55 protein-coding genes and 1 tRNA gene (1 of these 56 running past the window's edge) are annotated in these 56,015 nt (G+C 71.4%); 21 read left to right on the top strand and 35 right to left on the bottom strand.

What is annotated here, in order from left to right:
• A protein-coding gene (locus BM314_RS24615) for a B12-binding domain-containing radical SAM protein (protein ID WP_091980875.1) crosses the window boundary here: on the top strand, window positions 1-326 show its final stretch. Its footprint begins 1,360 nt before the window's first position; only the last 326 of its 1,686 coding nucleotides appear in the window; its start codon lies off the left edge, out of view; its stop codon occupies window positions 324-326.
• Between the two features lie 127 nt (window positions 327-453).
• The gene (locus BM314_RS24610) at window positions 454-774 is read left to right on the top strand and encodes a DMT family transporter (RefSeq protein ID WP_091980872.1); all 321 of its coding nucleotides are present in this window, start codon (window positions 454-456) and stop codon (window positions 772-774) included.
• A 15-nt stretch (window positions 775-789) separates the two neighbouring features.
• Here BM314_RS24610 and BM314_RS24605 read toward each other — a convergent pair whose 3' ends face one another.
• From BM314_RS24605 to BM314_RS24575, 7 genes are all read right to left on the bottom strand, one after another.
• Window positions 790-2,475: a methyl-accepting chemotaxis protein gene (locus BM314_RS24605; protein WP_091980870.1), complete on the bottom strand. Its 1,686-nt coding sequence runs from the start codon at window positions 2,473-2,475 to the stop codon at window positions 790-792.
• Between the two features lie 97 nt (window positions 2,476-2,572).
• The gene (locus BM314_RS24600) at window positions 2,573-3,577 is read right to left on the bottom strand and encodes a magnesium transporter CorA family protein (RefSeq protein ID WP_012320756.1); all 1,005 of its coding nucleotides are present in this window, start codon (window positions 3,575-3,577) and stop codon (window positions 2,573-2,575) included.
• A gap of 138 nt (window positions 3,578-3,715) precedes the next feature.
• Window positions 3,716-4,963 (bottom strand): methyl-accepting chemotaxis protein, encoded by a 1,248-nt coding sequence (locus BM314_RS24595; protein ID WP_107684795.1) that lies wholly within the window; start codon window positions 4,961-4,963, stop codon window positions 3,716-3,718.
• Between the two features lie 93 nt (window positions 4,964-5,056).
• Window positions 5,057-5,425, bottom strand: a complete 369-nt coding sequence (locus BM314_RS24590) for a response regulator (protein ID WP_091980867.1) — start codon at window positions 5,423-5,425, stop codon at window positions 5,057-5,059.
• Between the two features lie 51 nt (window positions 5,426-5,476).
• A complete protein-coding gene (locus BM314_RS24585) occupies window positions 5,477-6,274 on the bottom strand; it encodes a ParA family protein (RefSeq protein WP_091980865.1) in 798 nt (265 codons plus the stop codon).
• Entirely contained in the window at window positions 6,271-6,540 is a 270-nt protein-coding gene (locus BM314_RS24580; protein WP_042672513.1) for a hypothetical protein, read from the bottom strand. Before BM314_RS24580 ends, BM314_RS24585 begins: the two co-directional genes overlap by 4 nt.
• Window positions 6,540-7,703: a chemotaxis protein CheA gene (locus BM314_RS24575; RefSeq protein ID WP_210187355.1), complete on the bottom strand. Its 1,164-nt coding sequence runs from the start codon at window positions 7,701-7,703 to the stop codon at window positions 6,540-6,542. Before BM314_RS24575 ends, BM314_RS24580 begins: the two co-directional genes overlap by 1 nt.
• Here BM314_RS24575 and BM314_RS30020 point away from each other — a divergent pair.
• The gene (locus BM314_RS30020) at window positions 7,702-8,679 is read left to right on the top strand and encodes a hypothetical protein (protein ID WP_170868171.1); all 978 of its coding nucleotides are present in this window, start codon (window positions 7,702-7,704) and stop codon (window positions 8,677-8,679) included. The two genes, BM314_RS24575 and BM314_RS30020, sit on opposite strands and share 2 nt — an antisense overlap.
• Before the next feature lie 437 nt (window positions 8,680-9,116).
• Here BM314_RS30020 and BM314_RS24565 read toward each other — a convergent pair whose 3' ends face one another.
• The 10 genes from BM314_RS24565 to BM314_RS24525 all read right to left on the bottom strand — a co-directional run bounded on the left by BM314_RS24565 (window position 9,117) and on the right by BM314_RS24525 (window position 18,522).
• Window positions 9,117-9,488, bottom strand: a complete 372-nt coding sequence (locus tag BM314_RS24565; RefSeq protein WP_091980861.1) for a response regulator transcription factor — start codon at window positions 9,486-9,488, stop codon at window positions 9,117-9,119.
• A 1-nt stretch (window position 9,489) separates the two neighbouring features.
• The gene (locus tag BM314_RS24560) at window positions 9,490-10,353 is read right to left on the bottom strand and encodes a CheR family methyltransferase (RefSeq protein ID WP_091980859.1); all 864 of its coding nucleotides are present in this window, start codon (window positions 10,351-10,353) and stop codon (window positions 9,490-9,492) included.
• Window positions 10,354-10,365: 12 nt separating this feature from the next.
• Window positions 10,366-10,962 carry a HEAT repeat domain-containing protein gene (locus BM314_RS24555; RefSeq protein WP_091980857.1) on the bottom strand — a complete coding sequence of 199 codons (597 nt, stop codon included), beginning with the start codon at window positions 10,960-10,962 and terminating at the stop codon, window positions 10,366-10,368.
• Window positions 10,963-10,981: 19 nt separating this feature from the next.
• Complete coding sequence (cheB, locus tag BM314_RS24550; protein WP_091980855.1) at window positions 10,982-12,037, bottom strand: chemotaxis-specific protein-glutamate methyltransferase CheB; 1,056 nt, start codon at window positions 12,035-12,037, stop codon at window positions 10,982-10,984.
• A 50-nt stretch (window positions 12,038-12,087) separates the two neighbouring features.
• On the bottom strand, window positions 12,088-13,680 hold the full coding sequence (locus BM314_RS24545) for a chemotaxis protein CheW (protein WP_091980853.1): 1,593 nt from the start codon (window positions 13,678-13,680) through the stop codon (window positions 12,088-12,090).
• A gap of 54 nt (window positions 13,681-13,734) precedes the next feature.
• Entirely contained in the window at window positions 13,735-14,370 is a 636-nt protein-coding gene (locus BM314_RS31060; protein WP_244540026.1) for a methyl-accepting chemotaxis protein, read from the bottom strand.
• Between the two features lie 138 nt (window positions 14,371-14,508).
• Window positions 14,509-15,663 (bottom strand): methyl-accepting chemotaxis protein, encoded by a 1,155-nt coding sequence (locus BM314_RS31055; protein WP_244540025.1) that lies wholly within the window; start codon window positions 15,661-15,663, stop codon window positions 14,509-14,511.
• A gap of 491 nt (window positions 15,664-16,154) precedes the next feature.
• A complete protein-coding gene (locus tag BM314_RS24535; RefSeq protein WP_091683006.1) occupies window positions 16,155-16,427 on the bottom strand; it encodes a hypothetical protein in 273 nt (90 codons plus the stop codon).
• Between the two features lie 53 nt (window positions 16,428-16,480).
• Complete coding sequence (locus BM314_RS24530; RefSeq protein ID WP_091980851.1) at window positions 16,481-17,746, bottom strand: class I SAM-dependent RNA methyltransferase; 1,266 nt, start codon at window positions 17,744-17,746, stop codon at window positions 16,481-16,483.
• Window positions 17,743-18,522, bottom strand: coding sequence for a TlyA family RNA methyltransferase (locus tag BM314_RS24525; RefSeq protein ID WP_091980849.1), 780 nt, complete (start codon window positions 18,520-18,522; stop codon window positions 17,743-17,745). Before BM314_RS24525 ends, BM314_RS24530 begins: the two co-directional genes overlap by 4 nt.
• A 109-nt stretch (window positions 18,523-18,631) precedes the next feature.
• Here BM314_RS24525 and BM314_RS24520 point away from each other — a divergent pair, with 109 nt between their 5' ends.
• Entirely contained in the window at window positions 18,632-19,171 is a 540-nt protein-coding gene (locus tag BM314_RS24520; protein ID WP_020095625.1) for a superoxide dismutase family protein, read from the top strand.
• On the opposite strand, the gene BM314_RS24515 is transcribed toward BM314_RS24520, so the two are convergent.
• The 4 genes from BM314_RS24515 to BM314_RS24505 form a co-directional block, all read right to left on the bottom strand.
• Window positions 19,164-19,616: an acyl-CoA thioesterase gene (locus BM314_RS24515; protein ID WP_091980846.1), complete on the bottom strand. Its 453-nt coding sequence runs from the start codon at window positions 19,614-19,616 to the stop codon at window positions 19,164-19,166. The two genes, BM314_RS24520 and BM314_RS24515, sit on opposite strands and share 8 nt — an antisense overlap.
• A 26-nt stretch (window positions 19,617-19,642) precedes the next feature.
• Window positions 19,643-19,780, bottom strand: a complete 138-nt coding sequence (locus BM314_RS30750) for a hypothetical protein (RefSeq protein WP_165923092.1) — start codon at window positions 19,778-19,780, stop codon at window positions 19,643-19,645.
• A 149-nt stretch (window positions 19,781-19,929) separates the two neighbouring features.
• A complete protein-coding gene (locus BM314_RS24510; RefSeq protein ID WP_020095628.1) occupies window positions 19,930-20,199 on the bottom strand; it encodes a hypothetical protein in 270 nt (89 codons plus the stop codon).
• A 162-nt stretch (window positions 20,200-20,361) separates the two neighbouring features.
• Window positions 20,362-20,547, bottom strand: a complete 186-nt coding sequence (locus BM314_RS24505) for a YegP family protein (RefSeq protein WP_026605317.1) — start codon at window positions 20,545-20,547, stop codon at window positions 20,362-20,364.
• Between the two features lie 228 nt (window positions 20,548-20,775).
• Here BM314_RS24505 and BM314_RS24500 point away from each other — a divergent pair, with 228 nt between their 5' ends.
• Window positions 20,776-22,914 carry a molybdopterin-containing oxidoreductase family protein gene (locus BM314_RS24500; RefSeq protein ID WP_091980845.1) on the top strand — a complete coding sequence of 713 codons (2,139 nt, stop codon included), beginning with the start codon at window positions 20,776-20,778 and terminating at the stop codon, window positions 22,912-22,914.
• A 170-nt stretch (window positions 22,915-23,084) separates the two neighbouring features.
• Here BM314_RS24500 and BM314_RS24495 read toward each other — a convergent pair whose 3' ends face one another.
• Entirely contained in the window at window positions 23,085-24,635 is a 1,551-nt protein-coding gene (locus BM314_RS24495; RefSeq protein ID WP_020095631.1) for a DEAD/DEAH box helicase, read from the bottom strand.
• Between the two features lie 590 nt (window positions 24,636-25,225).
• On the opposite strand from BM314_RS24495, the gene BM314_RS24490 reads away from it, so the two are divergent.
• Complete coding sequence (locus BM314_RS24490; protein WP_020095632.1) at window positions 25,226-26,203, top strand: helix-turn-helix domain-containing protein; 978 nt, start codon at window positions 25,226-25,228, stop codon at window positions 26,201-26,203.
• A 230-nt stretch (window positions 26,204-26,433) separates the two neighbouring features.
• Here BM314_RS24490 and BM314_RS24485 read toward each other — a convergent pair.
• Both BM314_RS24485 and BM314_RS24480 read right to left on the bottom strand, forming a co-directional pair.
• Window positions 26,434-26,518, bottom strand: a tRNA-Leu gene (locus BM314_RS24485).
• Window positions 26,519-26,636: 118 nt separating this feature from the next.
• Complete coding sequence (locus tag BM314_RS24480) at window positions 26,637-26,942, bottom strand: FliM/FliN family flagellar motor switch protein (protein WP_091927727.1); 306 nt, start codon at window positions 26,940-26,942, stop codon at window positions 26,637-26,639.
• An 89-nt stretch (window positions 26,943-27,031) separates the two neighbouring features.
• Between BM314_RS24480 and lipB the strand changes: the two genes are divergently transcribed.
• Entirely contained in the window at window positions 27,032-27,763 is a 732-nt protein-coding gene (gene lipB, locus BM314_RS24475; protein WP_091980842.1) for a lipoyl(octanoyl) transferase LipB, read from the top strand.
• A 148-nt stretch (window positions 27,764-27,911) separates the two neighbouring features.
• Here the strand turns inward: lipB and BM314_RS24470 are convergent, their stop codons facing one another.
• Window positions 27,912-30,035: a carbohydrate porin gene (locus BM314_RS24470; protein ID WP_170868173.1), complete on the bottom strand. Its 2,124-nt coding sequence runs from the start codon at window positions 30,033-30,035 to the stop codon at window positions 27,912-27,914.
• A 353-nt stretch (window positions 30,036-30,388) separates the two neighbouring features.
• Between BM314_RS24470 and BM314_RS24465 the strand changes: the two genes are divergently transcribed.
• Genes BM314_RS24465 through BM314_RS24450 form a run of 4 tightly spaced genes read left to right on the top strand, consistent with a single transcriptional unit; the run spans window position 30,389 to window position 33,628 of the window.
• Complete coding sequence (locus BM314_RS24465; RefSeq protein WP_210187354.1) at window positions 30,389-30,952, top strand: iron transporter; 564 nt, start codon at window positions 30,389-30,391, stop codon at window positions 30,950-30,952.
• Between the two features lie 17 nt (window positions 30,953-30,969).
• A complete protein-coding gene (locus BM314_RS24460) occupies window positions 30,970-31,320 on the top strand; it encodes a cupredoxin domain-containing protein (protein WP_091980900.1) in 351 nt (116 codons plus the stop codon).
• Complete coding sequence (locus tag BM314_RS24455) at window positions 31,317-32,750, top strand: 4Fe-4S binding protein (RefSeq protein ID WP_091980836.1); 1,434 nt, start codon at window positions 31,317-31,319, stop codon at window positions 32,748-32,750. The genes BM314_RS24460 and BM314_RS24455 overlap by 4 nt, the downstream gene beginning before the upstream one ends.
• Window positions 32,751-32,803: 53 nt before the next feature.
• Complete coding sequence (locus tag BM314_RS24450) at window positions 32,804-33,628, top strand: FTR1 family iron permease (protein ID WP_042672594.1); 825 nt, start codon at window positions 32,804-32,806, stop codon at window positions 33,626-33,628.
• Window positions 33,629-33,694: 66 nt separating this feature from the next.
• Here the strand turns inward: BM314_RS24450 and sseA are convergent, their stop codons facing one another.
• Window positions 33,695-34,543, bottom strand: coding sequence for a 3-mercaptopyruvate sulfurtransferase (sseA, locus tag BM314_RS24445; protein ID WP_056526232.1), 849 nt, complete (start codon window positions 34,541-34,543; stop codon window positions 33,695-33,697).
• A gap of 378 nt (window positions 34,544-34,921) precedes the next feature.
• Here sseA and BM314_RS24440 point away from each other — a divergent pair, with 378 nt between their 5' ends.
• A complete protein-coding gene (locus tag BM314_RS24440) occupies window positions 34,922-35,179 on the top strand; it encodes a GcrA family cell cycle regulator (protein WP_012320730.1) in 258 nt (85 codons plus the stop codon).
• Window positions 35,180-35,204: 25 nt separating this feature from the next.
• On the opposite strand, the gene BM314_RS24435 is transcribed toward BM314_RS24440, so the two are convergent.
• The 7 genes from BM314_RS24435 to cpaB all read right to left on the bottom strand — a co-directional run bounded on the left by BM314_RS24435 (window position 35,205) and on the right by cpaB (window position 43,260).
• Window positions 35,205-36,182 carry a type II secretion system F family protein gene (locus tag BM314_RS24435; protein WP_091980834.1) on the bottom strand — a complete coding sequence of 326 codons (978 nt, stop codon included), beginning with the start codon at window positions 36,180-36,182 and terminating at the stop codon, window positions 35,205-35,207.
• A 31-nt stretch (window positions 36,183-36,213) separates the two neighbouring features.
• A complete protein-coding gene (locus BM314_RS24430) occupies window positions 36,214-37,191 on the bottom strand; it encodes a type II secretion system F family protein (RefSeq protein ID WP_020095644.1) in 978 nt (325 codons plus the stop codon).
• Window positions 37,192-37,195: 4 nt separating this feature from the next.
• On the bottom strand, window positions 37,196-38,587 hold the full coding sequence (locus BM314_RS24425; RefSeq protein ID WP_020095645.1) for a TadA family conjugal transfer-associated ATPase: 1,392 nt from the start codon (window positions 38,585-38,587) through the stop codon (window positions 37,196-37,198).
• A gap of 114 nt (window positions 38,588-38,701) precedes the next feature.
• Complete coding sequence (locus BM314_RS24420) at window positions 38,702-39,946, bottom strand: CpaE/TadZ family protein (RefSeq protein ID WP_056526226.1); 1,245 nt, start codon at window positions 39,944-39,946, stop codon at window positions 38,702-38,704.
• 78 nt (window positions 39,947-40,024) lie between these two features.
• Window positions 40,025-40,780, bottom strand: a complete 756-nt coding sequence (locus tag BM314_RS24415) for a CpaD family pilus assembly protein (protein ID WP_170868172.1) — start codon at window positions 40,778-40,780, stop codon at window positions 40,025-40,027.
• A 30-nt stretch (window positions 40,781-40,810) separates the two neighbouring features.
• Complete coding sequence (locus tag BM314_RS24410; protein ID WP_091980831.1) at window positions 40,811-42,439, bottom strand: type II and III secretion system protein family protein; 1,629 nt, start codon at window positions 42,437-42,439, stop codon at window positions 40,811-40,813.
• Between the two features lie 5 nt (window positions 42,440-42,444).
• Window positions 42,445-43,260 (bottom strand): Flp pilus assembly protein CpaB, encoded by an 816-nt coding sequence (cpaB, locus tag BM314_RS24405; protein ID WP_020095649.1) that lies wholly within the window; start codon window positions 43,258-43,260, stop codon window positions 42,445-42,447.
• 281 nt (window positions 43,261-43,541) lie between these two features.
• On the opposite strand from cpaB, the gene BM314_RS24400 reads away from it, so the two are divergent.
• Window positions 43,542-44,747, top strand: a complete 1,206-nt coding sequence (locus BM314_RS24400; protein ID WP_170855253.1) for an ABC transporter substrate-binding protein — start codon at window positions 43,542-43,544, stop codon at window positions 44,745-44,747.
• A 131-nt stretch (window positions 44,748-44,878) separates the two neighbouring features.
• Here BM314_RS24400 and BM314_RS24395 read toward each other — a convergent pair whose 3' ends face one another.
• A complete protein-coding gene (locus BM314_RS24395; RefSeq protein WP_091980830.1) occupies window positions 44,879-46,042 on the bottom strand; it encodes an iron-containing alcohol dehydrogenase in 1,164 nt (387 codons plus the stop codon).
• Window positions 46,043-46,129: 87 nt separating this feature from the next.
• Window positions 46,130-47,038, bottom strand: a complete 909-nt coding sequence (locus BM314_RS24390; RefSeq protein ID WP_244491912.1) for a LysR family transcriptional regulator — start codon at window positions 47,036-47,038, stop codon at window positions 46,130-46,132.
• A gap of 116 nt (window positions 47,039-47,154) precedes the next feature.
• On the opposite strand from BM314_RS24390, the gene BM314_RS24385 reads away from it, so the two are divergent.
• The 8 genes from BM314_RS24385 (at window position 47,155) to BM314_RS24350 (ending at window position 56,015) form a co-directional block, all read left to right on the top strand.
• Entirely contained in the window at window positions 47,155-48,651 is a 1,497-nt protein-coding gene (locus BM314_RS24385) for a CoA-acylating methylmalonate-semialdehyde dehydrogenase (RefSeq protein WP_091980827.1), read from the top strand.
• Window positions 48,652-48,772: 121 nt separating this feature from the next.
• Window positions 48,773-49,918 carry an isobutyryl-CoA dehydrogenase gene (locus BM314_RS24380; protein WP_091980826.1) on the top strand — a complete coding sequence of 382 codons (1,146 nt, stop codon included), beginning with the start codon at window positions 48,773-48,775 and terminating at the stop codon, window positions 49,916-49,918.
• Window positions 49,915-50,976: an enoyl-CoA hydratase/isomerase family protein gene (locus BM314_RS24375; protein WP_091980823.1), complete on the top strand. Its 1,062-nt coding sequence runs from the start codon at window positions 49,915-49,917 to the stop codon at window positions 50,974-50,976. The genes BM314_RS24380 and BM314_RS24375 overlap by 4 nt, the downstream gene beginning before the upstream one ends.
• Window positions 50,977-51,161: 185 nt before the next feature.
• Window positions 51,162-52,055, top strand: coding sequence for a 3-hydroxyisobutyrate dehydrogenase (gene mmsB, locus BM314_RS24370; protein ID WP_091980822.1), 894 nt, complete (start codon window positions 51,162-51,164; stop codon window positions 52,053-52,055).
• On the top strand, window positions 52,052-52,831 hold the full coding sequence (locus BM314_RS24365) for an enoyl-CoA hydratase (RefSeq protein ID WP_020095657.1): 780 nt from the start codon (window positions 52,052-52,054) through the stop codon (window positions 52,829-52,831). Before mmsB ends, BM314_RS24365 begins: the two co-directional genes overlap by 4 nt.
• Window positions 52,832-52,845: 14 nt before the next feature.
• Window positions 52,846-53,280: a hypothetical protein gene (locus BM314_RS24360; RefSeq protein ID WP_091980819.1), complete on the top strand. Its 435-nt coding sequence runs from the start codon at window positions 52,846-52,848 to the stop codon at window positions 53,278-53,280.
• 45 nt (window positions 53,281-53,325) lie between these two features.
• Window positions 53,326-55,059, top strand: coding sequence for an AMP-binding protein (locus BM314_RS24355; protein WP_020095659.1), 1,734 nt, complete (start codon window positions 53,326-53,328; stop codon window positions 55,057-55,059).
• A 356-nt stretch (window positions 55,060-55,415) separates the two neighbouring features.
• Window positions 55,416-56,015: a transglutaminase-like cysteine peptidase gene (locus BM314_RS24350; RefSeq protein WP_020095660.1), complete on the top strand. Its 600-nt coding sequence runs from the start codon at window positions 55,416-55,418 to the stop codon at window positions 56,013-56,015.

The following is a 56,015-nucleotide window of genomic DNA, read 5'->3' as shown; positions in this document are numbered from 1 at the left end:
ATCTCTACTCGCTGCTGCGGGTGTGCTGGCGGATGACCGTGCGGCGTCCGGAACTCGCCAAGCACTTCTGGAGCGTGTTCCTGGAGACTGCCCGCCGCAACCCAGCCGCCCTGGAGGCCGTGGTCACCAACATGGTGATCTACCTCCACGTCTACCCGTTCTCGCGCTACGTCATCCGCGAGATCAACGGCCGGATCGCCGACCTCGATGCCGGCCGCTGGGTGCAGCCGCCGATCCTGGCGCCCGAGGCGGAGACCTGCAAGGCGCCGCCGGTCGGCAAGGTGGTGGCCAAGGCCGAGGTCAAGCACCTCGCCGCGGTGGCCTGAGGGATCCGCGGCGAGGTGCTTGCGGGCTCGGCCGATCATCGCTAGCTGACCCGCCGCGAGGCCACGTCCTCCCCCCGCCACGCGGGGCACAAGTCCGGGACGGCCCGGCCCTTTCGGGAGGGCCGCCGTGGCCTGGATCTATCTCGTCACCGCGGGCGTGCTGGAGGTCGTCTGGGCCTTCGCGATGAAGCAGTCGGAGGGCTTCACGCGCCTCTGGCCGACCGCCATCATGGCCGTGTCGATGGCCGGCAGCGTCGGCTTCCTAGCGCTGGCCATGCGCACGCTGCCCCTGGGCACCGCCTACACGATCTGGACCGGAACCGGCGCGGTCGGCGCCTTCCTGGTCGGCATCGCCGTGCTGGGGGAGCAGGCGAGCGCCAGCCGGATCCTCGCGGCCGGCCTGATCGGCTCCGGGCTCGTCCTGATGAAGCTGTCGAGCCCCGGCTGAGCCTGAGGCCGAGCCTCAGGCCGCGCGCACGGTGTGCAGGAAGGCGTCGATCTCCCGGCGCAGCTCAGCGGCCTCCTCCGAGAGACTCGACGCCGAGGCCAGCATCCGCGTGGCGGCCGTGCCGGTGTCGTCGGCCGCCCGCGCCACCGCGTCGATCGTCCCGGTGACCGCGCCGGTCCCGGACGCCGCCTCGGCCACGTTCCGGGCGATCTCCCGGGTCGCCGCGCCCTGCTGCTCGACGGCGGCCGCGATCGAGGTCGCCACCCCGTCGATCTCGCGGATGCGCGCCGTGATCCCGTCGATCGCGTCCACGGTCTGCCCGGTCGCGCCCTGGATACGGCCGACCTGACCGGCGATCTCTTCGGTGGCCCGGGCGGTCTGGGCGGCGAGCTGCTTCACCTCGCTGGCGACCACCGCGAAACCGCGCCCCGCATCGCCGGCGCGGGCCGCCTCGATCGTGGCGTTCAGCGCCAGCAGGTTCGTCTGGCCGGCGATGTCGGTGATGAGGCGCACGACGTCGCCGATCCGGCCCGCGGCGGTGCTCAGTTCCTGCACGAGGCCGGCCGTGTCGCCGGCCTGGACCACCGCGCTCCGGGCGAGTTCGGCGGACCCGTCGACCTGGCGGCCGATCTCCTGCACCGAGGCGCCGAGTTCCTCCGCGGCCGCCGCGACCGTGCCGACATGCTGGGCGGCCTCCTGGGCGGCGCCCGCCACCGTGGCCGAGCGCTCCGCGGTGTGCGTGGCCGTGCCGCTCATCGCCTCGGCGTCGGCCCGCAGGCCGAGGGCGGCGTCCGCCACCCGGGCCAGCACGCCGCCGACCGCGGCCTCGAAGGACTCGGCCATGGCGTGGACCGCGCGCCGGCGCTGCGCCTCGGCGCCGTCCCGCGCCAGGGCGGTCTCCCGCTCCAGGGCACGGGTGTGGATCAGGTTGTCCTTGAAGACCTGCACGGCCGCCGCCATCGCGCCGATCTCGTCGCGGCGCCCCGTATGCGGGACCGGCACGGTCTCGTCGCCCTCGGCGAGGCGGCCCATCGCGCCGGTCATGCGCTCGATGGGGCGCGCGATCCCGAACAGGGCGAACAGCATCGCGGCCGCCGCGACCGCGAGGCCGACCACCGTGGCGATCAGCGCGATCAGCTTGGCCCGCGTCGCCGCCTGCACGGTCTGGGTGACGTTGGCCTCGGTCTGGCCCCGCGCTGCCGCGATCGACTCGGTCAGGCTGGCCACCGCGGCGTCGTTCTGCGCGCCCGTCGCGGGATCCAGCACGAGCGCGAGGGCGCCCGGCTGATCGCCCGCGATCATCAGCTCGACCACCTGCAGCTGGACGTTCTGGTAGGCGTTCCACGCATTGGTGAAGCGCTCGTAGATCGCCCGGGCCTGCGGGCTCGTCAGGCGGTCCTGATAGGCTTGCCGGAGGCCGGACAGCTCGCCGAGGGCGTCGGTCAGGGCCGTCTGGTTCCTGTCCAGGGCCGCGGCGTCGGGCGAGGCCACCGCGAGGCGGTAGAGGCGCAGGCGCGCGTCCCGCACGGCCGTCCCGATGGCCTCGGCCTGGTTCTGCACGGGCAGGGCCTGCTGCGAGATGGCCGCGGCGTTCCGCTCGATCTCCGACAGGCTCACGACGCTGGCGATCCCCTGGCCCACGGCGGCGAGGGCGAGCAGGCCGATGGCACCGGCGAGGATCGTCTTGAGGGAGAAGCGCATGGGAGGTTCCGTCTACGCGGCCGCGCCGCGCCTTCAGGCCCAACCATGCTCCCGTGGAGGTCTTAAGATTCTGTCGGCTCTATATCGGCGTTTGTTGTCAGAGCCACTTCTTCCACCGGAAGAAGAAGTAGGGAAATACCGCCGCCACGACCATCATGATCAGCGCCATCGGGTATCCGAAGGCGAAATCTAGTTCCGGTATGGACTTAAAATTCATGCCGTAGATCGACGCGATCAGGGTCGGCGGCATGAAGACGACCGCCATGACCGAGAACAGCTTGATGATGTTGTTCTGCTCGAGGTTGACGAGCCCCAAGGTCGCGTCGAGCAGGAACTGGATCTTCGTCGACAGGAAGGTGGCGTGCTCCTCGAGGGACTGAAGATCCCGCAGGGTCGAGCGCACGTCCTCGCGCAGGTCGCGCGGGGCCTTGTTGGTCCGGTAGGTCGCCGACAGCGAGAGCAGGATCCGCTCCATTGAGACGAGGCTCTCGCGCTGCTTGGAGATGAGATCGCCGTGCCGGCCCAGCGCCCGCAGCGTGTCCTGCAGCGCGGTGTTGCGGGCCGAGGGGTCCTCCTGCACTTCGAAGATCTTGCCCGACAGGCGGTCGATGCGCTCGCCCTGGAGCTGCAGCACGTCGGCGGCCCGGTCGATCACCGCCTCGATCAGCCCGGCCAGGATCGATTCGCCCGAGGGTGTCGAGGCGCCGCCGTTGCCCATCGAGCGCCCGGCGCGCTGCGTGTACATGCGGAAGGCCTGCGGCTCCTCGTGGCGCACCGTCACCAGCCGGTTGCCGCGCAGGATGAAGGTGATGCCGGCCAGCCCCGGCTCCTCGGCGTCGCTGACCTTCGAGAGCACCCGGCCGGTCATGTAACGGGCGCCGTCCTCGACGTAGAGCAGCTCCGAGGGCTCGATGTCCTTCATCTCCTCGCGGGTCGGCACCTCGATGCCCGCGAACGACTCGACCTTCAGTTCCTCCTCGCGGCTCGGGCGGATCAGATCGAGCCAGACCGTGTCCTCGGGGATCGTGTCCTGGAGATCGATGACGCGGCGCTCAAGCAGCGTGGCTCCGGCGCCGACGGCGGGCTGGTGGATGAAGATCACGTACGGGTCTCGGATGCGGATCGGTCACGGGACAGCGCGGGGCCGCAGCCCGCATCCGGCACCGCGACGGTCGATGCAAGCTGTGCCGCGGATGTGGCGCTGTTTTCTGACGCTTCCGTGACATCGCGGCCCGCCCCGTCAGAACAGCTCGATGTCGGGCGCTACCGGGTCGAGGGCTTGGTCGACGACTTGGTCGAGGGCTTGGGCGTCGACGCGGCGCTGGATCTGGGTGACGTAGCGCGCCCGCGCGGTCTCGAGGATCGCCGCCGGCGCGCTCGCCCGCCCCGGCCCGGTGCCGATCAGTCGCCGGCGCAGGCCGTCGAGGCAGAGCTGCAGCGCCGCGTTGGCGGCATCGACCGCCTCGATCTGCTGGCGGACGACGTCCTGGAACTGAACTTGGCCGAAGACCGACAGCACCTCGTCGCCCACCGCCGCATTCTGCGCCTTGACCTCGGCGAGGTCCGTCCGCGCCATCCCGAGGAGGACCCGGGTGGTCGTCTCGGCGATCCCGCCGAGTTCGGCCATCAGCGCGCGGAGGCGCTCCTGCTCGGTGCGGGTCGCGTCGTCCCCGCGATCGGCGATCAGCACCCGGCTGATCGTCTGCTGCGCGTCCGCCACCTGCACGCGCGCCTCGGCCATCGCGGTCTGGGAGGTCTGCGCGAGATCCTGGAGCTCCCGGGCGATGACCCGGAAGCCGGCTCCGTGGGCCCCGGCGCGGGCCGCCTCGATGTTGGCGTTGAGCGCCAGCATCCGGGTCGCCGCCCCGACCTTCTCGAGGCTGAGGATCAGGGCATCGAGCCCGCGCATCTGCCCGACGGCCACTTCGACGGTGCCGCGTTCCTCGCGGGTCTCGTTCAGGCGCCGGTCGAGATAGGCGCCGAGGGCCGCCGCCAGGGATTGCAGCGCGGCGTCGCTCTGCTCGGCGAAGCCGACGATGCGGTCGTGCGCGCCGCCGATGCAGGCGGCGCTGCGCGCCTGGGCGGCGTCGAGCCTCTGCAGCGAGGCGAGGATCGCGGCGGCGGCCGCCTCGGTCTGCGCGACGATGCTGCGCAGCTGCTCGCCCGTCACGGCGAAATAGGGGTCGAGGTCGCCGAGATCCCGGGCCACGGCCTCGGCGCAGGCCGCTCCGTGCGCCGGGGCGGCCGCCGGTTCGGCCCGAAGCGTGACCGCCATCGGCGGGGCATCCGGCTCGACCGCGCGGCAGGACGGTTGCAGCCCGCGGGTCACGAGGCCCCCGCAGAGCGCGGCGGCGGCCGCGAAGAGGAGCTGCGCCGGCTGCGCGATCCCCAGGATCAGCGGCACGGCCCCGACCGCGCCGCCGGCCGCGGCACTGAGCAGGAGCGTCCGCAGCTCGGTCTTCGCGGAGGGACGGGCAGCAATCTGCATCGCGGGAACGGTCATTCGGTCGGAAACGGTGGCGCGGGGCCGGGCGAGGCCGAGGCCCGCGGAGCGGGCTTCAGCGGAGAGGGGGCGCCCGGATCAGGCGGCGCGGCGCTGAATCGCGGGGGCGACCTGTGTGAGGACCTGCAGCAGCTTGTCGGCCTGGACCGGCTTCACCAGCCAGCCGGTCGCCCCCGCCTGGCGCGCGCCGTCGCGCTTCTCCTGCTGCGATTCCGTCGTGAGAACGAGCATCGGCGTGAAGCGGGTCGGCGCGAGCTTCCGCAACTCCTGGATCAACTGGACGCCATCCATGCCGGGCATGTGGAAGTCCGTGATCACGAGGGCCGGCTTCAGGCCTGCCTTGACCTTCGCGAGTGCCGTCTCGGCATCGGCAGCCTGTTTGGTTTCATATCCCGAACTGCGAAGTATTCCTGACATGCTTGAAAGAATGGTCGGTGAGTCGTCCACCAGTAATATCGTATTCATCTCTCGCTCTGAACTCCATGTCTGTGCGAACGGCTAAGTTTTAATCGTTCCAATCTGCCCGGCAATGCATTTTTCCATGACTTGGTCGCATAACAGCTCAAAGTCCTGCACCGCCCGCGCACGGGGCTTCACGTACCGAACCGGCCGTCCGCATCCGAAGGCCTCCGCCAGAGCGATGTCCGTGCGGATCCCAGCCAGGAGGCGCTCCCGGCCGAACCGGCTCGCGAGCTGCTCGACGGCCTCCCGCTGCATCGTGATCCGGAGATCCACCTGCACCGGCACGATCGAGAGGCCGCGCAGACCGGGATTGAGGCTCGTCGCCACCCGGAAGAACGCGCGCGCGAACTGCCCGACGCCGTCCACCGCGAGGTGGCTGAGCTGTGTCGGAACCAGGACGTGGTGCGCGCTCGCCAGGGCGCTGATCAGCAGGGCGTCGGCCGTCGGTGCGGTGTCGATCAGGATCACCGCGTAATCCGTCGCCAGGGACTTCAGCGCCGCCGCGAGGCCGAGGGGCGCGACAGCGCCGTCGGGGCCCGAGAAGCCGCGATCGGCCGGCAGCACGTCCACGTTCGGCACGGCGGTGCGCCGCACGGCGCGCCCGAGATCCGTCACCCCGGTGCCGCGGAACAGGTCGTGCACCGTCGGCTCGCCGGGCCTCGCCCGCACGCCGAAGCCGAGGCCGGCATGGCCCTGGCTGTCGAGGTCGACGAGCAGCACCCGCCGGCCGCCCTCCGCCAGGCTTGCGGCGAGATTCACGGCCGTCGTGGTCTTGGCGGTGCCGCCCTTGCGGTTCGCCACGGCGAGGATGCGCCCGGTCCCCGGCTCGGTCATCCGCGCTCGGCCTCCGCGGCGCCTTCCGCGGCGGCCTCGGGCAGCGCGGCCAGGCAGGCCGCCGGCACGGCTCCGGCCGGCCGGCCGCGGAGGGCGGGTGCCGCGACCATCAGCACCTGGAGGACCGCCGTGTGGAGCCACGCCGCGCCGGTGAGGTCGACGACGGCCTCCGGGGTGGCGCGCAGGATATCGAGCAGCGGCTCGGCATCCTCGACCGGGCAGTGGCCCGAGAGCCGGATGCGGGCGCCGCTGTGTTCGAGGGCCATCAGAGCAGATCCGACAGGTTGAGGACGAGGAGAACCCTTCCGTCGCCGAGGAGCGCCGTCCCGGAGAAGCCCGCGAGGCCGGCGAGGAGACCGTCGAGGGGCCGCACGATGACCTCCATGCGCTCGCGGAAGCCGTCGACCACGATGCCGACCCGCTCGCGTCCGACACGGGCGACCATGACGGCCTCCTCCTCCGGCGGCGCGTCCGAGGCCGCCGGGAGGCCCAGGCTGTCGGCGAGCCGGATCAGGGGGATCATCGCGTCCCGCAGGACGAAGGTCTCGCGCTGCTTGATCCGGTGGATCTGGTCCCGCGGAACCTTCACGGTCTCGGCCACCGCGTCCATGGCGACCCCGTATTGCTGGCCCCGCGCCACCACGGTGACGATGCGGGTCACCGCCATGGTCAGGGGCAGCTGCACGGTCACGCAGGTGCCCGCGCCCGGCTGGCTCGCGAGCCAGACGTCGCCGCCCGCCCTACGCACCGCGCTGCGCACGACGTCCATCCCGACGCCCCGCCCCGAGAGGTCCGAGACCTGATCCCGCGTCGAGAAGCCGGGCGCGAAGACGAGGTTGACGAGATCCTCCGCGGTCATCTGGGCGGCCTGATCCGGGCCGATCAGGCCGCTGCGCAGCGCCTTCTCGCGGACCGCCTCCGGGTCGATGCCGCGGCCGTCATCGGCCACCTCGATGATGACGTTGTCGTTCTCCTGCCGCGCCGCGAGCCGCAGGGTGCCGCGCGCCGGCTTCCCGGCGGCGATCCGGATCGCGGGGGTCTCGATGCCGTGATCGAGGGCGTTGCGGACCATGTGGATCAGCGGGTCGGCGAGGCTCTCCAGCACGTTCTTGTCGGCCTCGGTCTCCTCGCCCAGGATCACCAGCTCGACCTCCTTGCCGAGCTTGCGCGTGATGTCGCGGACGAGCCGGGGGAAGCGCTGGAAGACCTGGCTCACCGGCATCATGCGGATCGCCATGACGCCGACCTGCAAGCTCTGGGCGATCCGGTCGATGACCGCGTACTGCTCCTTGATCTCCCGACCGAGCTGGCGCGAGCCGCTGACCTGCTCGACGCGTCCGGCGAGATAGGCGAGCCCGTTCTTGGCGACCGTCAGCTCGGCCGCGAAGTTCATCAGGGCGTCGACCTTGCCCTGCTCGACCCGCAGCATGCGCGCCGAACCCTTGGCGTCGGGGCCGGATCCCTCCGGGGCATCGCGCGGCTCGGTCGCCGGCGGCGGGGCCGCGGTGGGCCGCGGCGCGGGCTCTCCGGAGGGTGTCGGCATCGGCGGTGCGGCGGCCGCGCCGCTCGCCGCGCCGCGGAGGACGGCGCCGAGGGTCTCGGTGGCGCCCGCGCGCTCGGCCCAGGGCTGCTTCCAGGGCGGCGGCCCGGCCGGGCACCAGATGCGGCAGGCAGCGCCGCACCACCGTGCGCACGGACTCGAACCGGCCCTCCGCGACGGCCGGGTCCGTCGGCACGGCCAGCATCTCGGCCTGCGCGGCGAGGATCGCCTCTGCCTGCTGGCGCAGGGCGAGGTCCGGGGCGGGCGCCTCTGCGGGCGGCCGATCGGTCGGCGGCGAACCCGAGGCCGGCCGCGGGCCGCCGAGGTCGGCGGCGAGGCGGCGCAGCGTCTCGGTCTCCGCCGTGGCGGCCAGCGCCGCGATCCAGCGCAGGGCGCAGGCCTGCCGGGTCCCGGCGCCGACGATCCCCAGCAGGGCGGCGGCGGCGGCGGCGAGGTCCGCCCGGGCGTCCTCGGCGAGGAGCGTTCCGGCCCGCGCGGCGAAGTCGCCGAACACCTCGGCCTCATCCTCCGTCCCGGTCAGGACGATCAGGTCGTCCGGCCGGATCGCGCCGACCCGGACCTGATCGGCGACGTAGCGCAGATGATCGGCGACCGCCTCGGCGTCGGCGACGCACAGAACCTCGAAGCGGAGCCAGCTCAGCACCGGATCGCAGGTTTCCGGCGACGGAGTTGCGGCGCGCGGCCGTACCCGCAGCGCGACGAGGCCCGGGGCCTGCGCCACCAGATGGGCCGGGTCGTCGCCGCGGAAGAAGCAGGTCTCGTCGGGCTCGTAGTGCCAGGCGGTCAGGGGGGCGCCCGAGGCCGCGGCGCGCCTCCAGGCGGCCTGCCGGTCCGCCTCGGGTAGGTCGGCGAGCCAGTCCGGCGGCCCGTAATCGGCCCGCGCGACGGTGGCCTCGATCGCCGCGGGGAGCCACGCCCGCAGGGCCGTCACCCGGCCCGCCATCACGGCGTCGGCGTCGTCCGGCAGGACCGCGCGGCTCTCCAGGACGTCGATCCAGTGGCCGACCAGATCGAGGCTGTCGAGGAGCCCGTCCACGATGGCGGGTTCCAGGACGAGCGTGCCGGCCCGGACCTCGACCAGAAGGTCCTCGGCCGCGTGGACCAGATGGGTCAGCGGCGCGATCTCGAACAGGCCGGACGTGCCCTTGAGGGTGTGCACCGCCCGGAAGACGTCGTCGAGGGACTCGGCGCCCGGCGACTTCTCCAGGGCCAGCATGCCGCTCCCCGCGCGCTCCAGGAGCTCGCGGGCCTCGGGAATGAACTGGGCGAGCAGGGCGTTGGTCACGGTGCGGCTCCGGCCATCACGGTGGCGACCGCGACGAGGGCGTCCGGGCGCACCGGCTTGACGAGGTAGAGGTTGGCGCCCGCCGCGAAGGCCCGCGCGCGGTCGGCGCTGGCGCTCTCCGTGGAGATCATCACGGCCGGCACCGCCTGGAGCTCCGGCATGGTCCGGCCCTGCCGCAGGAAGGCGTAGCCGTCCATCTTGGGCATGTTCACGTCGACGAGGACCAGGTCGAAGCCCTCGGCGACGGCCTTCTCCAAGCCCTCGTAGCCGTTCACGGCCTCCTCGACCGCGAAGCCGGCCTCTTCCAGCACGTCGCGGTAGTACAGGCGCACCGTGGTGGCGTCGTCGATGACGAGGATCCTGGCCATGTCAGGCCTCCGCGCTCAGGGGCTTCTGGTAGACGATCGCCTCCGCGAACTTCCGGAGGTCGAACAGCGCGGAGATCCGGCTCATCGACTCGGAATGGCCGAGGCAGACGAAGCCGCCGGGATCGAGCGCCTCGTAGAGCGTCTGGGCGGCGCCGCGGCGGGACGCGTCGTCGAAGTAGATCAGCAGGTTGCGGCAGAACACGACGTCGAAGCCCCGGAACTGCCGGGTCGAGAGCGGGTCCGAGAGGTTGACCTGCGCGAAGGCGATCGAGTCGCGGATGTCCGGGATCACCTCGTGGGCGCCCTGCACCCGCCGGGTGTAGCGCTCCAGGGTCGCCCGGGGGACGTGCTGGACCGCGCGGTCGCCGTAGAGGCCGCGCTTGGCTTGGTCGAGCACGGCGGTGTCGATGTCCGAGGCGACGATCTCGATGTCGTACCGGTCGACCTCCGGCCACGTGTCGAGGAGCTGGAAGGCGATCGAGTAGGGCTCCTCGCCGGTCGAGCAGGGCACCGACCAGATCCGCACCGGCTCGCCCGGCCGCTTGCGCCGGGTGACCTCCGGGAGGATCGACCGGACGAGGCAGCGGAACTGGTACTCCTCGCGGTAGAAGTAGGTCTCGTTGACGGTCATCAGGTTGACGAGCGCCTGGAACTCCTGGCCGCTGGCCTGGAATCGCAGTGTGTTGAAGTAGTCGCGGAAGACCGGCAGCGCACTCGCGAGCATCCGCTCCTGCAGGCGCTTGTCGACGAAGTAGCGCTTGTTGTCGGCGAACATGATGCCGGTCTTGCGGTAGAAGAAGTCGCGGAAGCGGACGAAGTCGGCATCGGTGACGACGGGCGTCGGCGGCGGGAACGGTGCGGTCATGCCGGCCGCCGGTCAGGTGATGCGGCGGCAGGCGGCCCTGGCCGCGAAGCGCAGGAACGGCGCGTCGGGGAAGCGGGCGGCGGCCTCGATCTCCGGCACCATCTCGGGCGTGCCGATCTCGGCGAGCACGTCGAGGGCGGCGGCGCAGACGTTGACGTGCTCGTCCTCGGCCAGGACCCGGCGGGCGTAGGTCGCGGCCGCCGGGTGGCGCAGGGAGACCAGCACGTTCACCGCGAAGATCCGGCGGTCGCTGTCGGGATCGGCGAGGGCCCGCTCGAGGGCGCCGAGCACCGCCGCGTCCATCTCCTGCAGCGTCTCGATCGCGGCGTTGCGCAGCCAGACGTCCTCCGAGTCCAGCAGGCCGAACAGGCGCTCGGCCGCCGCCGGGGTGCCGATGCGGCCGAGGGCGCCGAGGATCGCCTCGCCGACGCTCCGGTCCGCCTCGCGGGCGAGGCGGTCGGCCAGCAGGCCGGCGGCGTCGGGATCGGCGGCCAGGCGATGGGCCGCGTCGCGGCGCCCGGCGGCCGTCGGGCCCTCCAGGGCGATCCGAGGATCCTCCGGGGCTTCCGCCGGCGCGGGGAGGGCGGGGTGCTTGCGGACCAGGGCCATGTCAGTCTCGGTGTCGATCTCAGGACAGCCAGCCGACGAGCTGGGCCGGGATGGAGCGGGCGGGCAGCGTCAGGGTCGCGCCGCCGAGGCGGATCAGCTCGGCCGGCATGCCGAACACGACGGCGCTCGACTCGGCCTCCGCGATGGTGCGGCCGCCGGCAGCCCGCAGGGCCGCCAGGGCGGCGGCGCCGTCGTCGCCCATGCCGGTGAGTTCGACGCCGATCAGGGCTTCGGGCAGCAGGTGATCCCGGGCGCTGCGGACGAGGCGGTCGACGCTGGGGTGCCAGCGCAGGGCCGGGTCGCTCGGGACGGTGGCGACCGCGAGCCGGCCGAGCCGGCGCTCGATCACCACGTCGGCGTCGCCCCGGCCGATGTAGACGCGGCCCGCCGCGAGGGGGACCGGGGCGGTCACCTCCACCACCCCCAGGGCGCAGAGGCGGTCCAGGCGCTGGGCGAAGGCCCCCGTGAAGGAGCCCGGCATGTGCTGGGCGATCACGACCGGCCAGGGCAGGTCGGCCGGAAGCTCCGGCAGGATCTCCTCCAGCGTCCGCGGTCCCCCGGTCGACACGCCGATCAGGACGCAGCCCTCCACGCGGGCCGCGGTCCGGGGCGCCGGGCGGCGCTTCGCGATCTCGCCGCGCCCGCGCCGGACCCGGTCGAGGAGGCCGCGGGCGCGGCCGGGCTTGGCCCGGGCCGCGACGCGGACCTTGGCGACCATCTCGTCCCGGACCTCGCCGATGTTGAGGGAGACGGTGCCGCCGGGCTTCTCCACGTAATCGACGGCGCCGAGCTGCATCGCCTCCAGGGTCACGGCGGCGCTCTCGCGGGTCAGCGACGAGACCATGACCACCGGGCGCGGGCGCGCCGCCATGATCTCGCCGAGGCAGGTGAGTCCGTCCATCTCGGGCATGTTGATGTCGAGGGTGACCACGTCGGGCTCGAAGCTGTCGATCTGGTCCAGGGCGTCGCGGCCGTTGCGCGCCGTGCGCACCTCGAACTGGCCCGTCTCCTCGAAGATCAGGCGAAGGTGTTTGCGCATCAGGGCGGAGTCGTCGACGATCAGGAGCTTGGGCATGGCGGGTTGCGTGGCAGGAGCGGCCTCGGACCGGGCCCGGAGACGGCGGCTCAGGCCGCCTGCAGATCCGCGACCTCGTGCCGGCTGAGGAGCCGGTCGACGTTCACCATCAGGATGATCCGCTTGGCGGCGGCGAGGTTGGCGACCCGCTCCACGGCGCTGTCGTCGTCCTGCGCGAGGTCCGGCGCCGGCACGATGGCCGAGCGGGGGATCTTCAGGACCTCCGAGACCGAGTCGACGATGAAGCCGGTCCGCACCCCCGCGATCGCGAAGACCATGATGCGCTGGCGGTCGTTGCGCGCGGCCTCCGGGAGCCGGAAGCGGCGGCGCTGGTCGACCACCGGCAGCACCGCCCCCCGCAGGTTGACGATGCCCTCGATGAAGCCGGGCGTCCGCGGCACGTGGGTGAGCTGCTCGGGGACGCGGACGATCTCGTGCACGGCGTCGATCGGCACGCCGTACTCCTCGTCTGCCAGGCGGAAGACGACGAACTGCTCCTCCTCGTCGGCGCGCGTCGGCGCGGTCGCGGTCTGACGTTCCTGCACGGGGCCCTCCTCTGCGGCTCCGAGGCCGGCGAGGCCGGCGAGGCCGCCGGCGATCCCGGTGGTGGCGAACAGGCGGGCGGCCGACAGGATCGAGACCAGCCGCCTGCCGCCGCCGAGCCGGCAGATCGCCTCGACCTCGCGCAGCGCGTCGCCCTGCGCGAGCAGGTCGGGCAGCGGGTCGACCACCGCGCGGGGCACCCGCAGCACCTCCTTCACCGTGTCGGTGACGATGCCGACGGAGCCGGCGGATTCCCGGGAGGCGACCACCACGATCCGGTTCTGCTCTCCCAGGGGCACGCTCGGCAGCCCGAACAGCGCCCGCAGGCTGACCAGGGGCAGCAGCCGGTCGCGCAGGTTGATCACACCGATGACGTGGCGCTCGGCCTTCGGCAGCTCGCTGACGCGGTCGGGGACCTGGACGATCTCCTGCACCTGCTCGATCGGCAGGGCGTATTCCTGGCCCGCGAGCTCGAAGGACACGAGCTGGATCTCGTCGGAGAGCCCGGCCTCGCCCTCCGGCCGCGCCGAGGCCGCGCCGCCGGCCTCGATCGGCCCGACCGCGTTCCGTCCGCCCGACCCGCCCTCTGCGCCGGCGCGCCCGGACCCGCTGCGCTGCAGCAGGCGCCCGAGATCGATGATCAGCACGATGCCGGCCGGCCGCTTGATCACGCCCGCGAGCAGCTCGGTCGCCGCGGTGGCGGTGAGGCCGTCGGTCCCCTCGATCTCCCCGGGCTCGGCGGTGATCACGCTCGCCATCCGGTCGACCACGAAGCCGGAGGTCGCGCCAGCGCCGCCGCCGTCGCCGGACCCCTGGCCGACCACGACCACCCGGGCGGCGTCGTCGTGGACCCGGTCGGGCAGCTCGAACAGCCGCCGCAGGCTCGCCACCGGCAGGACCGAGCCGCGCAGGTTGGCCAGTCCCACCAGGGCGGGGGGTGCCAGGGGAACGTCGACCATGTCGGGCAGGCGGATGATCTCCTGCACCTCCGCGAGGGGCACCGCGTAGGTCTCGTGGGCGACGTGGAAGGTCACGAACTGGAGCGCGGAGGCGGTCTCCGACCGGTCGGTCGCGGCCGAGGCTGAGGCGTCGTTGGACATGGCGGGCTCCGGGCTGAGCAGGATTCGGGTGGGGCCGTCCCGGCCGGGCGCGTCTCAGTCCTGGTTCTGGAGTTCGTCGGCCAGCGACGCGACCTCCTCGATGGCGGCGGCGAGTTCCTCCGCGCCGTTCGCCTGCTCGCGGGCGGCCTGCTGCGCCTCGTTCACCGCCTGGCCGCCCTGGCGGGCCGCCGTGGCGATCTGGTCGACGCCGCGCTTCGCCTCCTCGACGTTGCGGATGATCAGGTCGGCGCCCTGGAGGATCTGCCGGTTGCCGTCGAGCACCACGCCCATGTCGTCGGCGGTGGTCTCGAGGTCGCGGGTGATCGCCCGGTTCTTCTCGACCTCGGCGGCGGCCGCCGCGGAGATCGCCTCCAGGTCCCGGCGCACCACCACGATCTGGTCCTGGATCGCCTTCACGAGGTCCTTGATCCGCTCCGCGTTCTCCGAGGAATCCCGGGCGAGGTTGCGGATGTCGGTGGACACCACCATGAAGCCCTTGCCGAACTCGCCGGCCCGGGCCGCCTCGATCGAGCCGTTCACCGCCAGCATGTTGGTCTGGATCGCCACCGTGGTGATCGCGTCGACGATCTTGTCGATCTTCCGGCTCACCTGCTCCAGGGCGTTGATCTGCTCTCGGCTCCGGTCGGTCTCCGCGAGGGCGTTGCCGACGCCCGCGACCAATCCGTCCACCGCGGCCCGGTCCTCCTGAAGCTGGCTCGTGATCAGGCCGCCCTTCTCCAGGGCGTCGCGTGCGCTGTCCTGGGCGAGGAGCGCTCCCTTCTCGATCTGCGCGATCGCGGCCGCCGATTGCTGCGCGGCTGCCGTCTGCTACTGGGCGCCCCGGTCGATCTGGTCGAGCGCCGTGGTGATCTGCGCGGCGGCCCGGTTAATCTCCTCCACCGCCGAGGACAGCTCCTCGGCCGCCGAGGCGACCTCCTCGGCGCTCTTGCCGACGTCGGTGGCGTTCTTCAGCTCGTCCGCCAGGGTCGCGAGCTCGGTGGCAGCCTGCTCGCTCTCCCCGAGGGCGGTGGTCTGCTGCTCGATGGTCTTGAGCGATTGCTGGCAGGCGGAGGATTGCTCCTCGGCCGCCGCCGCGATCAGCTCGGACCCCTTCTGCGCCTCGACCGCGGCCTTCTCAGACTCGATGGCCACCCGGGCGATGGTCTCGGCGCCGCGCATGATCTCGACCACGGCCTGCCGCACCGCCTCGAGCTGGGCGGTGATCGTCTCGCCCCGCGCGACCTCTTGGCGCGCGCCTTCGGCCGCGCGGTTGATGCCCTCGGCGATGACCTTCACGTCTTCCTGGATCCGGCCGATCAGCGCCTGGATCTCCTGGGCGCTGCGCTCGGAGGTCTCCGCCAAGGTGCGGACCTCGTCGGCGACCACCGCGAAGCCCTTGCCGTGCTGGCCGGCCCGGGCCGCCTCGATGGCGGCGTTCAGGGCCAGGAGATTGGTCTGGTCGGCGATGCGAGCGACGGCGCGGACGATGTCGCCGATATTGGCCGCCTGCCGCTCCAGCTCGACGATCAGCGTGACCGAGGCCGCCTGACGCTCGGCCGCCGTGGCGATCGAGCCGACGCTGAGCCGGATCTGCTGGCTCACGCCGGCGATGAGTCCCTGGAGCGCCTCCGATTTCTGGCGCGAGGTCTCGGCCTCGGTGCGGGCGGTGCCGATCGCCTCCGACACGGTCGTGACGGCGCGCTGCGACTGCTCGGAGGCCCCGGCCGCCTCCTCGGCGCCGGCGGCGATCTGCTCCATCGCCTTGCGCAGCTCCTCGGCCGCCGACGAGGCCTCGGCGACGCCGCTGGCGAGCTGGGTTGTCGCCGCCGCGATGCGCTCCGCCGCCTTCTGCTGCTTGGCGAAGGTCCGGGCCTTGCGCCGGCTCTCCTCGTTGAGGCGCCCGAGCTGGCTCAGACTGGCCGGCTCGCCCTTCCGGACCTGCGCGTGCGATCCCGACAGGGCGGCTTTCTTCACGAGGGCCATGGCGGCGTTTCCTTCACTTGAAGTCGCGGCTGTACGTCGCCGCCCCCAGGCTAGGACCCGCGACGCGCAAGTCTTACGAAGCATCAAGTTGCGAATCAATAAACGAGAACACGATTTTTGAGCAATGATCCGCTCTAAGGACCGCCGTATCCGTGAATATGAAGATCAATATTTGGAGTATATCTACAAAAAGACTGGCTTGAAGATAGGATATTGGATTATGAAGATGGATATATTTGCAACCAATATGGAAATATGCGCTGGCAACAATCCTGTTCGCCGGTCGCTGCTGTATCGAGCCGGCGGTTTGGCCAAGCCCCTCGGCGGACCCGCGGGGCTCGCAGGCCGGAGCGAGCGCGATCTGAAGTTCCGCGCCGCCCGAGGTCGCGCCGAAGGGAGAGCCGTTTGCGGGGCACGGCCCGGTCGAACACCGCAACCCGGACAGGCGATGGTCTGAGCGGGAACCCGGCCCGAACGACCCCGACCCGATCTCAGTTGCAGCCGTCGCAGATGCTGCCTTCGATCTTGTCGGTCAGAGCGCGTTCGCGCCGCCGCTGCTCCGGGGTCGGCACCTCGCCGGGGCCGAGGGACGTGCCGGGCGGCTTGGTGACGCCGAGGCTGTTGGTGTTCGGCGCCGTGATGGTCGAGACCGGGCCGCCGCCCGTGCCGGTCTGGTCGGGCGCTCGCGTCTGCGCCGCGAGCGGGGTGATGAGGGCGAGGCTCAGCGCACCGAGCGTCGCGGTACCGAGGAATCCGCGGATCATGGAAGGTCTCCCGTCGCCGGGAGAACGGGAAACGTGGTCGCCGGTTGCGTGGCCTAGCGCCGCCGCGCGGTCTCGCGCCGGAACACCCCGACCATCTCGACATGGCCCGAATGGCGGAACTGGTCGACCGGCGTGACGGTCTCCAGCCGGTACCCGCCGGCGACCAGCGTCGCCGCGTCCCGCGCGAAGGTTCCGGCGTCGCAGGCGATGCCGATCACCAGGGGCACGCGGGCGGCGGCAAGCTGGCGGGCCTGGGCCTCCGCGCCGGCCCGGGGCGGGTCGAACACCACCGCGTCGAAGGCGTCGAGTTCGGGGGGTAGCAGGGGCCGGCGGAACAGGTCGCGGCGCTCGCTGCTGATCTTGCGCAGGCCCGCGGCGGCGCGCGCGGCCCGCTCGAGGCCCGCGAGGGCCGCGGCATCGGATTCGACGGCGTGGACCGCGGCCGTCCGGGCGATCGCCAGCGTCAGCGGCCCGCAGCCCGCGAACAGGTCGGCGACGCGCCGGATGCGGGGGCCGAGGGCCGCCAGGGTCAGGTCGCAGAGCGTCGCCTGACCGGCCGCGGTCGCCTGCAGGAAGCCGCCGGGGGCCGGGTAGAGGCGCGTCGCCGCGGCGGGGCCGTCCGCCGTGACCGAGACAGGCTCGGCCTCCATCAGGCGCTCGCCGTGCAGGGAGAGCCGGGCGAGGCCGAGTTCGCCGGCGATCCGCACCAGCGCGGCGCCGACGCCGGCGCTGACCGGTCCGTGACCGCGCAGGTCGACGTCCAGGCCCTGGTCGGTGGCCGTCACGGCGACGTCGAGGGGCTTGCGCCCGTGGCCCAGCGGGGCGGCGAGGCGGCGCGCGACCTCCGGGGCCGGGTGGAGCGCCGGCACGGTGATCGGGCAATGGTCGATCGGCACCAGCGCGTGGCTGCGCGCCGCCATCAGCCCGGCCTCGGCCCGGCCGCCGATCTCGCGCACGTGCAGGGTAAGGCGGCGGCGGCCCGCCCCGTGGGCGTCGACGGCCGGCCCGGGCGTCACGTCGAGGCGCGCCTGGGACAGGGCCTGGGCGACGAGGTCGCGCTTCCAGGCGAGCTCCGCTTCCCGTGCGAGGTGCTGGGTGCGGCAGCCGCCGCAGCGCATGTAGTAGGGACAGAACGGCTCCACCCGGTCGGGCGAGGCCTGCGCGACGCCGAGCAGCGCGGCGCGGCGCGCCTCGCGGCGGATCTCCGCGTGCTCCCCGGGCAGCGTGTAGGGCACCGGGGTGCCGTCCTCGGCGATCCCGTCGCCGCGGGCGCCGAGCCCCCGGATCTTGACCGTCTCGCTATCTGTTGTCTCGCTCACCGCAACCTCGCGCCGATCAGGAACTCGGCGTTGCCGTCGCCGCCCGGCACAGGCGAATCGATCAGGCCCAGGATCGCGGCGCCGAGCCCCTCCAGGGTCCCGCGGACGGCCGCGCAGACCTCGGCGTGGACCGCCGGATCGCGCACGAGCCCGCCGCGGCCGACCCGGGCGCGGCCGGCCTCGAATTGCGGCTTGATCAGCGCGACGACCGCCGATCCCGGCCTCAACAGGCCCGGGAGGACCGGCAGCACGAGGCGCAGGCCGATGAAGCTCACGTCCACGCTCGCGAGATCGGGGGGCGGGACGAGGGCCTCCGGGCCGAGGCCGCGGATGTCGGTGCCCTCGCGGTTGGTCACGCGCGGGTCCCCGGCGAGCCGCGGATGGAGCTGGCCCCGGCCCACGTCGAGGGCGTGGACGTGGCGGGCGCCGCGGGCGAGCAGCACGTCGGTGAAGCCGCCCGTCGAGGCGCCGACGTCGAGGGCGACCCGGCCCTTCGGATCGACGCCGAACGCGTCCAGCGCGGCGGCGAGCTTGAGGCCGCCGCGGGACGCGTAGGGGTGCTCGGGTTCCGCCTCGACCCGGGCCCCCGGGGCGATCGGGTCCGAGGCGCGCGCGAGCGGGCGCCCGTCGACCCGCACGAGGCCGGCGCGGATCGCCGCCTGGGCCCGGGCCCGGCTCTCGAAATGGCCGTGCGCCACGAGGTACAGGTCGGCGCGCCGCGGGGACGGGTCGTCCGCGGCGGCCGCGCGGTCCGGGCTGGTCCGGTCTCGGGTCATCGGGGCTTCGTGCGGTTCCGGCAGATCTGCGGCGGAGGTTTCGGGCCGCCGCCCTGTCGAAGGCCGGCGCGCTCCCTAACTAGACCGGGCCGTAAAGGAGAGCCACCGCATGACCCGCACCCTGCCGCTGCTCGCACTGCTCGGGACCGCCGCCGCCGGCGGCGCCCTGGCACAGGAGCCTCCCAAGGAGGCGGCCAAACCGGCGGAGACCTACACGGCGCCGATCAAGAACGCCAAGGGCGACCCGATCGGCACGCTGGCGATCCGCGACGGGGCGAATGCCCTGGTCCTGCGCGTGACGATCCAGCCCGGCGGCCTGCCGCCCGGCTGGCACGGCATGCATTTCCACGCCGTGGGCGACTGCTCGGACCCGAAGTTCATGAACTCCAAGGCGCACGTGAACCACGACCAGAGCAAGCACGGGCTGCTTAACGCGGAGGGGCCCGACGAGGGCGACCTGCCGAACCTCTACGCGGCGCAGGACGGCTCGGCCAACGCCGAGGTCTCGAGCGAGACGCCGCTGAACGGCGAGGGCGGCCTGAAGGACGGCGACGGCGCGGCGCTGATCATCCACGCCAACGAGGACGACCACAACACCCAGCCGATCGGCGGCGCCGGCGACCGCGTCGCCTGCGGGGTGATCAAGTAGCCGTCGCGGACGGGGACGGCACAGCCGGCGGGATCGGCCGCGGCCGGCCCGCCTCGTCGATGGCCACGAAGGTGAAGGTGGCCTGCGTGACCCGCTCGCGGACCTGGGTGCAGAACCGCCGCGCCCAGGCCTCGACCTCGATCTTCATCGAGGTCCGGCCGACATGCGACACCCGGGTGTAGACGCACAGCACGTCGCCGACCCGGACCGGCCGGATGAAAGTCATCGATTCCAGCGCCACGGTGACCACCCGGCCCTGCGCCCGGTCGACGCCCGCGATGCCGCCGGCCTGGTCCATCTGCGACAGCACCCAGCCGCCGAAGATGTCGCCGTTGGCGTTGGTGTCGGCCGGCATGGCGATGGTGCGCACCGTGAGATCGCCCTTGGGCAGATCGACCTCAGCGGGCGGCGCGCCTCCGGCCGGTGAGAGTGCGACGTGCTGCATGCCGTCCATCCGCCCCCCGCACGCCGTCAGGACATCACGCCGGCGAGCTTGAGCCCCGCCGCCAGCAGAACGGCGACCGCACTCAGGATGCATTCGAGCGGGATGGATTGCCAGAGGTCCGGCGTCGCCGCCGCGGGCTCGGCGCGTTGCGCAATATCGTTCATCGGGCTTCCTCTCGGGCGCGCCGATCTGCCGTCGGCGGTCCCGTTCCCGGCACGATAAAGCAAGGCTCGCGGTCGCGCACCCCGAATCGGGGTGTGAAAAAGCCCGGCGGCTCGCTGGAGCCGCCGGGCCGGTCAGGTCGGAGAGCCGATCAGTAGTAGAACCGACGGCGCCAGTAGGGACGACGGTAGTAGGGCCGCGGGCCGTAGTAGAACCGGCGGCCGTAGTACGGGCGGCGCCAGTAGGGCCGCGGGCCGTAGAACCGGCGACGGTAGTAGTACTGGGCCTTCTCGGCCACCGCCGGCGCGGCTTCGGCGGGCAGAGCCAGCCCCGGGCCGATGGGCGCGGCGGACGCGCCCTCCGGCGCCGCGGCCGCGAAGCCCAGCGCCAACAGGGCCGCGAGCAGGAATTTCCTCAGCACGGTCTCGACTCCCTTTGTGTCATTCGTCCTGGTCGACGAACCGCGCAGGGCGACGGGCTCCGCTCGGTCCGAACCGCTGCAACGCGTGGGCGAGCGGAAGCGTTGCAGCTTAACCGCTGCGACGTTTCGGACAGGGTTGACCGCGGGTTGAGACGCGCGGGGTCAGGCGATCTTCGTCGTCATGTCCTCGATGCGCGCCTCGGCGCTCTGGCGGACCAACGCGATGCCGTGCTCGCAATCCTCGCGGCGGACATAGCCTTCGCCCGAATCGGCGATCACCTCGCCGTTGCGCGCCCGCAGGCGCCAGCGCCACTCGCCCTTGGCGTCCCGGTAGAGTTCGAACCGCATGTCGCAGGCCCCCGCTTCTTCCATCCCTCAGATGGGGGCGCGCCCGCGCAAGGGAAGGCGGGGCGGTGAGGGCGCCGCGGGGCGGACGGGCCACCGAGCGGCGCGCGTGCGCGATCGGCCGCCGGGATTCGAGTTAGAATTTTTCTTCCTCTCATTGTACGCTTCGCCGATCGGGATCCGGGACGCCTGAACAATAACGGGACGCCCGCGGCCGGTGAGGAAGAGAGTATGAACGAGATCGTCCAGCCCGAGGCCTACTCGGAGGTCTTCTACGGAGGCTGCCCGCACGATTGCCCCGACACGTGCTCGATGCTGTTCGAGGTGAAGGGCGGCGAGCTCCTGAGCGTGCGCGGCAACCCGGACCACCCGATGACCCGCGGCGGTCTCTGCGTGAAGCTGAAGGATTACGAGAAGCGCCACTATCACCCCGACCGGCTGCTCTACCCGATGAAGCGCGTCGGCCCGAAGGGCTCGAAGCAGTTCGAGCGGATCACCTGGGACGAGGCGCTGGACACCATCGTGTCGCGCTGGAAGGCGATCATCGACCAGTACGGGCCGCAGGCCATCGCGCCCTACAGCTACCTCGGCAACCAGGGCCTCGTGCACGGGCTGAACGGCGGCGACGCCTTCTTCAACCGCATGGGCGCCACCGTCACCGAGCGCACCTTCTGCGGCGAGGGCTCGTGCACGGCCTGGCTCCTCACCGTCGGCCCGACCGCGGGCCTCGACCCGGACAGCTACATCCACTCCAAGTACATCGTGATCTGGGCCTGCAACTCGGTCAGCACCAACCTGCACCACTGGGCGATCGTGAAGGACGCCCAGAAGCAGGGCGCCAAGGTTGTCGTGATCGACACCTACGCGTCGCGCACCGCCAAGGCCGCCGACTGGCACATCGCGCCGAAGCCCGGCACCGACGGCGCGCTCGCCATGGCGCTGATCAACTCGATCATCGAACAGGGCCTCGTCGACCAGGACTACGTCGACAACCACACGGTCGGCTTCGCGGAGCTGAAGGAGCGGGCCAGCACGCGCACGCCCGAATGGGCCGCGGCGATCACCGGCGTCTCCGCCGACGACATCCGGAAGCTCGCCCGCGAGATGGCGACCGAGCAGCCGGTGGGCATCCGCATCGGCGTGGCGCTGGAGCGGCACTACGGCGGCGGCCAGACCATCCGGGCGGTGACCTGCATCCCGGCGCTGACCGGCGCGTGGCGCCATGTCGGCGGCGGCATCACGCAGTTCGGCGTCTGGGAGCACCCGTACAAGTTCGACGTCATCTGCCGCCCGGACCTGATCCCGGAGGGCACCCGGGTTGTCTCGAACCTTCAGATCGGCCGGGCGCTCACCGGCGAGATGCAGCTCGACCCGCCGATCATGTCGATGATGTGCTGGAACTCGAACCCCGTGACGCAGGCGCCCGAGACCGACAAGATCGTCGAGGGGCTGATGCGCGAGGACCTGTTCATGGTCTCGGCCGAGCACTTCATCTCGGACACGGCCTCCTACGCCGACATCCTGCTGCCCGCCACCATGGGCGCCGAGATGGAGGACATGATCCTCTCCTGGGGGCACCTCTACCTGACCTACAACACCAAGTGCGCCGAGGCGCCGGGTGAGGCGATCCCCAACAACGAGATCTTCCGCCGGCTGGCCGCCCGGCTCGGCTTCGAGGAGGAGAACTTCAAGTGGAGCGACAGCGAGTGCCTTGAGCACTACGTCGACTGGTCATCGCCGGCCTGCGAGGGCATCGACCTCCAGTACATGCGCGAGCACGGCTTCGCGCGGCTGAAGGTGGGCACGCCGGACGACCGGGCGCCGCACCGGGAGGGGAACTTCCCGACACCGACCGGCAAGTGCATGCTGAAGGTGGAGGGTGCCACGAACTTCGTCGCCCCGCCGTTCCGGCAGATGTACGAGGGCTTCCAGCCTGGCGAGGCGCTCGACCCGCTGCCGGACTACCTCGGCCCGCGCGAGTCGCACACGAACGATCCCGAACTCGCCAAGCGCTACCCGCTCAACATCGTCTCGCCCAAGAGCCACTACTTCCTGAACTCCTGCTACGCCAACATGGAGGACAAGCAGAAGGGCCAGGGCGAGCAGTTCGTGATGATCAGCCAAGCCGACGCCGACGCGCGCGGCATCCGGGACGGCGACCGGGTGCAGGTCGCCAACGACCGCGGCGCCTTCAAGGGCGTGGCCCGCATCACCGACGACGTGAAGGCCGGGATCGTGGTGGCGACGCTGGGCTACTGGCGCCAGCTCAACGAGGGCACGGTGAACAGCATCTCGTCCGGCGCCTTCACCGATATGGGCCACGCGCCCTCGTTCTCCGACAACCTCGTCGAGGTCTCACGGGCGAACTGAACGGCTCCGCGCGCGGCGATCCGCTCCCGATCGCCGCGCCGGGTTCACACGGAGGGTCGAACCGTCATCCGGTTGCGGTTTCGCCACTCGTCCGGCGCGATCACCGGAAACGAAGCCGCCCGGGACGGATCCGTCCCGGGCGGCTCGATCGTCACTCAGGCCATCTTCGCTCAGGAACGGGGCGCCCGCTCCAGCCAGCCGATGCTGCGACCCTCGCCGCCGCCACCGCCGCTGCGCGGACGGGCATCGGCGCGCTGGGGCCGGGCGTCGCGGCTCGGGCGACCCTGATTCGGGCGCTCGCCCTGCGGGCGGGCGGGCCGGTCCGCGCGGGCGTCGCGGCCCTGCGGGGCGTGGCCGCGATTGTCACCGCGGTTGTCGCCGCGGCCGTCCTGGGGTCGGCCCTGCCGGGGCGCGCCCTGGCCGGGACCGCCGAAGCCGCGGCCGCCCTCGGGCCGGCCCTGCTGGGGACGGCCCTGCTGCTGCCGGGGCCGCTGGCCCTGGCGGCCGCCGCCGGGGCGCTGCTGCGGACGCTCGGGCCGGCGCTCCTCCTCGCGGGCGATCTCGGCGGCCTCCTGGCGGGACGGCGGGGTGAAGCCCTCGGGGAAGCCCGCCACCGGGACCTTCTGCCGGGTCACGCGCTCAATGTCGCGCAGGTAGGCCTTCTCCTCGTCGTTGCAGAACGAGATGGCGAGGCCGTCGGCGCCGGCGCGGGCCGTGCGGCCGATCCGGTGGACGTAGCTCTCCGGCACGTTCGGCAGGTCGAAATTGACCACGTGGCTCACGCCCTCGACGTCGATGCCGCGGGCCGCGATGTCGGTGGCGACCAGGACCCGGCAGGAGCCGTCCTTGAAGGCGGCCAGCGCCCGCTCGCGCTGGGGCTGGCTCTTGTTGCCGTGGATCGCGGCAGCCGCGATGCCGACTTTGTCGAGGCCGCGCACGACCCGGTCCGCCCCGTGCTTCGTCCGGGTGAAGACGAGCACGCGCTCGATCGCCGGATCGCGCAGGATGTGCCCCAGCAGCGCCTGCTTGGCGCCGGTATGGACGAAGATCACCTCCTGCTCGACCCGCTCGGCCGTGGTGGCGACCGGCGTCACCGCGACCTGGACCGGATCGGTGAGGTACTGGGACGCCAGGCCCGCGATGTTCTTGGGCATGGTGGCCGAGAAGAACAGGCTCTGGCGCTTCTGCGGCAGCATCTTCACGATGCGCTTGAGGGCGTGGATGAAGCCGAGATCGAGCATCTGGTCGGCCTCGTCGAGGACGAGGATCTCGACGCCCTCCAGGGTCAGCGAGCGGCGGTCGACGAGGTCGATCAGCCGGCCGGGGGTGGCGACGAGGACGTCGACGCCCGGCGCCAGCGCCCGCTCCTGGCGGCTGATGGTGACGCCGCCGAACACCACCGTCGTGGTGTAGGACAGGTGCCGGCCATAATCGGTGAACGACTCGGCGATCTGGTTGGCGAGCTCGCGGGTCGGCGAGAGCACCAGCACCCGACAGCCGCGGCGCGGCGCGCGGCGGTCCGAGAGCGAGAGGCGGTGCAGGATCGGCAGCGCGAAGGCCGCGGTCTTGCCGGTGCCGGTCTGGGCGATGCCGCAGAGGTCGCGGCCCGCCATGGCCGGCGGGATCGCCTGGGCCTGGATCGGGGTCGGCGCGACGTAGCCGGCCTCGCTGAGCGCCCGCAGCACGGGCTGGGCGAGGCCGAAATCGGTGAATTGGGTCAAGGATGTATCCGATGCAGCAGGGCCGACCGGGCGCCTCGCGTCGATCGCGAGCTGTGCCGTGTATGAGCCGGTCCGTTGGCAGGGGGCAGCCCGCGTGATGGGGCGGCCCGGGTGCATGCACGTTATGAAGAGGGGGGCCGGATCACGCCGGGTGGCGCCCGATCCGTCACGCAGCCCCCTCAAGCGGGCCGTGGCGGCCGCTGACGCTGCATCGCCGATATGCGTGTGTGCGGCTGCGAAGTCAATGCAGGGCCGGGTTGCGGTCCGCTCAGGCTGAGCGCCGCCGTCGCGCCGGTGAACAGCGGGCGCTCGTCCGACGGTGCTGTGCCCCGTGCACTCGGGATCGCCCGAAGACGCGGCTCGGCTGCCGATACGTGTCGATCCCGTCTTCCCGATGTGGTCGGGGCGGGCGTTTATCGTCGTTGTGACCGAGGATCGCCTCTGATCTGTCCGTTGAGATATAATTGTTTCGGAATTGACGGTATTGTTGGATCGTCCGAGCGTGAAAGTGTATCTAAAGATACGCAGCGATCGGTATCCAACGATCGCTGCGCGGCCGAACGGCGCGGCCGCGACTTCAGATATTGCCTATGCAGACAGTGTTTTCGACGGAGGGTCTCCACCCCCGGAGCGGCTTCAAGCTCTGGCGAGACCTTCTTGGGGAGCGGCTCGTGCCGATCGAGGTCGAGCGCCTCGACGACGGGCCGTTCCGGGGCAGGCTCGACGTCGCGGAGATCGGCGCGCTGTACCTCTCGCGCCTGACGCAGAGCGCCCTGCGATGCGAGACGACGCCCAGCGCGGCCCGGCGCCACGACAGGGCCGGGATGGTCGTGGTGCTGTTCAAGCTCGCGGGCCTGTCGACGAGCGTTCAGGACGGCCGGGAGGCCGTGCAGCGGCCGGGCGACATGGTCGTGCTCGACCATCGCCCCTCCGTGCTGACGACCCACAGGGACAGCCAGGCCCTGTTCCTGGAGCTGCCGCGGGAGCGCCTGGAAGGCGTGCTCGGCTCGACACGGCTCTACACCGGCCTGTCGGTCGGGGCGGACCTCGCCTCGGCCACGCTGGCGACCGGCTTCATCCACGACCTGATCCGGGTGCGGCACCAGCTCACGCCCGACGCCGCCGAGCGCATGTCGGCGATCGCGGTCGACCTGATCGTGGCGAGCCTCGCCGAGCGGCTCGCGCAGGATGTGCCTCGCCCCGTCCACGGCAGCGTCGTCGTTCAGCGCGCGAAGGCGCATGTCGAGGCCCATCTGGACGATCCGGGACTGGACCCGCCCCAGCTCGCGGCCGCCACGGGGGTCTCGCTGCGCCGGCTCCAGGAGCTGTTCCACGAGCGCGGCCAGCACATCTCCGACTGGATCTGGGAGCGCCGGCTGGCGGCGGCGGCCAAGCGGCTGTCCGACCCAGCCTGCCTGCACCTGTCGATCGGGATGCTCGCCTACGGCTGCGGGTTCACCAGCCAGGCGCACTTCTCCCGCCGGTTCAAGGACCGCCACGGCCTGACCCCGCGCGAGTACAGGGAGGCCGCCCTGCTGCGGGCTTCCGGTGCTCCGTCGGCTCCCTGATCGGGACGGTGGCCGGCCTCCGCCGATCCCGCGACGTCCCGGCGCGGAATGATGCGCGCGGTTCTCGCGCAACCCCTGGCCGGGCGCAGGCGCCTGCGCCCGGCGTGCGAACGGCACGCGCGTCGCGACCCGGCGCGTCGGCTCAGATAATGGTGTATCGTGATCGGCGGCGCACCGCCCTGTCATGCACCACATCCGGGTTGCCGCAGGTCCGGGCAACCGAAACAATGTGGTGCGGCCAAGAGGACTCGAACCTCCACCCCTCTCGGGACTAGCACCTCAAGCTAGCGCGTCTACCAATTCCGCCATGGCCGCATCGGACGCGAAGACCGGTCCGTTCGCTCGACCGTCGCGCGCCGCGGGAGAACCCGGGGCCGCTTTCGTGTCGCGCGGCGCAGCGGATAACAGATCGTCCCGCCGCCGACAAGCGCAGTCACGGGGAATCGTAGCCGCCGTCCAGGAAAGGCGCCGCGCCGTCGCCGATGCTGACGCCCGGTTCGACGATCGAGGCCGCCTTGCGGATCAGCTCGGTCACCTCCACGGAGATGCGGTCGCCCGTCACCACGATCTGCCCGCGCGCGATCGGGTGGTCGTTGGCCAGGATCTCGACCATGTCGCTGTCGCTGGCTTCGAGCTCGATCACGGCGCCGCGGCCCATCCGGAGGAGCATGTGCAGCGGCATGCGGGCCCGGCCCAGCACCACCGTCAGATCGACCTTCAGGGTCTCGAAGACCGCCACCGTCCGCCATCCCGTCTCGCAGCCGGAACCTTGCAACCGCCGGCCGCGGATGTTGAAGGCTTCGACCATCGACGCAGGATGGTGAACTCTTGGTAAACGCGCCCCGCCTCACGGTCAGCCCGCCCGCCTTCCCGAAGCGGCCCGGCACCGATCCGGTCGCCGGCCTGGTGGGCTGGCGCGTGAGCGACGCGGCAGTGGATTACGCCGCCGCCCTCGCCTGGATGGAGGCGCGCGCGGAGGCGATCGCCCGCGGCGCGGCGCCCGAATGCGTCTGGCTGCTGGAGCACCCGCCGCTCTACACGGCGGGCACGTCGGCCCGGCCGGAGGATCTCGTCGCGCCGGACCGGTTCCCGGTCCACGCGACGGGGCGGGGCGGGCAGTACACCTATCACGGTCCCGGCCAGCGGGTGGCCTACGTGATGCTCGACCTCGACCGGCGCAGCCGCGACCTGCGCGCCTACGTGGCGAGCCTGGAGGCGTGGCTGATCGAGACGCTGGCCGCCTTCAACGTCCGCGCCGAGCGCCGCGAGGACCGGGTCGGCGTCTGGGTGCGCCGGCCCGAGAAGGGGCCCGGCGTCGAAGACAAGATCGCGGCGATCGGCATCCGGGTCCGCCGCTGGGTCAGCTTCCACGGCATCAGCCTGAACGTGGAGCCCGACCTCGCGCATTTCGACGGCATCGTGCCGTGCGGCGTCCGGGAGCACGGCGTGACGAGCCTCGTCGATCTCGGCCTGCCGGTGAGCATGGCCGAAGTCGACATGCAGCTCCGCGCCGCCTTCGAGGCGATCTTCGGGGCGACCGCGATCGAGGTGGCGGAGTGAGCAGGGCCGCGCCATCGGGCGATGCCGCCGTCGTCGCGAGCGCAGCGACCCAGGGTGCGTGTCGTCCGGAGCCCGGACCGGATCGCTTCGCTTGCGAATACGCATAGCGTCCGAACGCTCCGGTCGGAGGCCGTCTCACCGGCGCCGATCAGAAATCGGCGTGCAGCCGCGAGGCGAAGAAGTGCGCCGGCCCGCGGTCGCGATTGTATCCGGGATTGTCGATGAATTGGTAGTCGAAGGTCAGCGTGACGAACTTCGTGAGGTTCAGGGCGTAGTAGGTCTCCAGCGCGCGCTCGGTACCGTATTTGAGGCGCCCGTCGCCGATCAGCAGCCCGAGATACCCGGCCGCGAAGGCGGCCCGGTGCGAGGGCGAGAGCCCGTTCATTGCGGCGCCGATGCCGACCGTGTCGTCGGGGCGGTCCCAGGCCTTGCCCTTCAGCGACAGGCCGCCGGAGAAGCTCCGGTCGATGTCGGTGAACGAGATGTTCTCGGTGCGCCCGTCGTTCAGGCTCGCCCGGGCGAACAGCCCGAGTTCGGGCGTCAGCGCCTGCTCCAGGTTGATGTAGCCGCCGGTCTTGCGCCGGGGGCGCCGCGTCGCCGCGACGGCGTCGTTGATGTCGTCGAACAGGCCGAGCTGGGTCAGGGTGACGACGTCGCGGTTGTTGGCCGAGACGCCCACATTCGAGAACAGCCCGATGCGGATCTTGCCGGGCTGCTCCAGCCACGGGAGCACGTGCCGCTCCTCGAACTCGACGTTCAGCCCCGCGCGCCGGAACACCCGCGGGTCGAGCACGTCGCTCGACGGCTCCTTGGGCACCTGCGTGTAGGCGGCGCGGATCGCGAATTCGGGGCGGTTGTACTCGGCGTAGACGCCCTGCGTGAAGCCCGGGAGATTGGCCGGGAAATCCCAGGCCGAGGCACCCCAGAGCGACCAGTTGAAGAAGTCCACGCGCGGGTCGTGCGCGTAGATGTTGCCGTCGAAGAAGTCGCCCAGCGCGAACTTGCCGGCGATCAGCGTGATCCGCTCGGCGTCGTAGCGGGTGGCCACTTGGTTCGGGCCGTCCGGTACCTCGACGGTCTCGCCGCCCAGCCCGAAGGTCTGCTTCACGTAGTAGCGGTTCGAGCGCAGCTTCGGGAACGGGGCGCCGGCCTTCTGCGCCTCGCCGTTGACGAAGCCGGCGACGCCCAGCGTCCGCGACAGGCCGAAGCCCTGGCTGAACTCGGGATTGTAGTAGACCTCGGTGCTATCGGTGAGCTTGAGGCCGAGGAAGATCGTGGCCGTCGTGGTCTGCCGGGCCTGATGGGGGATCAGGCTCTGCGCACCATCGTAGGGCGAGCGGAAGCCGGGAACGCCCTGCGCAATCAGCGTCGTCTGGCCGTGGAGCGAGAAGCGGCCGGTATCGCCGTTGTCGGGATCGTGCGGGGCGGTCTCGTCCCGGTCCGGGGAGACCTTCAGCCCGTCCGGAAACCACATCAGCCGCGCGAACAACTCGTTGGACGTGAAGCGCGCCCGGGTCGTGACCGGCCCGCCCGCGTCGCCGGGCACCGTGCCCAGCGGGAAGCGCCGGCTGCCTCCGAGATCGATGTAGCGGTAGTCGATGCCCAGCGCGAGGCTGTCGGTGATGGCGTACTGCACGCCCGCGCCGAGGGTGAAGCCGACGTAGCCGAGGTCCCGCCGCGCGGTGGTCTGGCCGCCCGTGTCGAGGTCCGGGTAATTCGCCAGGATGCGTGCGTTCGCCCCTGCGAGGCCGAAGGTGCCGTAGATCAGGTAGCGGTCGAAGCTGTAGCCGAGCCGGGCGCGCAAGGTGCCGTAGAGATCCGTCTTGGCGCGCACGATGTTGAAGGCCGGGTCCACGTCCGCGTAGCCGAAGCCCGCGATCGTCGAGGGGACGGGCCGCTTCAGATTCGCCGCGTCGAGACTCGCCTCGACGCCGTAGACCCACGGCCCGGCCTGCCAGTTCCAGCCGCCGAACAGGCCGCCGACCGCCGTCGTGGCGTTCTTGCCCTGGTCGCTGCGGCCGGTGGAATCGCCGCTCTTGAAGGCCGGGACCGGCCGGGCGCCGATCGTCGTCGGACCGAAATTGTAGGCGCCGTACGACCCGCCGGCACTGCCCTCGAGGCCGACATAGCCCCCCGACCAGTCGGTGTAGGACGGCGCCTCGGCGGGGCGCAGCGGGGAGATGTCGGCCGCCCGCGCGGCGGCGGGCGCGAGGAGAGGGACGGTTAGGACGAGCGCCGCGGTGCGAACTAGGGACACGGAACGGGATCTCATCCGACTCACAGAAAAGTATAGCATTTGCTAAAACGCGGCACGGGGCCGCGCAAGCCGGGTCGCGCGCTCGTGATCGCGGGCCATCGTGCGATCCATGGCCTTGCTGCCCCGCATCCTCGGTTCGTCGCATGGCACTGGCGTGACGATCCAGCCCGCGTTGGATTCGTCAAGATCCAGAGGGCATCGCACCGCGAATAGCTTCGTGAAAGTGCCCCGGGATCGACCTTTTTCGATGCAAAGACATGCGAATACCGTAATGTCGATGCGGCTGACCGGCAGATTAGAATTGTTATTATTTGACTGTCGTGCGATTCCGGTTTGAACTTCCCGCGGCCTGGATTATGTGCGGTCGCATGCACGCCTCGCACATCCTCCCGGTTCTCCGCGGCCTCGCCGCGGCCTCGCTCCTGGCGTTCGCCGGTGCCGCGGCCGCCAAGGAGGTGCCGATCGGTCCGCACGTGACGCGCAACGGCCTGGAGGTCGCGGCCATCTATCTGCAGCCGATCGAGATGGATCCGCCCGGCATGATGCGCGAGGCCGCCAAGTCGGACATCCACCTCGAGACCGATATCCGCGCCGCCAAGGACAACCGCAACGGCTTCGCGGAAGGGGACTGGGTGCCGGCGCTCGACGTCCGCTTCGAGGCGGTGAAGCTCGACGGCGACAAGCCCACCGACCAGACGGTGTCGGGCATGCTGATGCCGATGGTCGCCAACGACGGGCCGCATTACGGCGACAACGTCAAGCTGTTCGGCCCGGGTCGCTACCGTCTGAAGGTCACCGTCGCGCCGCCCGGCAAGGACAGCCATTTCGGCCGCCACGTCGACAAGGAGACGGGCGTCGGCCCGTGGTTCGAGCCCTTCGAGATCACCCAGGACTTCACCTTCGCCGGCGTCGGCAAGAAGGGCGCCTACTGAGAGTGCCGGAGCTGCCCGTGTCCCGCCTGCCGCGCTCCCTCGTCCGAGCCCTACCGCTGCTGCTGGTCGCCGCCGCGTCGGCCGCCGTGCCCGCGCGGGCGGACGACATGCCGGTCATCAAGGTGGAGATGCGCGACGGCGTGATCATCCCGACGGTGATCGAGGTTCCGGCCAACACCCGATTCAAGCTCGAGATCTCGAACACCGGCCAGACGCCGGTGGAGTTCGAGAGCACGGAACTGCGCCGCGAGAAGGCGCTGGCCGCTGGCTCGACCTCGGCGATCGTGTTCCGCACCCTCGATGCCGGCACCTACCAAGTGTTCGACGATTTCCACCCGGAAGCGAAGGCGACCCTGGTGGCCAAATGAGCGCGTCCACGACAGCGCCCGGCTCCCTGGCCCTCGCCGACGTCACACCGCGCCGCTCCGCGGTCGACGCGCGGCTCGCCCGGTTCGGCGACGCGCTGCGCCGGTACGGCTGGATCATCCGGTCCGTGCAGTGGCTGATCGTCGCCGTCTACGCGGTGCTGGTGATCGTGCCGGCCCTGCTGCCGCTGCCCGACAACGCCGCCCACATCTGGACCAACCTGACGCTCGCCGCGCAGTTCGCCTTCTGGGGGATCTGGTGGCCATTCGTGCTGGTCAGCATGGTGCTGGTCGGCCGAGCTTGGTGCGGCGTGCTCTGCCCGGAGGGGGCCCTCAGCGAGTTCGCGAGCCGGTGGAGCCGCGGCTACGCCGTGCCGCGCTGGATCACCTGGCAGGGCTGGCCGTTCGTGGCCTTCGCCGGAACCACCGTCTACGGGCAGATGACCAGCGTCTACGGCTACCCGAAGCCGGTCCTCGCGGTGCTCGGCGGCTCGACCCTGGCGGCGATCGTGGTCGGGCTGCTGTACGGGCGCAACAAGCGCGTCTGGTGCCGCTACCTCTGCCCGGTCAACGGCGTCTTCGCGGTGCTGTCGAAGCTCGCGCCGGTGAGCTTCCAGGTCGACCGCGCCGCCTGGGCGGACTCGCCCAAACCCGTCGGCGGCACCGAGTCCTTCAACTGCGCGCCCCTCGTGCCGGTCAAGACCATGCGCGGCGCGGGCGCCTGCCACATGTGCGGCCGCTGCAGCGGCCACCGCGGCGCCGTGCGCCTCGCCCTGCGCTCGCCCAACCACGAGATCGTCCACGTGGCCGGCGCGGAGCCCAGCCTCGACCAGACCATGCTGATCCTGTTCGGCATGCTGGCGTTGGCGGTGGGCGCCTTTCAGTGGTCCTCGAGCCCCTGGTTCGTCGATGCCAAGCAATGGGCGGCCACGTGGCTCATCGAGCGCGGGACGACGTGGCCCCTGGAGCACTCGGCGCCCTGGTTCGTGCTGACGAACTACCCCGACCGCAACGACGTCATGACGCTCCTCGACGGCGGGCTGCTGCTGGCCTACATCGGCGCCGCGACGCTCGTCCTCGGGCTCGCCCTATCGGGGATCGTGGCGCTCGCGACCCTGAGCCTCGGCGGCTGGTCGCTCCGGCGCTTCCACCACCTGACCCAGACGCTGATCCCGGTCGCGGGCTGCGGCGTGTTCCTGGGCCTGTCGGCGCTCACCGTGACGTTCCTGCGCGGCGACGGCATCGTGATCCCCTACGTGGCGGAGATCCGCGCGGGCCTGCTCGCCGGCGCCAGCCTGTGGAGCGTCTGGCTGGCCTGGCGGGTGGCGGGTCTCGCCGCCGGCGGCCTCCGCCGGGTGGCGGCCTCGGCCTGCATCGCCGGGGCGGCCGCCCTCTCGGTGGCCAACTGGGTGCTCCTGTTCTGGATCTGGTAGCGCGCGGTCCGCGCGCGCCGCGTCACACGACCTCACAAACCCTGGAGACCGCCATGATCGGCGCCTTCGTCATCGCCTTCCGCGAAGTCATCGAGGCGGGCCTCATCATCTCCATCGTGCTGGCCGCCACCCGCGGCATCCCGGGCCGGATGCGCTGGGTCCTGCTCGGCATCGCCGGCGGCCTCGCGGGCGCCGCCCTGGTGGCGCTGTTCGCCGAGAAGATCTCGGACGCGTTCGAGGGCAGCGGGCAGGACATCCTGAACGCCGCGGTCCTGATCGTCGCGGTGCTGCTGCTGATCTGGCACAACACCTGGATGAGCAAGCACGGCAAGGAGCTGGCGGGCGAACTGCGCGCCGCCGGCGCGGCGGTGCGCTCGGGCGAGCGGGAGGCGGCGGCCCTGTCGATCGTGATCGGCGCCGCGATCCTGCGCGAGGGGGCCGAGCTGGTCCTGTTCCTCTACGGCCTCGTGGCCTCGGGCACCTCGGGCGCCGACATCCAGTTCGGTGCGGTCGCCGGCATCGGCGCCGGAGCGCTCCTCTCGGCGGTGACCTATCTCGGGCTCGCCTCCATTCCGAGCCGCTACGTCTTCTCGGTGACCAGCGTCCTGATCATCTTCCTCGCGGCCGGCCTCGCCGCGCAGGCGGCGCAGTTCCTGGCGAATGCCGGGGTGGTCGAGGTTCTCGGATACACCCTCTGGAACAGCTCCGGCGTGATCGCCGAGAATTCCTGGCCGGGCCGCGTCCTGCACGCCCTGGTCGGCTACACCGACCGGCCGACCGCCCTCCAGGGGCTGGTCTACGTCGCCACCATCGCGGTGATGGTCGGCCTGATGCAGTGGAGCGCCGCCGACAAGCGCCGCGCGGTGCGGCCGGCCTAGCCGCGACGGGCCTGCGGGCGGCGGACATTGACCTCGCCCGCCTCCGCGGCGTCCGATCGCCGCGCGCTACGGCGCGCCCGTCGCCACCGCCCGGGCCGGGTCGGCGCCCCATTCCGACCAGGAGCCGTCGTAGAGCCCCCGCGCCGGGCGGCCCATGGTCTCCAGCGCCAGCGCGATGATCGCAGCGGTCACGCCGGAGCCGCAGGTGGTCACGATCGGCCGGTCCGGATCGACGCCGTTCTCGGCGAAGACCGCCTTCAGCTCCTCGGGGCTCTTCATCCGGCCGTCGCGCTGGAGGGCCGCGTAGTGCAGGTTGCGCGCGCCGGGCATGTGCCCCGGCCGGACGCCGGGGCGGGGCTCCGGCTCCTCGCCGCGGAACCGCGTCCCCGAGCGGGCATCGACGACCTGCGCCGAGCCGCTGTCCAGGGCGCGGGCGACGTCGTCCGCGTCCGCCACGGCGCCGTGGTCGAAGCGGGCGGTGAAGTGCCGCCGCTCGGGCTGGCGCGGGTCGCCCTCCTCGGTCGGGTAGCCCGCCGCCACCCAGGCCGGCAGGCCGCCGTCCAGCACCAGCGCGTCGCGCACGCCGAAGGCCTTGAGCATCCACCAGACCCGCGGGGCGGAGAACAGCCCCTGCCCGTCGTAGACGACGATCTGCATGCCGTCGCCGACGCCGAGCGCGCGCATCCGCGCCGCGAACACCTCGGGCCGTGGCAGCATGTGCGGCAGGTTCGACTCGGTGTCGCTCATGGCGTCGAGATCGAAGCGGCGGGCGCCGGGTATGTGGGCGGTGCGGAACTCGGCCTCGGGATCGCGGCCCGCTGCGGGCAGGTACCAGGAGGCGTCGAGCACGACGATGTCGGGGGCCGCGAGGCGGTCGTGCAGCCATTCGGGTGACACGAGGGGCGCTTGGGCCATGGTCGGCGGATCCGGCTCTGTTCGCGTTGCGGGCTGACAGAACCACAGGTCGCCCGGCGTTGCACGCCCGGGCCATCGCGGGACGGCGGCGTTCGGGCGGATTCGTCAGCCGCGCCAATGCCAATTGAGCGCGCGCCGGATCGGATGAGCTACGCATCCCGCACCGTGGTCCGATGCATCCAGCGCAGGCTGGTCTTGTTTTAAAGAGCCGTAACCCCAGTTACGACACCATGATGACGCCAATCGCGTCGGCCGTCCGGCCGGCATCGTGTTGGCCGCCCCGGACGTTCCGCTCGCGGACGCGATACGGGGACGTCGCCTGAACGAGATGCGTTCAAACCTTCCCTGTCTGCCCGGGCGCCCGACCCACCGTGCAGGATGCTTATTGAGCCGATCGACACCATGAATCAACTCGTCCGCATGTCCCAGATCGGCGACGCCGAGACCGTCGAGGAGCCGTCGGCCGACCTGCGCGTGCCCTTCGCGCAGTCCGGCGCCTTCGTGTGCAAGTACATCATCGGCGAGCCGAACGACCGCGCCGTCTGCTGCGGCGCCCCCGTGTCCGACGGCAAGAGCTGGTGCGCCTACCACCGCCGCATCGTGTTCGAGCCGACCCGCCCCGGCCGCATCCGCTGAGCCTCTCCTTGCGCCATCCCGGCCGTCACTGCGTCCGCATGATCTGGATGACCGCCGGGGTGATGATGACGACGAACAGCACGGGCAGGAAGAACAGGATCATCGGTACGGTGAGCTTCGGCGGCAGACCGGCCGCCTTCTTCTCGGCCTCGTTCATGCGCATGTCGCGGCTTTCCTGGCTCAGCACCCGCAGCGCCTGACCGACCGGCGTGCCGTAGCGCTCGGCCTGGATCAGCGCCGTCGCCACGGACTTCACCGGCTCGAGGCCGGTGCGCATCACGAGGTTCTCGTAGGCCTGACGCCGGTCGGGCAGGAACGACATCTCGGCGGTCATCAGCGCGAGCTCCTCGGCCAGCACGACGGAGGACGTGGCGATCTCGGTGCTCACCTTCCGGAACGCGTTCTCGATCGCCATGCCGGATTCGACGCAGATCAGCGTGAGGTCGAGGGCGTCCGGCCACGCCTTGCGGATCTCGGTCTGGCGCTTCTTGGCGGTGTTCACCAGGAACAGCTCGGGCGCCTTGATGCCCATGTAGGCCGCGCCGATCACCAGCCCGAACCGCATGAGGTACGAGGCGTCGAGCACCTCCAGCACGAACAGGTAGAACAGGGCCGCGATCACCGCCGCGACCGGCACGACGAGGCGGAAGAACAGGAAAGCGGTCTCCGCCCCCTGGCCGCGGTATCCTGCCTGCATCAGCTTGCGCTTGGCCGTGTCCGTGCCGAGCCAGCGGCGCAGCTGGTACTTCTCGACGACCGACTTCATGTAGGCCTTCGGCTCCGTGCGCAGCGTCGCCCGGCTTCCGGTCCGCTCCGCGGTCAGCCGCTCGCGCCGCCGGATCTGCTCGCGCTCGTCGCTGACGAGCTTCATCCGCTTGCCGAGGCGGTCGGTCTCCAGGAAGGGCTGCGCCACCGCGTAGGCGGTCGCGGCCGCCGCGACGGCGGTCAGCAGCGTGCCCATGAAGCGGGGATCGAACAGCTTCTCGGCGATGGCATCGATCATCGGGCGGGATCCGGCAGACGGCGCACCGCGCCTAGAACTCGAAGGCGATCATCTTCTTGATGGTGAAGATGCCGATGGACATCCAGATCGCCGCGCCGACCAGGGCGATCTTGCCCGTGTCGGTTGTCCAGAGCAGCGAGATGTAGTCGGGGCTGGTGAGCGCGGTGATGCCCGCCACAGCGAAGGGCAGGCAGGCGATGATCGAGGCCGAGGCCTTGGCCTCCATGCTCATCGCCTGGACCTTGCCGCGCATCTTGGCGCGGTCGCGCAGCACCGTGGAGAGGTTGTTCAGCGCCTCGGAGAGGTTACCGCCCGACTGCTGCTGAATGTTGATCACGATGGCGAAGAAGTTCACCTCGGCGGTGGGCACGCGCTCGAACAGCCGCGTGCAGGCCTCGCCGAGGGACAGGCCCATCGCCTGCGTCTCCACCACGGTCCGGAACTCGCTGCGCACCGGCTCCTCGGCCTCGCGCGAGACCATGCGGAAGCAGTCGCCCACCGGGATGCCGGTGCGGATGCCGCGGACCACCACGTCGACGGCGTTGGGCAGCTCCTTGTTGAACTTCGCGATGCGCTTGAGCCGCAGGTGGCGCAGCAGGTAGGCCGGCAGGCCGAAGCCGCCCGCGAAGGCGGCGCCGAGCGCCGCCAGGGCGTTGTCGGTGATGACGAAGAGCAGGAGCCCGAAGACGACCCCGCTCAGGGCCGAGACCCCGTAGAAGGTTTGCTTCGTCCAGCCGAGGCCGGCGCGGGCGAGCTTCAATTCCACGCTGGCCTTCGAGGCGCCCTTGGCCTTCGCCTCGATCTCGCTCAGCGTCTTGGCGACCTGCTCGCGCCGGTTGACGGCGACGCCCCGGGTCGCCGCCCCCGAGGCGGAGACGCTGATCGTCTTCAGGCGCTTGGTGGCCCGGCGCTCGCCGCCGAGCAGGGGCAGGACCGCCACGTAGGCGATGGCGGCCACCGCGATGCCGGCGAGGCCGGCGGCGATCGGCAGGTTGGAGGCGTCCGCCATCGGCTCAGTTCCGGTCGACGACCTCGGCGGCGTCGAGCGCCTCACCGAGCCGCTGTTCGAGGCCGTAGTAGCGGGCGCGCTCCCAGAATTTCGGCCGGCCGACGCCGGTGGAGCGGTGACGCCCGATCAGCTTGCCGTTCGCGTCCTCGCCGACGATGTCGTAGAGGAACACGTCCTGGGTGGTGATGACGTCGCCCTCCATGCCGAGCACCTCGGTGATGTGGGTGATGCGCCGGGAGCCGTCGCGCAGACGCATCGCCTGGATCACGACGTCGATCGAGCCGCAGATCATCTCGCGCAGGGTCCGCGACGGCAGGGTGAAGCCGCCCATCGAGATCATCGATTCGATACGCGACAGGCACTCGCGCGGGCTGTTGGCGTGGAGCGTGCCCATCGAGCCGTCGTGGCCGGTGTTCATCGCTTGGAGCAGATCGAAGGCCTCCGGTCCGCGCACCTCGCCGACGATAATCCGCTCCGGGCGCATGCGCAGGCAGTTCTTCACGAGGTCGCGCATGGTGACCTGGCCCTGGCCCTCCATGTTGGGCGGCCGCGTCTCCAGGCGCACGACGTGCGGCTGCTGGAGCTGCAGCTCGGCCGCGTCCTCGCAGGTGATGACCCGCTCGTCGTGCTCGATGAAGGCGGTGAGGCAGTTGAGCAGCGTGGTCTTGCCCGAGCCCGTGCCGCCCGAGATGACCACGTTGCAGCGCGACTGGCCGATGATCTTGAGGACCTCAGCGCCCTCGGGCGAGATCGCCCCGAAGCGCACGAGCTGCTCCAGGGTGAGCTTGTCCTTCTTGAACTTGCGGATCGTGAGCGCCGGGCCGTCGATGGCGAGCGGCGGCGCGATGACGTTGACGCGGGACCCGTCCGGCAGGCGCGCGTCGCAGATCGGCGAGGCGTCGTCTACGCGCCGGCCGACCTGGCTGACGATGCGCTGGCAGATGTTCATCAGCTGCTGGTTGTCGCGGAACCGCACGCTGGTCAGCTGGATCTTGCCGTTGACCTCGATGAAGGTCCGGTGGGCGCCGTTGACCATGATGTCGGCGATGTCGTCGCGGGCGAGCAGCGGCTCCAGCGGGCCGTAGCCCAGCACGTCGTTGCAGATGTCGTCGAGCAGTTCCTCCTGCTCGGAGATCGACAGGACGATGTTCTTGAGCCCGATGATCTCCGTGACGATGTCGCGGATCTCCTCGCGCGCGGTCTCGGCGTCGAGGCGCGAGAGCTGCGTTAGGTCGATCGCCTCGATCAGGGCGCCGAAGATCAGGCTCTTGGTGCGGTAGTAATCCTCCGAGCGCGCGGTCTCGACGACGACCGGGGCCGCCGGCGCCGGGCGCTGGGCCGGCGCGGGCGCCGGCGCGTCGCGCAGCACCGGCGTGGCCGGGGCCGGGGTCCGCATCTGCGGCATCGGCGGGGGCGGCGCCGACGCGCCGCCGGACTGTCGCCTACCGAACATGGGTCAGAGCCCCGACGCTGACCCGCGGCACCGGCCGGGTGAGGGATCGCGTCCGCATCAGGATGCCTTGCGGCCGGAAAGCTTGGCGAGCAGCGGCTCCAGCAGGCTCGGACGGCCCCGCCGGCTCTCGGGACGTCCGAGGGTCATGGCCGCCAGGTCGTTGAACAGCTCCGCCACCTTCGAGCCCGCCTGGATCTCGGCGATCATCTGGCCGTTGTTGGCGGCCGTGCCGAACAGGGTCGGCTCGAACGGGATCGTCAGGGCCACCGGCGCCTCCAGGGCCTTGGCGAACTCGGCGGTGCCGATCTCGGGGCGCTTGGGCACGCCGACGCCGTTCAGCACGATGCGGGGCGGCTGGTCGTTCGGGCGACCGTGCTTCAGCGCGCCGAGGAGGTTCTTGGCGTTGCGCAGGCAGGCGAGGTCGGGCCCGGTCACGATCAGGATCTCGTCGGCCGCCGTCAGGACGCGCTTCGTCCACGCGTTCCACTGGTGGGGGATGTCGAGGACCACGCACGGGACGCTCGCCCGCATGTGCTCGATCAGGGTGTCGAAGGCCGGCTCGGACAGGTCGATGGTCCGGTCGAGGCTCGCCGGGGCCGAGAGCAGGCTCAGGTTGTCGCTGCACTTGGACAGCAGCCGCTCGACCAGGGCGGAGTCCAGCCGCTCGGGGGCGAACACCGCCTCGGCGATGCCCTGGGGCGGGTCCTGGTTGAAGTTGAGCGAGGCGGTGCCGAAGGCGATGTCGAGATCGGCGATCACCGTCTGGACGCCCTGGCCCCGGGCCACCGACCACGCGAAATTATGCGCCACGGTCGAGGCGCCGATGCCGCCCTTGACGCCGTAGACCGCCACGGTCCGGCCCACCGGCTTGACGCCCGGGGCCGTGAACAGGTCGGAGATCGCCGCGATGAGCGTCAGGGGCTCGACCGGCGCCATCAGGTAATCGGACACCCCGCGCTGGATCAGCTGGCGGTAAAGCATCACGTCGTTGACGTGACCGATCACCAGGACGCGGGTCCCCTCGTCGCAGACCTCGGCCAGGGCGTCGAGGCACTCGATCGGCCGCGAGCGCGCGCCCTGGATCTCGAGGACGATGACGTTGGGCGTCGGCGCGTGCCGGTACGCCTCGATCGCCGCGGCCCCGCCGCCCATCCGGACCTTGACCTGCGCCTTCTGCATGCGCCGGTCGAGGGCCGCGCCCTCGATCATCGCCGCGGTCTCGCCGGTCTCGCAGAAGGCCTGGATGGTGATCCGGGGCACCGGGGCGATCGTGCGCTCGGTTGTCTCGGACAGCTCTGCCATGACGGCGCTTTCGGGTTCGCGTGCGGGGTGCGGCGTTGCGATCGGCGGCGGGGCTGCCCATCCCCGGCGCCGGCTGTCTCAGTTCGTGACCTGGGCCTTCACGGCGGTCTGACCATCTTGCCGCCATGTGGTTGACGGATCCTTGCCGTCCCGCAACTGGCCAATGTCCCGGACCCGCTTGACCGTGTCGATGCGGCCCTCGGGCCGGCCGCGCACGAGGTCGACCGGGTCGGCGACCTGCGCGGCGACGTTGGACTGCATGGCGCAGCCCAGGTTCCAGCTCGGCCGGTTGTTGTAGTCGGTCGTGAAATTGCCGGCCCCGAGGTCCTGAGGCCAGAGGCCGCAGGCGTCGGCCACCTTGGCCTGCATGCGCTGGAAGCTCAGCCGGATCGGCGCGGCGAGGGTCGGCGCCGCCACCGCGTAGCCGCTGACCGCGATCTCGCGGGCGTTGACGCCGTTCTGCGTGCCGAGCCGGCCGAGAACCGAGGCCGTCCGCTGCACGGCGGCGACTTGGTCGGGCGGGACGCCCTGGGGTACCTGCATCAGAAGGGTTCCGCGGCCGTAGCGCCGGTACTCCAGCATGAAGGCGTCGACATCGGTCGCCTGGCGCGGGTCCAGATGGCCCATGCCGGTCGGGAACACGTCGAGGCTGCGGGGCCCGTCGGTCAGCACGATCGGGTGGCGCGCGCGGTAATCTGTGACGTCGATGCCGCCGGTCGTGACGGGATCGGTCTTGCAGGCCGCCGCGAGGGCGGAGAGCGCGCAGGCGGCGAGCACGCTCGCGGCGCGGCGCGGCAGTGCGGGCGGGTGACGTCCGGTCGTGGGTCCGGTCATGGGTCCGATCCTGGGAGGCGCGGCGGGGCGCTACTCGACGATGAAGCCGACGCGGCCGCGGTAGGTGCGGCCGAGCGGCGCCGCGGCGGCCGCGCCGGGCGGGGCGACCTTGCCGTAGATGCGGTTGATCTGGCCGAGCAGCACGGCTTGGCCGTCGCTGGAGTCGACGAAGTTGTCGTCGGGCCGGCTGACCTGCTTCGCCTCCATCGGCCGGGCGATGTAGGGCGTGCACATGATCATCAGCTCGGTCTCCTGGCGCTGGTAGTCGCGGGAGCGGAACAGCGCGCCGAGGATCGGGAGGTTGATCAGGCCGGGCAGGCCGGCGATCGCCTGCTTGTTGAACTGCTGGATCAGGCCGGCGGTCATCATCACACCGCCGGAGGGCAGCTCGACGGTGGTCTCGGAGCGGCGCACCCGGGTGCCCGGCACTGCGACCGAGGTGTTGCCGATCACATAGTTGAAGCTCTGCTGCGTATCGATCTCGGTCACGTCCGTGGCGACGCGGATCGAGATCCGGTTGTCGGCCAACACCGTCGGTGTGAACGACAGGGCGACGCCGTAGGGCTTGTATGTGATGCCGGGCGAGCAGACGCCGCCGACGGCGCAGGTTGCCGAGGCCGGCACCGCGAACTCGCCGCCGGCCAGGAACTTGGCGGCCTCGCCCGAGATGGCGGTCAGCGTTGGCTCCGCCAGGATGCGCGAGACGCCGGCTTGCTCGAACGCCTTCAGGGTCGCCTGGAGCGAGAAGCCGCCCCCCTGCACGGAGGCCTGGACCAGATTCCCGGTCGGCGTGTTCGTGTTGATCGGGAAGGGCAGGTTGTTGGTGATAACATTCGGGATGTACGCCGGGACCTGCGTGGCCGCCGCGGTGCCGCCGTTCACGAGCGTCTGCCCCAGGTTTCCGACCGGGTTCAGAGCCGACCAGTTGCCGGCCATGTTGATCCCGAACTGCTTCAGGACGTTGCGGGACACCTCCACCACGGTGACGCGGAGCATCACCTGGTCCTTGTTGCGGATCGTGAGGTTGTTGATCACCGCGCCCCGCGAGCCGGCGGCGACGCCGCCGCTGGCCGCGCCCGCCGCTCCCGCGGCCCCGGCGCCGCCCAGGCCCACGAAGGCGTTGGCGATGTCGATCGCCTGCTGCGCGTCCGCCGAGGAGTTGACCGCCCCCGACAGGAGCACCGAGGCGCCCGACGAGCGCACGTCGAAGCGTCCGCCCGGGATGCTCTGGTTGAGCAGCTCGCGCAGGGTCCCGAGGTTCAGGTCCCGCGCCACCGTCACGTCGAGGGCGGCGATCTGGCGGCCCTCGGCATCCATGATGAAGATCGAGGTCGCGCCGTCCGCCATGCCGATCACGAAGACCTTACGGGTCGAGCGGACCACGGCGTTGGCCACCGCGGGGTTGGCCACGAACACCTCCTTGGCGTCCCGCGGCAGGTCGACGATGACGGAGCGGCCCGCGGTCAGCTCGACCCGCCGGGTCGAGCTCGCTTCCGCGGCTCCGACCGTCAGGATCGGCGCCGGGCCGAAGGTCTGGCGGTCCTGGGAAGAGGCCGGCCCGGTCAGGGCGACGAGCAGCGCGAGGGCGCCGGCCGAGCAACGGCGCGGGCCGCGGTCGGGGCGCCGCGTTGGGCGCGTGAGGGGCAGCGAAGCGGTCATGGCGGTCACGGCGTCTGCTGCCGCGCGACGCCGAAGCGCACCACGGTCAGGGCGGGTTCGGGCATCTGCGCGGCGGACGCGTCGGCCAGCGGCACGGCTTCCGGCGGCAGCCCGGCATCGGCGAGGCTGCGCAGGGAGAGGGTCAGGGCGCCGACCTTCTGGGCGAGCGCCAGGGTCTCGGCCTGCGCGGGCGTCACGGCCAGCGTCGCGGTCTCGCCGGTGACGACGTTGGTGCCGTTCTTCTCCTGGACCAGCTGACCGATCGCCAGGACGCGGATGTCGGTGAGGATCGTCTGGGAGAGCTGCACGTCGCTGTTGTTGGCCCGCGAATTGGACTCGTCGCGGAAGGTGCGGATCACGTCGACGCGGTCGTTCGGCAGGATGAAGCCGCCGGCCGAGTTGGTTCCGCGGCTGTCGGTGACGATGGCGACTGCGCGCATGCCGGGCGGCAGGATCGCCGCCATGAACCCGCTCTCCGGACGCACCAGCTTCTGCGCGCGGATCGGCTCGCCCGTCAGGAAGCCCGAGCGCACGGACGCACCGACGGTCTCCTCGAGGGCCTTGGGGTTGATCTTGCGGGTCATGTAGCCGTTGGCCACGGCGCCGTCCGGCCAGGGCTGCCAGCGCAGGTCCGCGGCCCGGAGCACCTGGCCCATGGGCATGTCGATGGCGGCCACGAGCACGTCGGTCGTCGGCTGCGGCGGCGCCTCGGCCGTCGGCGGCGGTGGCGGTGGTGGCGGATCGCCGCCGCTCATCAGGAAGGCCGCCCCGGTGCCCGCCGCGAGGGCGATTCCGAGGACGGCGAAACGGGCTGGGTTCATCGCATCGCCACGCGCCGGAGACGGCCGGATTGCCGTCCATGACGGGAACCTGCGCGGGGATTCGTGTAATTATGGTTAAGGTATTATAACCTCTGCCGTTGTCGCCGGTCCGGAAACGGGTCGATCGGAACCGCGTCACAATCCGCGGAATCCTTCAGCTCCCGCCCGACCTCGGCCGTGGCGCGGCGCCGGGTCGTCCCCTATCGTGCCGCCGGAACCGCCTCAGAAGCGGGCACTCGGGCGAACCGGGGGGAGACATGATCAGAACAATCGGCGGCGCGGTGATGGCGGCCGCTCTCGCGGGGACCGCGCTCGGCTCCGCTCCGGCGGCCGCGCAGGGAAGCTTCTCGGACAACGCGATACGGATCGGCGTCCTCAACGACCAGTCTGGCCTCTACGCCGAGTACGGCGGCCAGGGCTCGGTCGAGGCCGCCCGGATGGCGGTGGAGGACATGGGCGGCAAGATCGGCAGCGTGCCGATCGAGATCCTCACGGCCGACCACCAGAACAAGCCCGACATCGCCTCGGCGATCGCCCGGCAATGGTACGACCGCGACAATGTCGACGCGATCATGGAGCTGACCACCTCCTCGGTGGCGCTGGCGGTCCAGGGCCTGTCCAAGGAGAAGAAGAAGATCACCATCACCACCGGGGCCGCGACCAGCGACCTCACCGGCAAGGCGTGCTCGCCCTACGGCTACCATTGGGCGTTCGACACGCGGGCGCTGGCGGTGGGCACCGGCGGCGCGCTGACCCGGGCGGGCGGCAACACGTGGTTCTTCCTCACCGCCGACTACGCCTTCGGCTCGGCGCTGGAGGCCGACACCAGCAAGGTCGTGCTCGCCAACGGCGGCAAGGTGCTGGGCAGCGTCCGTCACCCGCTCTCGAACCAGGACTTCTCGTCGTTCCTGCTCCAGGCGCAGGGCTCGAAGGCCAAGGTAATCGGGCTCGCCAATGCCGGCCTCGACACCTCGAACGCGATCAAGCAGGCCGCCGAGTACGGCATCGTCGAGGGCGGCCAGAAGCTCGCGGCGCTGCTGTTCACACTCTCGGAGGTGCACGGGCTCGGCCTCAAGGTCGCCCAGGGCCTGACGCTCACCGAGGGCTGGTACTGGGACGCCAACGACGAGACCCGCGCCTTCGGCCAGCGCTACATGAAGCGCACCGGCCGGATGCCCAACATGATCCAGGCCGGCACCTACTCGGCGGTCCTGTCCTACCTGAAGGCCGTCAAGGCGGCCGGCACCGACGAGACCGACGCGGTGAACGCCAAGCTCAAGGAGCTGCCGGTGGACGACGTCTTCGCCCATGGCGGGATCGTGCAGCCGAACGGCCGCATGGTCCACGACATGTACCTGTTCGAGGTCAAGAAGCCGGCCGAGTCGAAGGGTCCGTGGGACCTCTACAAGCTGATCTCGACGATCCCCGGCAAGGAGGCCTTCGCCTCTCCGGCCGAGAGCGGCTGCCCGCTGACGGCGGCGAAGTAGGTCTCACCCCGTCATCGCGAGCGCAGCGCAGCGACCCGGGGCGGCGCGTCCCTGGATTGCTTCGCTCCGCTCGCACAGACGGCGGCGGGTCGAATGTCCCGTCTCAGGATGTGCTCTACTCCGAGAGGGTATCACCCCGCCCAGACGCGCCGGTACAGGGCCACGATCTCGTCGGCGCTGGGCTCCACCGGGTTGTTGGCGGGAGAGCCGGAAGCCAGCGCCTGGGCCGCCATGGTGGGGAGCAGCGCCTCCCAGCGGGCCGGGTCGATGCCGTATTCCCGCGGTCCCGGCACGTCGAGGTCGTCGTTCAGCGCCTCGAGCTCGGTCACCAGCGCGGACACCGCCGAGCGGTCGTCGGTGTCCGGGCCGGCGATCTTCATGGCGCGGGCGCAGGCGGCGTAGCGGTCGATGGCGGCCGGGGCCGAGAAGGCCGTCACCGCCGGCAGCAGCATCGCGTTCGAGAGCCCGTGCGCCACGTGGAAATGCGCGCCGATCGGCCGGCTCATGCCGTGGACGAGCGCCACGGAGGCGTTCGAGAACGCGATGCCCGCCTGGGTGGCGCCGAGCATCATCGCCTCGCGCGCCGCCCGGTCGCCCGGATCGGTCCAGACCCGGCGCAGGTTCGGGGCGATCAACCGCATTGCCTGCAGCGCCAGCCCGTCCGAGAACAGGTTCGACTTGCGCGAGACGTAGGCCTCGATCGCGTGGGTCAGGGCGTCGATGCCGGTATCGGCGGTGAGCCGCTTCGGCTTGGTGAGCGTCAGCTCGTAATCGACCAGGGCCGCCACCGGCAGGTAGGCGAGGCCGATGCAGAGCATCTTCTCGTCCGAGGCCTCGTCGGTCACGATGGTGAAGCGGGTCGCCTCCGAGCCGGTGCCGGCGGTGGTCGGGATCGCCACGATCGGCAGGCCGGGCTCGTCCTGCTGGCGCGGCGCCTTGTAGTCGCGCATGTGGCCGCCGTGGCGGGCGAGCACCGCCACCGCCTTGGCGGTGTCCATCGGGCTGCCGCCGCCGAAGCCGACCACGCAGTCGAAATCGCCCGCCTGGAGGGCCGCCAGCGCCGCCTCCACGGACGCCACGGTCGGGTCCGGCACGGTCTCGGAGAAGATTGTGGCCTTCGCGCCCGCCTTGGTGAGGCGCTCGAGCAGCGTGTCGGTGCGGCCGCTGCCGGCGAGGTAGGGATCGGTGACCACGAAGGGCCGCGACAGGCCGAGCTGGCCGAGCACCTCCGGCAGGAGCCGCGAGGCGCCGGCGCCGACGCGCATCAGCCGGGGCAGGGCGATCGAGGCGACCATACTCTTTCTTCTCCCACCCGGCGCCTCTGCTGGTGCGCCGGAACGACGATCTTAGGACCTGCGCCCGCCGGGCGAAACTGCCGGCGCTTACACTGCCGGCCCGGCGAAGAGCGCGGCGGCGGCCTCCACCTCGCCCGCGATGAAGCCCGCCACGGCGCGGATATGGGCGGCCTTCCGGTGATCCTCGTGGATGTGCATGTGGAACGAGCGGGTCAGCGACACTGCCCCGGGCAGCACCGGCACGAGCCCCGGATGGGCCGCCGCGATGAAGGCCGGCAGCACGCAGAGGCCGGCGCCGCCGAGCGTCGCGTGGACCTGGGCCAGGAGGTTCGTGGAGCGCAGACGCGCCGAGACCGGCGGGCCCAGGGCGCCGAGATAGTTCAGCTCGCGCGTGAACAGCATGTCCTCGATGTAGCCGACGAAGGGATGCCCCGAGAGATCTCCGACCTCCGCGATCGGCCCGGTCCCGGCGAGGTAGGATTCGGCCGCGTAGACGAGCAGCCGGTAATCGGTCAGCCGGCGCGCCACCACCCGCGCCTGCTGCGGGCCGGACAGGCTGATGACGATGTCGGCCTCGCGCTTCGACAGGCTGAAGATCCGGGCGGTCGCCATGATCTCGACCTCCAGCCCCGGATGGCGCGCGGTGAGCCGGTGCATCCGGGGGGCCAGGAACACGCTGCCGAACCCGTCCGGCGCGCCGATCCGCACCGTGCCGGAGACCGCCTGGGCGGCCTCCGTGGCGGCGCTCGCCGACAGGAACGCGCTCTCCATGGCCTCGGCGACGCCGAGCAGGTTCGCGCCGTCCTCGGTGAGGGCGTAGCCGAGGTTGCTGCGGTGGAACAGTCGGGCGCCGAGCCCTTCCTCCAGGGCGCGGATCCGGCGCCCGACGGTGGTGTGCTCGGTGCCGGTACGGGTCCCGGCGGCGCTCAGCGTTCCGGTCCGCGCCACGGCGAGGAAGAAGCGGAGGTCGTCCCAGTTGGGCCCCGTCCTGGCCATGATCGCACCCTCGCTGTGCATCGATGCACGACGGCTGTAAGCGCATCCGGCTTTATCGCTCAAGCGATCCTGATAGGGTGCGCCAAAATCGAACGCCACATCACAGGGAGGCGCGCATGCGCACGATCGGGCATTACATCGGCGGCCGGAACGTCGGCGGCGAGAGCGGGCGGTTCGCCGACGTGTTCCACCCCTCGACCGGCGAGGTGCAGGCCAAGGTCGCGCTCGCCAGCAAGGCCGAGATGCGCGCCGCGGTCGAGAACGCCGCAGCGGCCCAGCCGGCCTGGGCGGCGACCAATCCGCAGAAGCGCGCCCGCGTGATGATGCGCTTCCTCGAGCTCATCCGCGGCGAGAACGATTCGCTGGCCGAGCTGCTGGCCTCCGAGCACGGCAAGACCGTGCCGGACGCCAAGGGCGACATCCAGCGCGGCGTCGAGGTCGTGGAGTTCGCCTGCGGCATCCCGCACCTGCTCAAGGGCGAGTACACGGAAGGGGCGGGGCCCGGGATCGACGTCTACTCCCTGCGCCAGCCGCTGGGTGTCGTCGCCGGCATCACGCCGTTCAACTTCCCGGCCATGATCCCGCTGTGGAAATGCGCCCCAGCCATCGCCTGCGGCAACGCCTTCATCCTGAAGCCGTCCGAGCGCGACCCGAGCGTGCCGATCCGTATCGCCGAGATCTTCCTGGAGGCGGGCCTGCCGCCGGGCATCCTCAACGTCGTCAACGGCGACAAGGAGGCGGTCGACGCGATCCTCGACGACGAGGACATCAAGGCGGTGGGCTTCGTCGGCTCCTCGCACATCGCCGAGTACATCTACGTGCGCGCCGCCGAGACGGGCAAGCGCGCCCAGTGCTTCGGCGGCGCCAAGAACCACATGATCATCATGCCGGACGCCGACATGGGCCAGGCGGTCGACGCGCTGATCGGCGCCGGCTACGGCTCGGCCGGCGAGCGCTGCATGGCCATCTCGGTGGCGGTGCCGGTGGGCGAGCAGACCGCCGACCGCCTGATGGAGAAGCTGGTCCCGCGGGTCGAGTCGCTCAAGATCGGTCCCTCGCACGACGGCTCGGCCGATTACGGCCCGCTCGTCACCCGGGAGGCCGTGCAGAAGGTCGCGAGCTACATCGACAAGGGCGTCGCCGAGGGCGCGCAGCTCGCCGTCGACGGCCGCGGCTTCAAGCTCCAGGGCTACGAGAACGGCTTCTACATGGGCGGCTCGCTGTTCGACCGCGTGACGCCCGACATGACGATCTACAAGGAAGAGATCTTCGGCCCCGTGCTCTCGGTGGTTCGGGCCAGGGATTACGAGGAGGCGCTGGCGCTGCCCTCGACCCACCAGTACGGCAACGGCGTCGCGATCTTCACCCAGGACGGCGACGCGGCCCGCGACTTCACCGCGCGGGTCAACGTCGGCATGGTCGGCGTGAACGTGCCGATCCCGGTTCCGATCGCCTACCACACCTTCGGCGGCTGGAAGCGTTCGGGCTTCGGCGATCTCAACCAGCACGGGCCGGACTCGATCCGGTTCTACACCAAGACCAAGACTGTGACGCAGCGCTGGCCGAGCGGCATCAAGAGCGGGGCGGAGTTCTCCATCCCGACGATGCGGTAGAGCGCGACGGCTCGAGGTGGGGCCCGGGTCCCCTCTCCCGCGCGGGGAGGGGGTACGGCCCGCCTTGGGGCGGCCGATGTGCGTACCTCGCGCGGTGGCTGACGAAAATGAGGGAGTGCCCATGAGTTTCGGGCTCGACGAGGACCGGACCGCGATCCGCGAGATGGCCCTCGGCTTCGCGGCCGAGCACATCGCGCCGCACGCCCTCGACTGGGACCGCGACAAGACCTTCCCGGTCGAGACCCTGCGGGAAGCGGCCGCCCTCGGCATGGCGGGCATCTACGTCCGCGAGGATGTCGGCGGGTCCGGCCTGTCGCGCCTCGACGCGACGCTGATCTTCGAGGCGCTCAGCACCGGCTGCCCGACCGTGGCGGCGTTCCTGTCGATCCACAACATGTGCGCCTGGATGATCGACGCCTACGGCGGCGACGATCAGCGCCGCCGCTGGCTGCCGTCGCTCATGGGCATGGAGCGGATCGCCAGCTACTGCCTCACCGAGCCGGGCTCGGGCTCCGACGCCGCGGCGCTCCGCACCCGCGCCGAGCGGGACGGCGACCATTACGTGCTCTCCGGCGAGAAGCAGTTCATCTCGGGCGCCGGCGCCAGCGACCTCTACGTCTGCATGGTCCGCACCGGCGAGGCCGGCCCGGCGGGGATCTCCGCGATCGTGGTCGAGACGGGCACGCCCGGCCTGTCCTTCGGGGCCGACGAGCGCAAGATGGGCTGGAACGCCCAGCCGACCCGCGCGGTGCGCTTCGACGGCTGCCGCGTGCCGGTGGGCAACCGCCTCGGCGCCGAGGGCCAGGGCTTCAAGATCGCCATGAGCGGCCTCGACGGGGGGCGGCTCAACATCGCGGCCTGCTCGCTCGGCGGCGCGCAGGCGGCCCTCGACAAGGCGCTCGCCTACATGGGCGACCGCCGCGCCTTCGGGGCGAGGCTCACCGACTTCCAGGCGCTGCAGTTCCGCCTCGCCGACATGGCGACGAGCCTGGAGGTGTCACGCACCTTCCTGCGGCACGCGGCCGCCGCGCTCGACGCCAAGGACCCGGCCGCGACCCAGCTCTGCGCGATGGCCAAGCGCCACGTCACCGACGCGGCCTTCGAGGTCGCCAACCAGGCGCTCCAGCTTCACGGCGGCTACGGCTACCTCGCCGAGTACGGCGTGGAGAAGATCGTCCGCGACCTGCGCGTGCACCAGATCCTCGAGGGGACCAACGAGATCATGCGGCTGATCATCGCCCGCGGGCTGACCGGGGGGCGCCGATGAGCGACGTGATCGTCGAGCGGGTCGGCGCCCTGGGCCGGCTGCGGCTCAACCGGCCGAAGGCCCTCAATGCCCTGACCCACGGCATGGTCGGCGAGATCGACCGGGCGCTCGACCGGTTCTCGGCCGATCCGGGCATCGCCGCGGTGCTGCTCACCGGGGAGGGCGAGCGCGGCCTGTGCGCCGGCGGCGACCTGCGCTCCCTCTACGACAGCTCCGACACCGCCTTCGCCGAGACCTTCTGGCGGGACGAGTACAGGCTCGATGCACGCATCGCCGCCTACGAGAAGCCCTTCGTGGCGGTCATGGACGGCATCACCATGGGCGGGGGTGTCGGGCTCGCGGGCCACGCTGCGCACCGGATCGTCACCGAGCGTTCCCGCGTCGCCATGCCGGAGACCGGCATCGGCTACCTGCCGGATGTCGGCGGAACGTGGCTGCTGCCGCGCGCGCCCGGGGAACTCGGCACCTATCTCGGCCTGACCGGCGAGCCGGTCGGCGCCGCCGACGCGATCTTCTGCCGGCTGGCCGACGCCCTGGTGCCCTCCGCGGGTCTGCCTGACCTGATCGACGCCCTCGTGGCGGTCGACCCGGATGCCGGGCAGGCGGGCGTGCGGGACGCGATCGCACGGCTCGCCCGTGATCCGGAGCCGGCACTGCTCGCCGCGCACCGGGCGGTGATCGACCGCTGCTTCGCCTTCGACATGGTGGACGAGATCCTGTCGGCCCTGGCGGCGGACGGCTCGGACTTCGCCGCCGCGACCCGGGCGACGCTCCTGACCAAGGCGCCGTCGAGCCTCGTCCTGACGCTGTGCCTCCTGCGGCTCGGCCGCGGCGCGCCGAACCTGGAAGCCTGCCTGGAGCGCGAGTTCCACGCCTCGCTGGCCCTGCTGGCGGAGGGCGATTTCCGCGAAGGCATCCGCGCCGCGGTGATCGACAAGGACAAGAGCCCGCGCTGGAACCCGCCGACCCTCGACGCGGTCGATCCGGCGCGGATCGCCCGCTGGCTGGAGAAGCGGGCGGAGCCGGTTTTTTCGGAATCGCGCACGGGGCCGGTGTGATGACGCGTCGCTCGTTCCCACCCACACCCTCATCCTGAGGTGCCGAAGCGTAGCGTAGGCCTCGAAGGAGGGCTCCAGAAGCCGCCGTGATTCCTGGAGCCCTCCTTCGAGGCCCGCGTCGCGGTCACTTCAGGATGAGGACGCGGGTGGAAGACGCGAACGACAGCAATCAAGGGAGAAGCAGGATGGCGCAGACCATCGGGTTCATCGGTCTCGGCAACATGGGCGGGCCCATGGCGGCCAACCTCGTGAAGGCGGGCCACACCGTGCGCGGCTTCGACCTGGTGCCGGCCTCGCTGGAGGCGGCGCGCGCCGGAGGCGTCGCTGTCACCGGCTCGGCCCTGGAGGCGGCCCAAGGGGCGGACGTCGTCATCACCATGCTGCCCGCCGGGCGGCACGTGGTCGAGGTCTGGACGCAGCTCGCCGAGGCCCTGCCCGCCGGCACGCTCCTGATCGATTCCTCCACGGTCGACGTCGAGAGCGCCCGCAAGGCCCACGCCCTCGCCGAGGCGCGGGGCTGCCTGTCGGTGGACGCGCCGGTCTCCGGCGGCACCGGTGGCGCGAAGGCCGGGACGCTGACGTTCATGGCCGGCGGCGCCGCGGCCGCCTTCGCCAAGGCCGAGCCGCTGCTGAAGGTGATGGGCAAGAACGTGTTCCATTGCGGCCAGGCCGGCGCCGGGCAGGCGGCCAAGATCTGCAACAACATGATCCTCGGCATCTCGATGATCGGCGTCAGCGAGGCTTTCGCGCTCGGCGAGAAGCTCGGCCTGTCGCACCAGGCGCTCTACGACGTGGCCTCGGTCTCCTCGGGTCAGTGCTGGTCACTGACCACCTACTGCCCGGTGCCGGGCCCGGTGCCGACCTCGCCGGCCAACAACGGCTACAAGCCGGGCTTCGCCGCCGCGCTGATGCTCAAGGACCTCCGGCTCGCTCAGGCCGCCGCCATCGCCGCGGGGGCGGCGACGCCGCTGGGCGCGGAGGCCGCGCAGATCTACGGCCTGTTCGAGGGCGCGGGCCACGGGGGAGAGGACTTTTCCGCGATCATCCGTATGCTCCGCGGGCAGGGAGGCGAGTCGTGAGCGACACGTACGAGACGATCCTGACGGAGACGCGCGGGCGCGTCCTGCTGATCACCCTCAACCGGCCGAAGGCCCTGAACGCCCTCAACGCGCAGCTCACCCGCGAGGTGATCCGGGCGGCGACCGAGGCGGATGCGGATCCGGGGATCGGCTGCATCGTCCTCACCGGCTCGGCCAAGGCCTTCGCGGCCGGCGCAGACATCAAGGAGATGCAGCACGCCACCTACGCGGAGATGTATTCCGGCGACCGGTTCGCCGACTGGGACCGCTTCGTCGCCGTGCGCAAGCCGATCATCGCCGCGGTGGCGGGCTACGCCCTGGGCGGCGGCTGCGAGCTCGCCATGATGTGCGACATCATCCTGGCGGCCGACACGGCGCAGTTCGGCCAGCCCGAGATCAAGCTCGGCGTGATGCCGGGGATCGGCGGCAGCCAGCGGCTGACCCGCTTCGTCGGCAAGGCCAAGGCCATGGAGATGTGCCTGACCGGGCGGATGATGGACGCCGCCGAGGCCGAGCGTGCCGGCCTCGTCTCGCGCGTGATCGCGGCCGACCAGCTCCTCGACGAGGCACTGAAGGCGGCCGAGACCATCGCGTCGATGTCGCTGCCGATCGCGATGATGACCAAGGAGGCGGTCAACCGGTCCTACGAGACCACGCTGACCGAGGGCATCCGGTTCGAGCGGCGGGTGTTCCACGCCATGTTCGCCACCAAGGACCAGAAGGAGGGTATGGCCGCCTTCGTAGAGAAGCGGCCGCCCCGGTTCGAGAACACCTGAGCGGGGACCAGGCGATGGATGCGCTGGACCACGACGAAGTCCGGTTCGAGATGGCCTTCCCGCGCGCAATCGTCGCCCAGAAGGCGCGCGGGCGCGAGGAGACCATCAACGAGCACCTCGTGAAGCTGCTCGCCTTCGACGTGCCCCAACGGACGCGGTCGGTCTGGCGGAAAGAGCTGACGCGCCATTTCCGTTTCCTGGCGGCGCTGCGGGTCAAGCCCGGCGCCAGCCTGATCCCGCCCCGCGATTGGTGGGCATGGCTCTACGCGGATCCGTTCGAACACAACGAGGCCGGCTACACGGCCGGCCTGATCGCGCTGAACGCCGACGATTTCGCCCGCAACGACCGCAGTGTTGGGGCGATTGCCGGGCAGATCCGCGACTTCCACGCCGCCATGGTTCAGCGCCTCGCGCAGGGCGAGGCCGGTGAGGATCTGATCCCGGCCTGAAGACGCCGGGTCGGGATCGGTCAACGAGGACGAGGGGGAACGACCATGCCGAGCTTCCGGGAGGCCCGCGACCTTCTGCTGGCCCATCGCACCGACTACGCCGCCGCCGTCGCGGCCTTCGCGTGGCCGGACCCGGTGCCGTTCAACTGGGCGCTCGACTGGTTCGACGCCGTCCTCGCCGGCCCCGAGAGCCGCGACCGCGCCGCCCTGCGGATCGTCGAGGCTGGCAGCGGGGCCGAGCAGAGCCTCAGCTTCGGTGAGCTCGCGGCACGGTCCAATCAGGTGGCCAACCACCTGCGTCAGCTCGGCCTGAAGCGCGGTGACCACCTGCTCCTGCTGCTCGGCAACGTGCCGGCCCTGTGGGAGACCATGCTGGCCGCGATGAAGCTCGGCGCCGTGGTCATCCCGGCGACCACGCTGCTCACCGCCGACGAGCTCGCCGACCGCCTCGCCCGCGGCCGCCCGCGGGCGATCGTGGCCGGGCCGGAGCAGATCGCACGGTTCGCCGGCCTCGACACGGGCGGCGCCGTCCGCCTCGTCACCGGGGCTCCGACGGAGGGCTGGGCGGCCTACGACGACGCCTTCACGGCCTCGGACAGCTTCGCGCCGGACGCCCCGACCGCCGCCGATGACCCGCTGCTCCTCTACTTCACCTCCGGCACCACGGCGAAGCCGAAGCTGGTGCGCCACAGCCACCGCTCCTACCCGGTGGGCGCGCTCTCGACCATGTACTGGCTCGGGCTGCAGCCGGGGGACGTGCACTGCAACGTCTCCTCGCCGGGCTGGGCGAAGCACGCGTGGTCCTCGTTCTTCGCGCCCTGGAATGCCGGCGCGACGATCCTGGTGATCAACCAGGCGCCGTTCAACGCGGCCGCGCTGCTGGCGCAGCTGGAGCGCACCGGCGCCACGACGCTCTGCGCGCCGCCGACCGTCTGGCGGATGATCATCCAGGAGGACCTGTCCGGGAAGCGGCTCGCCCTGCGCGAGGTCTGCGCGGCGGGCGAGCCCCTGAATCCCGAGGTGATCGAGCGAGTGAAGAGCGCCTGGGGCCTCACGATCCGCGACGGCTACGGCCAGACCGAGACCACCGCGCTCATGGCCAACACGCCGGGACAGCCGGTGGTGCCGGGCGCCCTGGGCCGGCCTCTCCCGGGCTACCGGGTGCGCGTCCTCGACCTGGACGGTCAGCCGGCCACCGAGGGCGAGGTCTGCCTCGAACTCGGGGCCCACCGGCCCGCCGGCCTGATGCAGGGCTACGACGACGGCCAGGGCAACCTGTCGGGCGCGGCCGGCGACCTCTACCACACCGGCGACGTCGCCTTCGTGGACGAGCAGGGCTGCTACACCTTCGTCGGCCGCGCCGACGACGTGTTCAAGTCGTCGGGCTACCGGATCAGCCCCTTCGAGCTGGAGAGCGTGCTGATCGAGCATCCGGCCGTGGCCGAGGCGGCGGTGGTGCCGGTGCCCGATCCGATGCGTCACACCATCCCGAAGGCCTACGTGTCCCTGGTGGCCGGAGCGAGCCCCGGACCCGAGACGGCGCTCGACATCTTCCGCTTCACCAACGCCCGGCTCGCGACCTTCAAGCGCCTGCGCGGGCTCGAATTCGTCACCGATCTGCCCAAGACGATCTCGGGCAAGATCCGGCGGGTGCAGCTGCGCCGCCTGGAGCACGAGGGCATCACCGAGGACCCGCACCGGGGCCGCGCCTACACGCAGGCGGACTTCCCGGAGCTGAAGGGCGAGGCCGAGCGCAAGCTCGACCAGACGGCGGGCTGAGCGTTTCCACCCCGTGATCGCGGGCGCGGCGAGGCGACCCAGGGCAGCGCGCCATCGGTCGGCTTGGCGCAGTCTTGGTGTGCCTCTCTGCGCTCGCGATGGCGGCTGCGCACCTGAGGACTCAGGTCCCCGGGTGACGAACCCTCAAGGTTTCCGGTTTCCGAAGCCGAAGCCGCCGATTTACAAGGGTTCTCAAGTCTCCCGTCGACGCTGTCGCGCGTGAGCGGGCCCGCGCCGGCGGATCGGTAAAATTGCGCGCATCCGCTTCAGCGCCGCGGAGGCTCTGCGGCGCAATCCTGTCCTCAACAACGGGGACGGGTTCGATGGGCGCGGCGCTTCTCAGGACGGTTCGGGGGATGCTGGTCGGAGCGGCGACGCTGCTCGGCCTCGCCGCTCCGGTTCAAGCGCAGACGCTGGCGAGCCTGCCCGCGGACGTGGGCGCCAAGATCCTGGGCGACGCCAAGCCGATCGCGGCGTGGGTGACGTTCTGTCAGAATTACGCGGCGGAGTGCGCGCTGGACCGGGGCGAGCCGGCCCGGATCAGCCTGACGCCCGCCACCTGGGCGACGATCGTGTCGGTGAACCGGCGGGTCAACAAGGCGATCGAGCCGATGACCGACCAGGACCACCTGCACGTGGCCGACCGCTGGGACCTGGCCGAGGACGGCATCGGCGACTGCGAGGACTTCCAGCTGCTCAAGCGCCACATGCTGGCCGAGGCCGGCCTGCCGCGGCGGGCGATGCGCATGACCGTGGTGATCGACGAGAAGGGCGAGGGCCACGCCGTGCTGACCCTGATCACCGACCGCGGCGACCTGGTGCTCGACAACAAGACCAGCGCGATCCTGCCCTGGCACAAGACCGGCTACGTGTTCATCAAGCGCGAGAGCCAGGACGCCGTCGCCTGGGTCTCCCTCGGCGGCGTCACCTCCCCGGTCACCACCGCAAACCGGTGA

It is taken from the genome of Methylobacterium sp. 13MFTsu3.1M2 (assembly GCF_900112625.1).
In the GTDB taxonomy this organism is placed as follows: domain Bacteria; phylum Pseudomonadota; class Alphaproteobacteria; order Rhizobiales; family Beijerinckiaceae; genus Methylobacterium.
Note: the sequence above shows the minus strand (reverse complement) of the source record. Positions and strands in the feature narration are given on the sequence as shown.

Coding starts and splice junctions, on each gene's coding strand:
- BM314_RS24535 (WP_091683006.1), bottom strand. CDS start 16,427: ATGATCCGCGGATTCCTCGGTACCGCGACGCTCGGTGCGCTGAGCCTC.
- BM314_RS24455 (WP_091980836.1), top strand. CDS start 31,317: ATGAGCGCGTCCACGACAGCGCCCGGCTCCCTGGCCCTCGCCGACGTC.
- BM314_RS24505 (WP_026605317.1), bottom strand. CDS start 20,547: ATGCGGTTCGAACTCTACCGGGACGCCAAGGGCGAGTGGCGCTGGCGC.
- BM314_RS24375 (WP_091980823.1), top strand. CDS start 49,915: ATGAGCGACGTGATCGTCGAGCGGGTCGGCGCCCTGGGCCGGCTGCGG.
- BM314_RS24520 (WP_020095625.1), top strand. CDS start 18,632: ATGACCCGCACCCTGCCGCTGCTCGCACTGCTCGGGACCGCCGCCGCC.
- BM314_RS24355 (WP_020095659.1), top strand. CDS start 53,326: ATGCCGAGCTTCCGGGAGGCCCGCGACCTTCTGCTGGCCCATCGCACC.
- BM314_RS24470 (WP_170868173.1), bottom strand. CDS start 30,035: ATGAGATCCCGTTCCGTGTCCCTAGTTCGCACCGCGGCGCTCGTCCTA.
- BM314_RS24595 (WP_107684795.1), bottom strand. CDS start 4,963: ATGCAGATTGCTGCCCGTCCCTCCGCGAAGACCGAGCTGCGGACGCTC.
- BM314_RS24585 (WP_091980865.1), bottom strand. CDS start 6,274: ATGACCGAGCCGGGGACCGGGCGCATCCTCGCCGTGGCGAACCGCAAG.
- BM314_RS24500 (WP_091980845.1), top strand. CDS start 20,776: ATGAACGAGATCGTCCAGCCCGAGGCCTACTCGGAGGTCTTCTACGGA.
- BM314_RS24380 (WP_091980826.1), top strand. CDS start 48,773: ATGAGTTTCGGGCTCGACGAGGACCGGACCGCGATCCGCGAGATGGCC.
- BM314_RS24465 (WP_210187354.1), top strand. CDS start 30,389: ATGCACGCCTCGCACATCCTCCCGGTTCTCCGCGGCCTCGCCGCGGCC.
- BM314_RS24410 (WP_091980831.1), bottom strand. CDS start 42,439: ATGACCGCTTCGCTGCCCCTCACGCGCCCAACGCGGCGCCCCGACCGC.
- cheB (WP_091980855.1), bottom strand. CDS start 12,037: ATGCCCAAGCTCCTGATCGTCGACGACTCCGCCCTGATGCGCAAACAC.
- BM314_RS24575 (WP_210187355.1), bottom strand. CDS start 7,703: ATGCTGCGGGTCGAGCAGGGCAAGGTCGACGCCCTGATGAACTTCGCG.
- BM314_RS24425 (WP_020095645.1), bottom strand. CDS start 38,587: ATGCGGACCCCGGCCCCGGCCACGCCGGTGCTGCGCGACGCGCCGGCG.
- BM314_RS24515 (WP_091980846.1), bottom strand. CDS start 19,616: ATGCAGCACGTCGCACTCTCACCGGCCGGAGGCGCGCCGCCCGCTGAG.
- BM314_RS24415 (WP_170868172.1), bottom strand. CDS start 40,780: ATGACCGGACCCACGACCGGACGTCACCCGCCCGCACTGCCGCGCCGC.
- BM314_RS24420 (WP_056526226.1), bottom strand. CDS start 39,946: ATGGCAGAGCTGTCCGAGACAACCGAGCGCACGATCGCCCCGGTGCCC.
- BM314_RS31055 (WP_244540025.1), bottom strand. CDS start 15,663: ATGGCCCTCGTGAAGAAAGCCGCCCTGTCGGGATCGCACGCGCAGGTC.
- BM314_RS24430 (WP_020095644.1), bottom strand. CDS start 37,191: ATGGCGGACGCCTCCAACCTGCCGATCGCCGCCGGCCTCGCCGGCATC.
- BM314_RS24565 (WP_091980861.1), bottom strand. CDS start 9,488: ATGGCCAGGATCCTCGTCATCGACGACGCCACCACGGTGCGCCTGTAC.
- BM314_RS30020 (WP_170868171.1), top strand. CDS start 7,702: ATGCGCGCCGAACCCTTGGCGTCGGGGCCGGATCCCTCCGGGGCATCG.
- BM314_RS24555 (WP_091980857.1), bottom strand. CDS start 10,962: ATGGCCCTGGTCCGCAAGCACCCCGCCCTCCCCGCGCCGGCGGAAGCC.
- BM314_RS24605 (WP_091980870.1), bottom strand. CDS start 2,475: ATGCGCTTCTCCCTCAAGACGATCCTCGCCGGTGCCATCGGCCTGCTC.
- BM314_RS24545 (WP_091980853.1), bottom strand. CDS start 13,680: ATGTCCAACGACGCCTCAGCCTCGGCCGCGACCGACCGGTCGGAGACC.
- BM314_RS24490 (WP_020095632.1), top strand. CDS start 25,226: ATGCAGACAGTGTTTTCGACGGAGGGTCTCCACCCCCGGAGCGGCTTC.
- BM314_RS24360 (WP_091980819.1), top strand. CDS start 52,846: ATGGATGCGCTGGACCACGACGAAGTCCGGTTCGAGATGGCCTTCCCG.
- BM314_RS24560 (WP_091980859.1), bottom strand. CDS start 10,353: ATGACCGCACCGTTCCCGCCGCCGACGCCCGTCGTCACCGATGCCGAC.
- BM314_RS24435 (WP_091980834.1), bottom strand. CDS start 36,182: ATGATCGATGCCATCGCCGAGAAGCTGTTCGATCCCCGCTTCATGGGC.
- BM314_RS24450 (WP_042672594.1), top strand. CDS start 32,804: ATGATCGGCGCCTTCGTCATCGCCTTCCGCGAAGTCATCGAGGCGGGC.
- BM314_RS30750 (WP_165923092.1), bottom strand. CDS start 19,780: ATGAACGATATTGCGCAACGCGCCGAGCCCGCGGCGGCGACGCCGGAC.
- BM314_RS24580 (WP_042672513.1), bottom strand. CDS start 6,540: ATGGCCCTCGAACACAGCGGCGCCCGCATCCGGCTCTCGGGCCACTGC.
- BM314_RS24385 (WP_091980827.1), top strand. CDS start 47,155: ATGCGCACGATCGGGCATTACATCGGCGGCCGGAACGTCGGCGGCGAG.
- BM314_RS24440 (WP_012320730.1), top strand. CDS start 34,922: ATGCTTATTGAGCCGATCGACACCATGAATCAACTCGTCCGCATGTCC.
- mmsB (WP_091980822.1), top strand. CDS start 51,162: ATGGCGCAGACCATCGGGTTCATCGGTCTCGGCAACATGGGCGGGCCC.
- BM314_RS24395 (WP_091980830.1), bottom strand. CDS start 46,042: ATGGTCGCCTCGATCGCCCTGCCCCGGCTGATGCGCGTCGGCGCCGGC.
- cpaB (WP_020095649.1), bottom strand. CDS start 43,260: ATGAACCCAGCCCGTTTCGCCGTCCTCGGAATCGCCCTCGCGGCGGGC.
- BM314_RS24525 (WP_091980849.1), bottom strand. CDS start 18,522: ATGACCCGAGACCGGACCAGCCCGGACCGCGCGGCCGCCGCGGACGAC.
- BM314_RS24390 (WP_244491912.1), bottom strand. CDS start 47,038: ATGGCCAGGACGGGGCCCAACTGGGACGACCTCCGCTTCTTCCTCGCC.
- sseA (WP_056526232.1), bottom strand. CDS start 34,543: ATGGCCCAAGCGCCCCTCGTGTCACCCGAATGGCTGCACGACCGCCTC.
- BM314_RS24350 (WP_020095660.1), top strand. CDS start 55,416: ATGCTGGTCGGAGCGGCGACGCTGCTCGGCCTCGCCGCTCCGGTTCAA.